Source organism: Pseudomonas sp. B392_1p (assembly GCF_052245235.1).
GTDB classification, from domain to species: Bacteria; Pseudomonadota; Gammaproteobacteria; order Pseudomonadales; family Pseudomonadaceae; genus Serpens; species Serpens gallinarum.
Genome location: NZ_JBQPXM010000002.1, coordinates 392752 through 446339, shown reverse-complemented (window position 1 = coordinate 446339; position 53588 = coordinate 392752). Strand labels below are relative to the sequence as shown.

At 61.6% G+C, this 53588-nt stretch carries 60 protein-coding genes and 3 tRNA genes (2 of these 63 only partly in view); 32 read left to right on the top strand and 31 right to left on the bottom strand.

From position 1 onward, the window contains the following. Both ACTV8E_RS04500 and ACTV8E_RS04495 read right to left on the bottom strand, forming a co-directional pair. Window positions 1-84: the 5' portion of an MgtC/SapB family protein gene (locus ACTV8E_RS04500; protein ID WP_251836802.1), read on the bottom strand. The gene continues 1170 nt to the left of window position 1, outside the view; only the first 84 of its 1254 coding nucleotides appear in the window; the start codon lies at window positions 82-84; its stop codon lies beyond the left edge, outside the window. Window positions 85-201: 117 nt separating this feature from the next. Then, entirely contained in the window at window positions 202-3678 is a 3477-nt protein-coding gene (locus ACTV8E_RS04495; protein ID WP_443198643.1) for a hybrid sensor histidine kinase/response regulator, read from the bottom strand. Between the two features lie 316 nt (window positions 3679-3994). Between ACTV8E_RS04495 and ACTV8E_RS04490 the strand changes: the two genes are divergently transcribed. The 3 genes from ACTV8E_RS04490 to ACTV8E_RS04480 all read left to right on the top strand — a co-directional run bounded on the left by ACTV8E_RS04490 (window position 3995) and on the right by ACTV8E_RS04480 (window position 5756). Next, window positions 3995-4624 (top strand): GNAT family N-acetyltransferase, encoded by a 630-nt coding sequence (locus tag ACTV8E_RS04490; protein WP_443198642.1) that lies wholly within the window; start codon window positions 3995-3997, stop codon window positions 4622-4624. A gap of 92 nt (window positions 4625-4716) precedes the next feature. Further along, entirely contained in the window at window positions 4717-5433 is a 717-nt protein-coding gene (locus ACTV8E_RS04485) for an AzlC family ABC transporter permease (protein ID WP_443198641.1), read from the top strand. Further along, window positions 5433-5756 carry an AzlD domain-containing protein gene (locus tag ACTV8E_RS04480; RefSeq protein ID WP_251836798.1) on the top strand — a complete coding sequence of 108 codons (324 nt, stop codon included), beginning with the start codon at window positions 5433-5435 and terminating at the stop codon, window positions 5754-5756. Before ACTV8E_RS04485 ends, ACTV8E_RS04480 begins: the two co-directional genes overlap by 1 nt. 43 nt (window positions 5757-5799) lie before the next feature. Here the strand turns inward: ACTV8E_RS04480 and sugE are convergent, their stop codons facing one another. The 3 genes from sugE to rdgC all read right to left on the bottom strand — a co-directional run bounded on the left by sugE (window position 5800) and on the right by rdgC (window position 8338). After that, the gene (sugE, locus tag ACTV8E_RS04475) at window positions 5800-6114 is read right to left on the bottom strand and encodes a quaternary ammonium compound efflux SMR transporter SugE (RefSeq protein ID WP_251836797.1); all 315 of its coding nucleotides are present in this window, start codon (window positions 6112-6114) and stop codon (window positions 5800-5802) included. A gap of 147 nt (window positions 6115-6261) precedes the next feature. Next, the gene (locus ACTV8E_RS04470; RefSeq protein ID WP_443198640.1) at window positions 6262-7230 is read right to left on the bottom strand and encodes a bile acid:sodium symporter family protein; all 969 of its coding nucleotides are present in this window, start codon (window positions 7228-7230) and stop codon (window positions 6262-6264) included. A gap of 187 nt (window positions 7231-7417) precedes the next feature. Beyond that, complete coding sequence (rdgC, locus tag ACTV8E_RS04465; protein WP_443198668.1) at window positions 7418-8338, bottom strand: recombination-associated protein RdgC; 921 nt, start codon at window positions 8336-8338, stop codon at window positions 7418-7420. Window positions 8339-8543: 205 nt separating this feature from the next. Here rdgC and ACTV8E_RS04460 point away from each other — a divergent pair. Then, a tRNA-Val gene (locus ACTV8E_RS04460) sits at window positions 8544-8619 on the top strand. Window positions 8620-8632: 13 nt separating this feature from the next. Then, window positions 8633-8709: transfer RNA gene (locus ACTV8E_RS04455), tRNA-Asp, on the top strand. Window positions 8710-8910: 201 nt separating this feature from the next. Here ACTV8E_RS04455 and ytfE read toward each other — a convergent pair. Beyond that, entirely contained in the window at window positions 8911-9576 is a 666-nt protein-coding gene (ytfE, locus tag ACTV8E_RS04450; RefSeq protein ID WP_443198639.1) for an iron-sulfur cluster repair protein YtfE, read from the bottom strand. Window positions 9577-9790: 214 nt separating this feature from the next. Here ytfE and moaB point away from each other — a divergent pair, with 214 nt between their 5' ends. Together moaB and ACTV8E_RS04440 are read left to right on the top strand one after the other, a co-directional pair. Continuing rightward, window positions 9791-10345: a molybdenum cofactor biosynthesis protein B gene (gene moaB / locus ACTV8E_RS04445; RefSeq protein WP_443198638.1), complete on the top strand. Its 555-nt coding sequence runs from the start codon at window positions 9791-9793 to the stop codon at window positions 10343-10345. Continuing rightward, a complete protein-coding gene (locus tag ACTV8E_RS04440) occupies window positions 10342-11574 on the top strand; it encodes a molybdopterin molybdotransferase MoeA (RefSeq protein ID WP_443198637.1) in 1233 nt (410 codons plus the stop codon). The genes moaB and ACTV8E_RS04440 overlap by 4 nt, the downstream gene beginning before the upstream one ends. Window positions 11575-11651: 77 nt before the next feature. Here ACTV8E_RS04440 and ACTV8E_RS04435 read toward each other — a convergent pair whose 3' ends face one another. The 3 genes from ACTV8E_RS04435 to ACTV8E_RS04425 all read right to left on the bottom strand — a co-directional run bounded on the left by ACTV8E_RS04435 (window position 11652) and on the right by ACTV8E_RS04425 (window position 13280). Next, window positions 11652-12059, bottom strand: coding sequence for a putative zinc-binding protein (locus ACTV8E_RS04435; RefSeq protein ID WP_251836792.1), 408 nt, complete (start codon window positions 12057-12059; stop codon window positions 11652-11654). A gap of 112 nt (window positions 12060-12171) precedes the next feature. After that, entirely contained in the window at window positions 12172-12582 is a 411-nt protein-coding gene (locus tag ACTV8E_RS04430; RefSeq protein WP_251836791.1) for a putative zinc-binding protein, read from the bottom strand. A 20-nt stretch (window positions 12583-12602) separates the two neighbouring features. Then, window positions 12603-13280, bottom strand: coding sequence for a Crp/Fnr family transcriptional regulator (locus ACTV8E_RS04425; protein ID WP_443198636.1), 678 nt, complete (start codon window positions 13278-13280; stop codon window positions 12603-12605). Between the two features lie 262 nt (window positions 13281-13542). Here ACTV8E_RS04425 and can point away from each other — a divergent pair, with 262 nt between their 5' ends. After that, entirely contained in the window at window positions 13543-14172 is a 630-nt protein-coding gene (gene can, locus ACTV8E_RS04420; RefSeq protein ID WP_273535801.1) for a carbonate dehydratase, read from the top strand. A 31-nt stretch (window positions 14173-14203) separates the two neighbouring features. Here the strand turns inward: can and narL are convergent, their stop codons facing one another. Both narL and ACTV8E_RS04410 read right to left on the bottom strand, forming a co-directional pair. Beyond that, window positions 14204-14836 carry a two-component system response regulator NarL gene (gene narL / locus ACTV8E_RS04415; protein WP_443198635.1) on the bottom strand — a complete coding sequence of 211 codons (633 nt, stop codon included), beginning with the start codon at window positions 14834-14836 and terminating at the stop codon, window positions 14204-14206. Continuing rightward, window positions 14833-16629: a histidine kinase gene (locus tag ACTV8E_RS04410; RefSeq protein WP_443198634.1), complete on the bottom strand. Its 1797-nt coding sequence runs from the start codon at window positions 16627-16629 to the stop codon at window positions 14833-14835. The genes narL and ACTV8E_RS04410 overlap by 4 nt, the downstream gene beginning before the upstream one ends. A 232-nt stretch (window positions 16630-16861) precedes the next feature. On the opposite strand from ACTV8E_RS04410, the gene ACTV8E_RS04405 reads away from it, so the two are divergent. The 8 genes from ACTV8E_RS04405 to moaA all read left to right on the top strand — a co-directional run bounded on the left by ACTV8E_RS04405 (window position 16862) and on the right by moaA (window position 28664). Continuing rightward, window positions 16862-18127, top strand: a complete 1266-nt coding sequence (locus ACTV8E_RS04405; protein ID WP_443198633.1) for an MFS transporter — start codon at window positions 16862-16864, stop codon at window positions 18125-18127. 2 nt (window positions 18128-18129) lie between these two features. Then, a complete protein-coding gene (locus tag ACTV8E_RS04400; protein WP_443198632.1) occupies window positions 18130-19542 on the top strand; it encodes a NarK family nitrate/nitrite MFS transporter in 1413 nt (470 codons plus the stop codon). A 70-nt stretch (window positions 19543-19612) separates the two neighbouring features. Beyond that, on the top strand, window positions 19613-23368 hold the full coding sequence (locus tag ACTV8E_RS04395; protein ID WP_443198631.1) for a nitrate reductase subunit alpha: 3756 nt from the start codon (window positions 19613-19615) through the stop codon (window positions 23366-23368). Window positions 23369-23472: 104 nt separating this feature from the next. Beyond that, window positions 23473-25011 carry a nitrate reductase subunit beta gene (gene narH, locus ACTV8E_RS04390; protein ID WP_443198630.1) on the top strand — a complete coding sequence of 513 codons (1539 nt, stop codon included), beginning with the start codon at window positions 23473-23475 and terminating at the stop codon, window positions 25009-25011. A gap of 2 nt (window positions 25012-25013) precedes the next feature. After that, window positions 25014-25757 carry a nitrate reductase molybdenum cofactor assembly chaperone gene (narJ, locus tag ACTV8E_RS04385; protein WP_443198629.1) on the top strand — a complete coding sequence of 248 codons (744 nt, stop codon included), beginning with the start codon at window positions 25014-25016 and terminating at the stop codon, window positions 25755-25757. Continuing rightward, the gene (gene narI, locus ACTV8E_RS04380; RefSeq protein WP_273535795.1) at window positions 25757-26542 is read left to right on the top strand and encodes a respiratory nitrate reductase subunit gamma; all 786 of its coding nucleotides are present in this window, start codon (window positions 25757-25759) and stop codon (window positions 26540-26542) included. Before narJ ends, narI begins: the two co-directional genes overlap by 1 nt. A 180-nt stretch (window positions 26543-26722) precedes the next feature. Further along, the gene (locus ACTV8E_RS04375; protein WP_443198628.1) at window positions 26723-27589 is read left to right on the top strand and encodes a peptidylprolyl isomerase; all 867 of its coding nucleotides are present in this window, start codon (window positions 26723-26725) and stop codon (window positions 27587-27589) included. 82 nt (window positions 27590-27671) lie between these two features. Continuing rightward, window positions 27672-28664 carry a GTP 3',8-cyclase MoaA gene (gene moaA, locus ACTV8E_RS04370; RefSeq protein ID WP_443198627.1) on the top strand — a complete coding sequence of 331 codons (993 nt, stop codon included), beginning with the start codon at window positions 27672-27674 and terminating at the stop codon, window positions 28662-28664. A 272-nt stretch (window positions 28665-28936) separates the two neighbouring features. Here the strand turns inward: moaA and ACTV8E_RS04365 are convergent, their stop codons facing one another. Further along, on the bottom strand, window positions 28937-30370 hold the full coding sequence (locus ACTV8E_RS04365; protein WP_251836779.1) for a M48 family metalloprotease: 1434 nt from the start codon (window positions 30368-30370) through the stop codon (window positions 28937-28939). A gap of 108 nt (window positions 30371-30478) precedes the next feature. On the opposite strand from ACTV8E_RS04365, the gene ACTV8E_RS04360 reads away from it, so the two are divergent. Then, entirely contained in the window at window positions 30479-30721 is a 243-nt protein-coding gene (locus ACTV8E_RS04360) for a sulfurtransferase TusA family protein (protein ID WP_251836778.1), read from the top strand. Window positions 30722-30891: 170 nt separating this feature from the next. Here the strand turns inward: ACTV8E_RS04360 and ACTV8E_RS04355 are convergent, their stop codons facing one another. Both ACTV8E_RS04355 and ACTV8E_RS04350 read right to left on the bottom strand, forming a co-directional pair. Next, window positions 30892-31365: a peroxiredoxin gene (locus ACTV8E_RS04355; protein ID WP_251836777.1), complete on the bottom strand. Its 474-nt coding sequence runs from the start codon at window positions 31363-31365 to the stop codon at window positions 30892-30894. A 13-nt stretch (window positions 31366-31378) separates the two neighbouring features. Further along, a complete protein-coding gene (locus ACTV8E_RS04350; protein ID WP_251836776.1) occupies window positions 31379-31936 on the bottom strand; it encodes a glycine cleavage system protein R in 558 nt (185 codons plus the stop codon). A 164-nt stretch (window positions 31937-32100) separates the two neighbouring features. On the opposite strand from ACTV8E_RS04350, the gene dapA reads away from it, so the two are divergent. The 4 genes from dapA (at window position 32101) to ACTV8E_RS04330 (ending at window position 35263) form a co-directional block, all read left to right on the top strand. Then, window positions 32101-32979 (top strand): 4-hydroxy-tetrahydrodipicolinate synthase, encoded by an 879-nt coding sequence (dapA, locus tag ACTV8E_RS04345; protein ID WP_251836775.1) that lies wholly within the window; start codon window positions 32101-32103, stop codon window positions 32977-32979. Between the two features lie 18 nt (window positions 32980-32997). Then, window positions 32998-34095 carry an outer membrane protein assembly factor BamC gene (bamC, locus tag ACTV8E_RS04340; protein ID WP_443198626.1) on the top strand — a complete coding sequence of 366 codons (1098 nt, stop codon included), beginning with the start codon at window positions 32998-33000 and terminating at the stop codon, window positions 34093-34095. A 103-nt stretch (window positions 34096-34198) separates the two neighbouring features. After that, window positions 34199-35068, top strand: coding sequence for a phosphoribosylaminoimidazolesuccinocarboxamide synthase (locus ACTV8E_RS04335; RefSeq protein WP_443198625.1), 870 nt, complete (start codon window positions 34199-34201; stop codon window positions 35066-35068). Window positions 35069-35173: 105 nt separating this feature from the next. Next, window positions 35174-35263: transfer RNA gene (locus tag ACTV8E_RS04330), tRNA-Ser, on the top strand. 121 nt (window positions 35264-35384) lie between these two features. Here the strand turns inward: ACTV8E_RS04330 and ACTV8E_RS04325 are convergent. The 5 genes from ACTV8E_RS04325 to ACTV8E_RS04305 form a co-directional block, all read right to left on the bottom strand. After that, entirely contained in the window at window positions 35385-36635 is a 1251-nt protein-coding gene (locus ACTV8E_RS04325) for an Arm DNA-binding domain-containing protein (RefSeq protein ID WP_443198624.1), read from the bottom strand. Beyond that, the gene (locus ACTV8E_RS04320; protein WP_443198623.1) at window positions 36614-36829 is read right to left on the bottom strand and encodes a DNA-binding protein; all 216 of its coding nucleotides are present in this window, start codon (window positions 36827-36829) and stop codon (window positions 36614-36616) included. The genes ACTV8E_RS04325 and ACTV8E_RS04320 overlap by 22 nt, the downstream gene beginning before the upstream one ends. Before the next feature lie 60 nt (window positions 36830-36889). Next, window positions 36890-37078, bottom strand: coding sequence for a hypothetical protein (locus ACTV8E_RS04315; RefSeq protein ID WP_443198622.1), 189 nt, complete (start codon window positions 37076-37078; stop codon window positions 36890-36892). Then, entirely contained in the window at window positions 37075-37686 is a 612-nt protein-coding gene (locus ACTV8E_RS04310) for a hypothetical protein (RefSeq protein ID WP_443198621.1), read from the bottom strand. The genes ACTV8E_RS04315 and ACTV8E_RS04310 overlap by 4 nt, the downstream gene beginning before the upstream one ends. A 366-nt stretch (window positions 37687-38052) precedes the next feature. Next, a complete protein-coding gene (locus tag ACTV8E_RS04305) occupies window positions 38053-39045 on the bottom strand; it encodes a hypothetical protein (protein ID WP_443198620.1) in 993 nt (330 codons plus the stop codon). Window positions 39046-39161: 116 nt separating this feature from the next. Here ACTV8E_RS04305 and ACTV8E_RS04300 point away from each other — a divergent pair, with 116 nt between their 5' ends. Beyond that, window positions 39162-39416 carry a hypothetical protein gene (locus ACTV8E_RS04300; RefSeq protein ID WP_443198619.1) on the top strand — a complete coding sequence of 85 codons (255 nt, stop codon included), beginning with the start codon at window positions 39162-39164 and terminating at the stop codon, window positions 39414-39416. Between the two features lie 4 nt (window positions 39417-39420). Here ACTV8E_RS04300 and ACTV8E_RS04295 read toward each other — a convergent pair whose 3' ends face one another. Next, on the bottom strand, window positions 39421-41076 hold the full coding sequence (locus ACTV8E_RS04295; RefSeq protein WP_443198618.1) for a DNA cytosine methyltransferase: 1656 nt from the start codon (window positions 41074-41076) through the stop codon (window positions 39421-39423). 87 nt (window positions 41077-41163) lie between these two features. Here ACTV8E_RS04295 and ACTV8E_RS04290 point away from each other — a divergent pair, with 87 nt between their 5' ends. Further along, window positions 41164-41910: a DUF4145 domain-containing protein gene (locus ACTV8E_RS04290; RefSeq protein ID WP_443198617.1), complete on the top strand. Its 747-nt coding sequence runs from the start codon at window positions 41164-41166 to the stop codon at window positions 41908-41910. A gap of 44 nt (window positions 41911-41954) precedes the next feature. Here the strand turns inward: ACTV8E_RS04290 and ACTV8E_RS04285 are convergent, their stop codons facing one another. From ACTV8E_RS04285 to ACTV8E_RS04260, 6 genes are all read right to left on the bottom strand, one after another. After that, complete coding sequence (locus tag ACTV8E_RS04285; RefSeq protein ID WP_443198616.1) at window positions 41955-42227, bottom strand: hypothetical protein; 273 nt, start codon at window positions 42225-42227, stop codon at window positions 41955-41957. Window positions 42228-42248: 21 nt separating this feature from the next. Further along, window positions 42249-42494 (bottom strand): hypothetical protein, encoded by a 246-nt coding sequence (locus tag ACTV8E_RS04280; RefSeq protein WP_443198615.1) that lies wholly within the window; start codon window positions 42492-42494, stop codon window positions 42249-42251. Window positions 42495-42505: 11 nt separating this feature from the next. Continuing rightward, on the bottom strand, window positions 42506-42916 hold the full coding sequence (locus tag ACTV8E_RS04275; protein WP_443198614.1) for a hypothetical protein: 411 nt from the start codon (window positions 42914-42916) through the stop codon (window positions 42506-42508). Then, a complete protein-coding gene (locus ACTV8E_RS04270) occupies window positions 42913-43086 on the bottom strand; it encodes a hypothetical protein (RefSeq protein WP_443198613.1) in 174 nt (57 codons plus the stop codon). The genes ACTV8E_RS04275 and ACTV8E_RS04270 overlap by 4 nt, the downstream gene beginning before the upstream one ends. Before the next feature lie 515 nt (window positions 43087-43601). Next, window positions 43602-43970, bottom strand: a complete 369-nt coding sequence (locus tag ACTV8E_RS04265) for a sigma factor-like helix-turn-helix DNA-binding protein (RefSeq protein WP_443198612.1) — start codon at window positions 43968-43970, stop codon at window positions 43602-43604. 14 nt (window positions 43971-43984) lie between these two features. Then, window positions 43985-44338, bottom strand: a complete 354-nt coding sequence (locus tag ACTV8E_RS04260; RefSeq protein ID WP_443198611.1) for a hypothetical protein — start codon at window positions 44336-44338, stop codon at window positions 43985-43987. A gap of 417 nt (window positions 44339-44755) precedes the next feature. Between ACTV8E_RS04260 and ACTV8E_RS04255 the strand changes: the two genes are divergently transcribed. Both ACTV8E_RS04255 and ACTV8E_RS04250 read left to right on the top strand, forming a co-directional pair. Further along, window positions 44756-44998 (top strand): hypothetical protein, encoded by a 243-nt coding sequence (locus tag ACTV8E_RS04255; protein WP_443198610.1) that lies wholly within the window; start codon window positions 44756-44758, stop codon window positions 44996-44998. A gap of 499 nt (window positions 44999-45497) precedes the next feature. Continuing rightward, on the top strand, window positions 45498-45809 hold the full coding sequence (locus tag ACTV8E_RS04250) for a DUF1654 domain-containing protein (RefSeq protein ID WP_443198609.1): 312 nt from the start codon (window positions 45498-45500) through the stop codon (window positions 45807-45809). Window positions 45810-45873: 64 nt separating this feature from the next. Here ACTV8E_RS04250 and ACTV8E_RS04245 read toward each other — a convergent pair whose 3' ends face one another. From ACTV8E_RS04245 to ACTV8E_RS04225, 5 genes are all read right to left on the bottom strand, one after another. Then, window positions 45874-46383: a thermonuclease family protein gene (locus ACTV8E_RS04245; RefSeq protein ID WP_443198608.1), complete on the bottom strand. Its 510-nt coding sequence runs from the start codon at window positions 46381-46383 to the stop codon at window positions 45874-45876. A gap of 23 nt (window positions 46384-46406) precedes the next feature. Then, the gene (locus ACTV8E_RS04240; protein WP_443198607.1) at window positions 46407-46802 is read right to left on the bottom strand and encodes a hypothetical protein; all 396 of its coding nucleotides are present in this window, start codon (window positions 46800-46802) and stop codon (window positions 46407-46409) included. Then, window positions 46747-47718 (bottom strand): hypothetical protein, encoded by a 972-nt coding sequence (locus tag ACTV8E_RS04235; protein WP_443198606.1) that lies wholly within the window; start codon window positions 47716-47718, stop codon window positions 46747-46749. Before ACTV8E_RS04235 ends, ACTV8E_RS04240 begins: the two co-directional genes overlap by 56 nt. Window positions 47719-47936: 218 nt before the next feature. Continuing rightward, on the bottom strand, window positions 47937-48188 hold the full coding sequence (locus ACTV8E_RS04230) for a hypothetical protein (protein WP_443198605.1): 252 nt from the start codon (window positions 48186-48188) through the stop codon (window positions 47937-47939). Window positions 48189-48259: 71 nt separating this feature from the next. Next, complete coding sequence (locus tag ACTV8E_RS04225) at window positions 48260-49111, bottom strand: S24 family peptidase (RefSeq protein ID WP_443198604.1); 852 nt, start codon at window positions 49109-49111, stop codon at window positions 48260-48262. A gap of 99 nt (window positions 49112-49210) precedes the next feature. Here ACTV8E_RS04225 and ACTV8E_RS04220 point away from each other — a divergent pair, with 99 nt between their 5' ends. From ACTV8E_RS04220 to ACTV8E_RS04190, 7 genes are all read left to right on the top strand, one after another. Next, window positions 49211-49597, top strand: a complete 387-nt coding sequence (locus tag ACTV8E_RS04220; RefSeq protein WP_443198603.1) for a transcriptional regulator — start codon at window positions 49211-49213, stop codon at window positions 49595-49597. Window positions 49598-49835: 238 nt separating this feature from the next. Then, window positions 49836-50492 (top strand): phage antirepressor KilAC domain-containing protein, encoded by a 657-nt coding sequence (locus tag ACTV8E_RS04215; protein WP_443198602.1) that lies wholly within the window; start codon window positions 49836-49838, stop codon window positions 50490-50492. Beyond that, window positions 50489-51301 carry a DnaT-like ssDNA-binding domain-containing protein gene (locus tag ACTV8E_RS04210; RefSeq protein ID WP_443198601.1) on the top strand — a complete coding sequence of 271 codons (813 nt, stop codon included), beginning with the start codon at window positions 50489-50491 and terminating at the stop codon, window positions 51299-51301. The genes ACTV8E_RS04215 and ACTV8E_RS04210 overlap by 4 nt, the downstream gene beginning before the upstream one ends. Next, entirely contained in the window at window positions 51298-51972 is a 675-nt protein-coding gene (locus tag ACTV8E_RS04205; RefSeq protein ID WP_443198600.1) for a replication protein P, read from the top strand. The genes ACTV8E_RS04210 and ACTV8E_RS04205 overlap by 4 nt, the downstream gene beginning before the upstream one ends. A gap of 98 nt (window positions 51973-52070) precedes the next feature. After that, a complete protein-coding gene (locus tag ACTV8E_RS04200; protein ID WP_443198599.1) occupies window positions 52071-52325 on the top strand; it encodes a hypothetical protein in 255 nt (84 codons plus the stop codon). Continuing rightward, the gene (locus ACTV8E_RS04195) at window positions 52325-53293 is read left to right on the top strand and encodes a tyrosine-type recombinase/integrase (protein ID WP_443198598.1); all 969 of its coding nucleotides are present in this window, start codon (window positions 52325-52327) and stop codon (window positions 53291-53293) included. The genes ACTV8E_RS04200 and ACTV8E_RS04195 overlap by 1 nt, the downstream gene beginning before the upstream one ends. A gap of 56 nt (window positions 53294-53349) precedes the next feature. Next, window positions 53350-53588: the 5' portion of a VRR-NUC domain-containing protein gene (locus ACTV8E_RS04190; RefSeq protein WP_443198597.1), read on the top strand. The gene runs 199 nt beyond the window's last position; only the first 239 of its 438 coding nucleotides appear in the window; the start codon lies at window positions 53350-53352; the stop codon falls past the right edge of the window.

Genomic DNA, 53588 nt, shown 5'->3' with positions numbered 1-53588 from the left:
CCCGCGCCAGCCGCGCTCGGCGCCGATCAGCAGGCCGATGGCCAAAGCGGTAGCAAGGCTGAGAAGTAAGTGGGGAGTATCCATGGAGGTTCCTGGCAAGCGGTGATTCCGGGCCGCATAGTACCGCTCAACACCCCGTGGTAAAGCCACTCAGGTCAATCATGGAAGGACTGGCCCGTGGCAACACGGGCCGTGTCAGCCTCAGCGCAGCTTTAGGTGGCGACTGATCAGCGCGCGCAGGGCGGCGGGTTTGACTGGCTTGCTCAGGTAATCGAGGCCGGCGGCATGCACCTCGCTGATCAGCTCCGCTCGGCTGTCGGCGCTGATCACCACGCCCGGAATCGGTTCGCCCAGGCGGGTGCGCAACCAGGCCATCAGCTCGGTACCGGTGTCGCCTTCATTAAGGTGATAGTCCACCAGGGCCAGTTGCGGCTGCACATCGTCATTAAGCAACTGTTCGCACTCTTCACGGCTGCGCGCCGTCCATACCTGGCAACCCCAGCGGCTCAACAGGCTGCGCATGCCGATCAGAATGCTGTCTTCGTTATCGATGCACAGCACCTGGGCACCGTTCAGGTTGCCGTTATGGATGGCGTTCTGGCGGCCGGTCACCGCACTGGGCGCCGCCGAGCGCGCCAGCGGCACGGTGACGCTGAATACGCTGCCCTTCCCCGGCCAGGAACGTACTTCGATGGGGTGCTTGAGCACCTTGCAAAATCCATCGGCAATCGCCAAGCCCAGGCCCAGGCCCTTTTCGGCGCGGGTCTGATGGTTATCCAGTCGCTTGAACTCCTCAAAGATCTCGCGGCGCTTGTTTTCCGGAATTCCGGGCCCTTGGTCCCACACCTCCAGGCGCAAATGGCTGCCGGTGCGGCGCACGCCCAGTAGCACACTGCCTTTGGCGTAGCGGAAGGCGTTGGTAAGGAAGTTCTGTAGCACACGGCGCAGCAGCTTTTGGTCGCTGTCAATGCGCAAGCGGCTGCCGCGCAGGCGGAAGTCGATGCCCTGTTCCTGGGCCAGCGCCTTGAATTCGACGCCCAGGGTGTCGAACAGGCTGCTCAGTGCAAAGGCATGGCGATCCGGGGCAATGCGGTCGTTCTCCAGGCGCGAGATATCCAGCAGGTCGGTGATCAGGTCTTCCACTGAGCGCAGCGAGCTGTCCAGGTGCTGGACCAGTTCGCGGGTTTCCGGTTGCAGACTTTGCTCGGCATGGGCCAGGGACGCGGAAAACAGCCGGGCGGCGTTCAGGGGTTGCATCAGGTCGTGGCTGACGGCGGCCAGGAAACGGGTTTTCGACTGGTTGGCGGCTTCGGCGATGCCTTTGGCGGCAATCAGCGCCACGTTGAGCTGGGACAGTTCCCGGGTGCGCTCGGCGACCCGCTGCTCCAAGCCTTCATTAGCGACCTTGAGCGCCGTCTCGGCTTCGCGGAATTCGGTGATGTCGGTGAAGCTCATGACAAAACCGCCACCGGGCATCGGGTTGCCAATCAGTTCGATGACCCGACCATTGGGGAACAGGCGCTCGGAGGTGTGCGCAGTGCCCTGGCGCATCCAGTACAGACGCTTGATCACATGGTGTTCCGCATCGCCCGGGCCGCACAGGCCGCGCTCGGCGTTGTAGCGGATCAGGTCGGCGATCGGCCGACCGACATAAATCAGCCCCTCGGGGTACCCGAACAGCTCCAGGTAACGGTGGTTCCAGGCGACCAGGCGCAGCGACTGGTCGACCACGCTGATGCCCTGAGTGATGTTCTCGATGGCGCCCTGCAGCAAGGCGCGGTTGAACTGCAGCACCTCTGAGGCTTCGTCGACGATGCGCACCACATCCTCGACCTGCATGTCGCGGCCTTCAATGGCGGCCTTGACCACCGCCCGGGTGGACGAGGCGCCCAGTACCCCGGCGAGCAGGCGTTCGGTGTGGGCGATCCAGTCGCCATCCGCGGCTTGGCTGAGGTTCAGGGCCTTGCCCTGGCGCATGGCGAAGCGTTCGAAGCTCTGCTCGGCGCGTTCATCGCCGACGAAACGTGCGGCCAGGGTGCGCAGGTCGTTGATTTGCACCGCCAGCAAAGGCCGGTTGCTTGGGCGATAGACTTCCTGGCCGATGAAACGGCTGGCCTGCCAGTACTCCGAAACCCGGGTGCGCGAGAAAATCGACACCAGGGCGAAGAGCAGGAAGTTACCGGCCAGCGACAGCACCACGCCGCGGGTCAGGGGATCCACTTCGATCCATAACGGGAAGTACAGTACGGTGCGCAGACCGGGGAAGGCATCCAGCGACCAGCCCAGGCCGCCTGCCACCAGCGGCAATACCAGGGTGTACAGCCAGATCAGCGAACCGGCGGCCAGGCCGGCGAACACACCGCGGCGGTTAGCCTGTTTCCACACCAGGGCGCCGAACATGGCGGGCGCCAACTGGCCGATGGCAGCAAACGACACCTGGCCAATGGTCGCCAGGCTGGCGTTGGCGCCCAGCAGGCGATAGCTGACGTAGGCAAGCAGCAAAATCACCACAATGCTCACTCGGCGTGCGGTGAGCATCCAGTGGCGGAACAGTTCGAAGGGCCGCTCCGATGTCTGCCGGCTGAGCAGCCAGGGCAGCAGCATGTCGTTGGAGATCATCGTTGACAGCGTCACGCTGGCGACGATGACCATGCCGGTGGCCGCCGAGGCGCCGCCGATGAATGCCAGCAGTGCCAGGGCCGGGTGGGATTCGGCAAGCGGCAGGCTGATCACGAAGGTGTCCGGCATCACGCCGGCAGGCAGCAACATCTGCCCGGCCAGGGCAATGGGCACCACGAACAGCGCGGCGAGAGCCAGGTACAGCGGGAACACCCAGCGCACTTGACGCAGGTCCTGCGGGGCGTTGTTTTCCACCACGGTGACGTGGAATTGTCGGGGCAGGCAGACGATGGCGATCATGGCCATTCCGGTCTGCACCAGCATGGCCGGCCAGTTCATCTGCTTCGCCCAAAATGCTTCCAGTTGCGGCGCCAGGTGGGCCTGGCTGAGCAGATGCTCGAAACCGTCGAACAGACCGTAGGTAACGAAAATCCCCACCGCGAGGAACGCCAGCAGCTTGACCAGCGACTCGAAGGCAATGGCCATGACCATGCCGCGGTGGTGTTCGGTGACGTCCAGCTTGCGGGTACCGAACAGGATGGAAAACAGCGCCAGCGCCCCCGACACCAGCAGTGCGGTGTCCGTGGCACTGCTGGTGGTGGAATCCGGGTTGGCGCCGATGAGCAAGTTGACGCCCAGCACGATGGCCTTCAGTTGCAACGCCAGGTAGGGCAGGATGCCGACCAGGCAGATCAAGGCCACCACCACCGCCAGGGGCCGTGACTTGCCATAGCGCGCAGCAATGAAGTCGGCAATCGAGGTAATGCTTTCCTGTTTGGAAATCATCACCATTTTCTGCAGCACCCAGGGTGCGAACAGCAGCAGCAGGACGGGCCCCAGGTAGATGGGCAGAAAGGCCCACAGCTGCTCGGTGACTTGTCCCACGGCGCCGAAGAAGGTCCAGCTGGTGCAATACACGGCCAGCGACAGGCTGTAGACCCAGGCGCGCAGGGCGGGCGACAGCGGAGTACGGCGACGGTCGCCATAAAAGGCGATGGCGAACAGAAGGGCCATGTAGGCGAAGGCGACCAGCGCGATCAGCCCGGGGGACAGCGACATGCGAACTCCAAACGTTTGAAAACAGCGTCGGCCGGAGGTGGCCGGACAGGGTGTGGCGACAGTGATCGATCCATGCTCGGTAACATCGGGGCAATGACCGAGTAGCGCAAGGTGATGCCACGTCCGTGCCTATAGTTTCGCAGTAAAGCGGTGCGGCGTCAGGCGTCTTGCTACCAATGTCGCAGATGCCCACCCCAGTTCGACCCTGACACAGCGCAGTGCTCGAAACGGCTTGTTTTATGCCAGGGCGGCACTTCTGGCGGGGCCGATGTTCATATGGGACCGAGGCCCGTCTGGAAAAAACAAGGAGAGTGCGATGTTCATGCCGCAACCTATTACTTTGCAGCGCGGGGCGCTGCGTCTGGAGCCTCTGCTCGAAAGCGACATTCCGGCCTTGGTCAGCCTGGCCGAAGCCAATCATGAGCGCCTGGTCTACATGCAGGGCCCTCTGCGTCCGGACTGGTATCGGCAGGCGCTGGTGGAGCAGCGTGAGGGCAGGGCTGTGGTCTTTACCGTGCGGTTGGATGAGGCGATAGTCGGCACCACACGGTTCGCCGATTTCCTGCCTGCTTTGCCGGCAGCCGAAATCGGCTGGACCTGGCTCGACCATCACCAGCACGGCACGGGACTGAACACTTCGATCAAGTTCCTTCTGCTGCGCCAGGCGTTCGAGCAGTGGCAATTGGTCCGCGTGCAACTGAAAACCGCCGCCAGCAACTTGCGTTCCCAGCGGGCGATTGAAAAGCTCGGCGCTCGGCGCGAGGGCCTGTTGCGCAACCATCGTCGCCTGGCGGACGGCCGTCTCGACGATACCGTGCTGTACAGCATCACCGACCTGGAATGGCCAGAGGTCAAGCGGCAACTCGAGGACAGTTTTGCCGGTGGGCGTGCCAGCGAGCATTCCCTGCAAAGCGGCCCGACGAAACAGCCCCTGGCGGTCAAGTGAAGGATTTGCGGGTCGTCGCGCTCTGAGGCCGCTGGCAGAGTGAGACGAACCACGCCGACTTGGTGTAGGTTTCTTCTCCCCAAGGAGAAACCATGTCCCGCTTACACGAATTCCTCAATGGCGCCCGCGATACCCTACCTCTGATTCTCGGCGCGATTCCCTTCGGCATCATCTTTGGCACCCTGGCCAGTGCCGCTGGCCTGTCCCTGTGGCAGGCATTGGGCATGTCTCTACTGGTCTTCGCCGGCTCCGCGCAATTCATTGCGGTCAGCTTGCTGGGGGGCGGCGCCGGCATGGTCGTACTGCTGCTCACCACCTTTGTGGTCAACCTGCGACATGCCCTCTACAGCGCCACCCTGCAACCGTTCGTGCGCCATCTGCCGGGCCGCTGGCGGGCGCCCCTGGCGTTCTGGCTGACCGATGAAACCTTCGCCGTGGTCCAGCACCGCTACGCGGCACGCGACGAGTCGGCGCACAAACACTGGTATTTTTGCGGTTCCTGCCTGGCCATGTACACCAACTGGCAGCTGTGCACGCTGATCGGCGTGGCCTTCGGCCAGGCGGTGCCAAACCTGGCGACCTGGGGATTGGATTTCGCGATGCTCGCCACCTTCATCGGCATCGTCGTGCCGATGCTGCGCAATGTGCCGCAGGTTGCCGCGGCGCTGGTGGCCAGTGCGGTGGCATTGGCCTTTCACGGCCTGCCGTATAAGCTCGGCCTGCTGGTTGCAGCACTCGCCGGGATCATCGTCGGTGTCTGGCTGGAGCAGCGTCGTGAAACCCGCCATACAGTCGGGGAGGATGCCTGATGGATATCTGGTTGCTGATATTGGGTATGGCAGTGATCACCTTCGTCATCCGTTACAGCTTGTTCGCCTGGCCGAACCTGCGTTTTCCACCGCTGGTGCGTCAGGGCCTGCGCTATGTGCCCATCGCTGTGCTATGCGCCATCGTCGCGCCGGGCATGTTCATGCCTGACGGACAAACGCTGCAGGTGCGCCTGGACAATGCCTATCTGCTGGGCGGGGTGGTGACCATTGCGATTGCCGCACTCAGCCGTAACCTGCTGGCCACCATCGCGGGCGGGTTGCTGGTGTTCTTCCTGTTGCGCTGGGCGCTGGGTCAGATCTGACTGTCAGTCGCAGGGCGGGAAATCCGCCCTGCGCTGAGACACGTCAATGACTGAGCTTGAGCCCGACCAGGCCGGTGACGATCAGCGCTACACTGGCCAGGCGCAGCGGCGCCATGGATTCACCGAACAGGATGATGCCGGCTATCACCGTGCCGACGGCGCCAATGCCGGTCCACACCGCATAGGCAGTGCCCAGGGGCAGCCCCTTCATGGCCAGGCCCAGCAGCCCCAGGCTGACCAACATGGCTGCGACCGTCAGGGCGGAGGGAATCAGGCGGGTAAAGCCGTCGGTGTATTTCAGGCCGATGGCCCAGGCAATTTCGAACAGACCGGCAAAGAACAGAATGAGCCAGGACATGGGGATACCTCCAAAAAGCTGGGGTCGTCCCCTGATGTGAAGCGCTCTAGCGGCCGCACAGGGCCAATAAAAAACGCCGGCGGGGTCGTCCCCGCCGGCGTTTCATTTTGCACAGCTGGGCGCCCCGGGCAAGGGGCCCCTAGCATTTTATTCGGCGGCGGCCTGCTTGGCCGGCGCCGTTTGCGGATCGTTCATGCGCCGGAACACGGTTGCCAGCATCGGGCCGGAGAGGTTGTGCCAGACGCTGAACAGCGCACTAGGCACTGCCGCCAGCGGCGAGAAGTGGGCGCTGGCCAGGGCGGCGCCAAGCCCGGAGTTCTGCATGCCGACTTCAATGGACAGGGTCTTGCGCTGCGCCAGCGGCAGGCCGAACAGCTTGCCGGCGGCATAGCCCAGGGCCAGGCCCAGACCGTTGTGCAGCACCACCACGGCCATGATCAGCAGGCCGGACTCGGCGATTTTTGCCTGGCTGGCCGCCACCACGGCGGCAACAATGGCGACGATGCTGATCACCGACACCAGTGGCAACACATCCACAGCCACCCGCACGCGGGCGCCCAGTAGACGCTGCGCGAGCAAGCCGAGCACGATGGGCAGAATTACCACCTGAACGATGGACCAGAACATGGCGCCGAAATCCACCGGCAGCCAGGCCGAGGCCAGCAGCCAGATCAACGCCGGGGTGACGATCGGGGCGAGGAGGGTGGACACCGAGGTGATGGCCACCGACAACGCCACGTCGCCGCGGGCGAACCAGGTCATCACGTTGGACGCAGTGCCGCCCGGGCAGCAGCCGACCAGGATCACGCCAACGGCGATTTCCGCGGGCAGATTCAGGACCTTGCACAGCAGCCAGGCCAGGCCCGGCATGATGATGAACTGGGCGAGTACGCCGATCAGCACACGCAACGGTTGGCGCGCCACTTCGCGGAAGTCTTCAGTCTTCAGGGTCAGGCCCATGCCGAACATGATCAGGCCCAGCAGCGGCACGATCCAGCCGCCCTCGGCGATAGGTAGAAACCAGGCGGGTTGATAGAAGGCCAGTACAGCGAACAGCAAAACCCAGAGGGCGAACGTGTTACCGACGAAGCGGCTTAAAGCGGCCAATGCACGCATGGAGCTTTCCTTGAAAGGCAGATTAATAAAGCCAGGGTTTGCACCGTGTCCGGTTGCGTTGCACCTTCCCGGCGTGACGGGAACGCATGGCAGGCCTGTCGACACAGGGGTGGTGCGCCGCCGCAGCCTGCCCATCAGGGCATGCTCCTGTGTATAGGGCTACTGCAACGGGCAGCGGAAGCAGGAATCAAATGGCCTGGGGAATCTCCTCACCGCCAAGGGCTTCGAACAGCTGCGGCAGGAACTCGACGAAGGTCAACATCATCAAGGTAAAGCTGGCGTCCAGCTGGCCGAGGGCGTCGTCGCCACCGTCCTGTTCAGCCTGATCCTGCAACAGGTCTTCAAAACGTAGACGTTTGATCGCCAGCTTGTCGTCCAGCACGAAGGACAGTTTGTCTTCCCAGGCCAGGCTCAGCTTGGTGACCAGCTTGCCGGCGGTGAGGTGGTGCTGGATCTCCTCGCTGGCCAAATCTTGGCGTTTGCAGCGAATGATGCCGCCATCTTCCTGAGTGTCGCGCAGTTCGCATTCATCCAGCACGTGCAGGCCATGGCTGGCTGCGTTGCTTTTCACCCATTCGGTGAACGTGGCGGTCGGCGCCAGCTTGACGTTCAGCGGCCGTACCGGCAGTGAACCGAGCACTTCGCGCAGGGTGGACAGCAGGTCTTCGGCGCGCTTGGGGCTGGAGGCATCGACGAGAATCAGGCCCTGCTCTGGCGCGATGGCGGCAAAGGTGGCGGATTTGCGGATGAAGGCGCGGGGCAAGAAGTCCAGGATGATTTCATCCTTGAGCTGGTCGCGTTCCTTCTTATAGACCTTGCGCATCTGCTCGGCTTCGATCTGGTCGACCTTCTCCTTGAGGGCGTCGCGCACCACGCTGCCGGGCAGGATGCGTTCTTCCTTACGCGCAGCCAGCAAGTGGAAATCCTGACTGGTGTGTATCAGCGGGGCGTCCGCACCTTTGCCGAACGGGGCGATGAAGCCGTAGGTGGACAGCTCCTGGCTGGCGCAGGAGCGGGCAGGTTTGCTGGCCAGTGCGGTTTCCAGGGCCTCGGCATCGAATCGGAAATCGGCATTGAGGCGGTAAACGAGCAGGTTGCGGAACCACATGGCGGGGTGAATCTCCTGAAAACGCAAAGCGGGCATTATTCCCGCCCGCCGCGCGCAGGCCAACCCTGGCGGGTATCAACGGTGGATGAATTGTCTAAAAAGCGGAAATTTCCTAAGTCATTGGAACATCTGCAAAATTTTTTTCATTTAGGGCTTGCCAAGGTCATTCGGGCTCTCTAGAATGCGCCCCACTTCGAGAGCAAACGGGTGATTAGCTCAGCTGGGAGAGCATCTGCCTTACAAGCAGAGGGTCGGCGGTTCGAACCCGTCATCACCCACCACTCGAGGTAATGCGCAGTGGTAGTTCAGTCGGTTAGAATACCGGCCTGTCACGCCGGGGGTCGCGGGTTCGAGTCCCGTCCACTGCGCCATATTCGATACGGGTCAGACTGAAGCCCGCATCAACGAGAAAGCGACCTTAGGGTCGCTTTTTTCGTTTCTGCCTTTCGCGCATACCGCGCTCATTCCTGCAACGCTAGATTGCCTGTTCGGATTCGAGCCGTGGCCCACTTGTTTCGAGCCACGTTGCCCGCATTAATTATCTGTCCTCGTCGCAGCCGTGCGTTGGGCAGTCACGAGCGCACAAACAAAACAGTGTTCTCCAGGTGGATGTGCTGTATCAGGTCATCGCGAAATTCCCGCAGGCCGCGATACAGCGCGCGCCAGGTGTTGCAGGCGCCGGGCGGCGGTTGGATATCGTGGGTCAGCTCGGCCAGTTGCGCCAACGCTTCGCCGTGCTGATCGTGTTCATGGCGCATCACTGCAATCGGCCCGCCCACCAGTACCGAGGCCGCCACGCCCTGGTTGAACATCGGGAACAGAATACGTTCCTCCTTGCACATATGGTGCTCCAGTTCGCCGTAAATCTCGTCCAGCAGCGCGGCCAGGCCGTGGGGGCAGTCGGGGTTGCGGGTGTGAACATGCTCCACGCGGTTGGCCAGACGAATAAGTTCCGGCAGCTGTTCACGGTGACGGGCGTGGTAGCGCTCCAGAATGTGCTCGATCAACTGCGGGGTAGGCGTCAGCTCCCAGTTGCTATTCGCGCCGGGCTGTTGCTGAAGGTGCAGCAGTTGTTCGGCCACCAGGGTTGCATCGATTCCGCGCTGTTCGCAGGCCTGCTGCAGGGACTGCGCGCCGCCGCAGCAGAAATCCAGCCGTTGCTCGCGCAGGATACGGGTTGCGCCGGGAATGCGTGTAGCCAGGCTGCCGAGTGTTTCGTTCAACAATGCAGTGCTCATAGGGCAGGCTCGTGTCGGATGAAGGGATCGATACTCTGCCGCCAGATAACCCGTGGCCCCTTGACGTTGATCAAGGGGTAAAAAATCGATTGGGCCTAGGCTGAGGCTCACATGTTCTCCCGGCCCCCGTTGCCGGTAGTACCTCCTTGGGGGGATGGGCTGCGCGTCGGTGGCGGTGCAGTCTGCATCGATATTTTCAACGGAGATTTCTTCCATGGCGCATTTATCCAACGCTGAATTCCTGCCTCTGCGCATCGCGGTGCTGACAGTCAGCGATACCCGCAGCCTGGACACCGATACCTCCGGGCAGGCTCTGATCGACGGGCTGTTGGCGGCCGGCCATGAACTGGCCGATCGGGCGCTGGTGAGCGACGACATCTGGCAGATCCGTGCGCGGCTGTGCAGCTGGATTGCCGATGGGCAGGTTCAGGTGGTGCTGATTACCGGCGGCACTGGTTTTACCGCGCGTGACAACACTCCGCAGGCGGTGACGCCGCTATTGGAAAAGACCGTGGACGGCTTTGGTGAGTTGTTCCGGCAGGTTTCCCTGGTTGATATCGGCACCTCCACCGTGCAGTCGCGGGCGCTGGCCGGGATGAGCAACGGTACCCTGGTGTGCTGCCTGCCGGGCTCACCCAATGCTTGCCGCACCGCCTGGCAGAAGATTCTTATCGAACAGCTCGACAGCCGTACCCGGCCATGCAATTTCGTGCCCCATCTCAAGCGCCCGGCGGATCAGGCGGCGACCTGCTGCGGGAGCCGCTCATGAGCGCCTGTGGCTGCGATACCCACGGGCTGCGCCCGGTGGATGAGGCGATAACGGCCTTGCTGGAGCGCGTGCCGGTAGCGCCGCAAGTAGAGTCGTTGCCCTTGGCGCAGGTTCTCGGTCGGGTGTTGGCCGAGGAGGTGCGTGCACCCTCCGATGTGCCGGCCTGGGACAACAGCGCCATGGACGGTTACGCCCTGCGTGCCGCCGATCTGCCGGCGCAGGGTGGCTGGCTGCCTTTGGCTGGGCGTATTGCGGCTGGCGACGCGGCCCTGGAGCCGTTGCCGGGCGGTCATCTGGTGCGGATTTTCACCGGGGCGCCACTGCCTCCGGGTGCCGACACTGTGGTGCCCCAGGAGGTGTGCAAGGTGGAGCCCGAGAGGGTTTGGGTACCGGCGCTGGACATCGGCGCCAATGTGCGTCGGCAAGGCGAGGAGTTGCTGGCCGGCACACCAGTGCTGGCGGCCGGCCAACGTTTGCGTCCGCAAGAATTGGGTCTGCTGGCCAGCCTGGGCTATGCCCGGGTGGCGGTGTACCAGTCACTGCGCGTCGGGCTGCTCAGCAGTGGCGACGAGCTGCGTGAGCCGGGCGAGGAGTTGGCCCCCGGCCAGCTGTACAACGCCAACCGCTACAGCCTGCTCGGTGTGTTGCAGAGCCTGGGCTTGCAGGTAACGGATTACGGAGTGATGGCCGACGATCTGGCCGTTACCCGTGACACGCTGGCCCGAGCTGCGGCTGAACAGGACGTCGTGATGACCTCCGGTGGCGTTTCCGTTGGTGAAGAAGACCATCTCAAGCAGGCGGTACGCGAACTGGGCGAACTGCACCTGTGGCGCCTGGCGATCCAGCCGGGCAAGCCGCTGGCGTTCGGTGAAATCCACGGCACGCCGTGGCTTGGTCTGCCGGGCAACCCGGCGGCGGCGCTGATTACCGCCCTGGTGGTGGCGCGGCCCTTCCTGCTGAGTGCGCAGGGCTGTCGGGAGGTGGTGCCGCAGCCGCTGCGTTTGCCCGCGGGTTTTGCCTGGCGCAAGCGCAATGTGCGCCGCCAATATTTGCGCGCGCGACTGGAAACAGTCGACGGCGAACTGCGTGTCTGCCTGCATCCACGTCAGGGCTCTGCGATGCTGACCTCGGCCTGCTGGGCCGATGGCCTGGCGCTGGTCGAATGCAATCACACCCTGGAAGAGGGCGAGTCGGTCGAATACCTTCCGTTCAGCGCGTTATTGAACTAGTAGAAGGAAAAGGGGAGCGGCTTGCTCCCCATCTGTTTTGGTCGCGGGTGATTTCATGTGCGCCATTTCTGCTCCCATTACTTGATGACGTGCAGCTTCGGTTGCTCGGGCGGCGCGGTCATGCGGTCACTGGCAATCAGCTGGCTCAGCTCGTCGTACAGCTGATCGGCTTGCGCACTGGAAAAATCTTCCCGGTAGCGCTTCTTCAAACCGTACTCACTGAGCACCACATGTACATTGGCGGTCACTCCATGCTGGGCCAGGCAGGCCTTGGCGCAGTGCAGGTGGCAGCCGTCGATGGCTAGAATCGGCCGGCCGGCGCTGGCTTTCTTGACCAGCGCGGGGACATTGCCACCCACCCCGGCAATGCAGGACATCTCCGCCAGCCCCGCGCGGTCCAGGCGCACCGCCAGCGTATTGGCCAACTGGGCCACGTTGGAGCAGCCGGAACAGGAATAGACCAGGGCAGGTGACGGCTTGGGCATCGTGGTATCTCCCGGAGGTGGCCTGCAAAGGGCCTCAGTATGGTGGGCGGGTCATGTCTTGACCTTGATCATGCTCAAGGACGGCAGAGCGGTCGGCGCTACCGCGCATGCGCTATCTGACAATCCTCAGTTGCGGTGTTACCTGGGGTGGTGCCCGGCCAGCCATGCGCGGGTCGTCCAGCAACGTTTGCATTTGTGCGTATACCCGTTCGGTTTCCTCGCGGGAGCAGTCTTCGCGGTAGCGCTTTTTCAGGCCGTACTGACTGAGCACCACATGGATATTGGCGGTAACGCCGTGCTGTTTCAGGCAGGCCCTGGCGCACTGCATGCGGCAGCCGTCGATGGCCAGGATCGGGCGCTGGGCATTGGCCTTGTCGACCAGTGAGGCGACCCGCCCGCCGATGCCGGCAATGCAGGACATTTCCGCCAACCCGGCGCGATCCAGGCGCACCGCAAGGGTATTGGCCAGTTGGGCCACATTGGAGCAGCCGGAGCAGGAATAAACGAGTGGGAGAGAGGACATGGGCGTTTCATCCTAACGGCTTATTCGCAGTATTGGGCCAGGCTGGGACTGTCGAGCACACGGATGGTGCGACGCTCCATGTCGATCAGCCCGGCATCCATCAGGCGGTGCAGGATGCGTGAGAAGGTTTCCGGCTGGATGCCCAGTTGCGAGGCGATCAGGCGTTTGGGCGCGCGCAGCTGGATTTGGCCGTTGCTGCCTTCCAGCTCCTGGCAGAGAAAGCGCACCACGCGCCGGCTGGCGTTGCCCACCGTCAGGGTATCGATCTCGTTGAGACGCTGATGCAGGCGAATGCTGAAACTGGCCAGCAGGTCGAGGCAGATCTTGGGTTGCTCTTCCAGTACGCGTCGGTAATGAGCGCCATCGATGCTCGCCAGGCTACTGGATTTGAGGGCACCGGCGGTCACCGGATAATGGCGAGTACCGTTGAACAGCAGGGCTTCGGCGAAGCTTTCCCCGGGCTGGATCACTTCCACCAGCTTTTCCTGGCCTTCGAGCAGGACCCGCGTCAATTTGATCTGACCCTGGATAAGCAAATAGAAACGGTCGGCGTTTTCACCCTGGTGAAACAGCGTTTCCCCATTGCCCAAGCGACGGAGGATGGCCAGGTCGCAGACATCCTGGAACACGTCAGCCGGCAGTTTCTGGAACAGGTGATGGCGGCGCAGGGCGCTAAGCGTGGCGGGGTCGGTCAGCATAAAGTCACCTCCGTGGACTGCATGGTAAAAGTCACGGGAGCGCGGGCAAATCCCTCCAAGGCGCTACCTCCAAAGAGGCAGGTGTGTAGGGCGGAGGTAGGTAAAACGCGCCAGCCCGCGATGTCTGGAGAGGAGGATTCCATCGCGGCTGACGCTGTGGCTAGAGTAGCGTTCGGTGTGCCGGGCACCCTTGACGATGGACAAGACGGGCGTCGCCGACGGGTGATATTTCTGCGCCCCACAGGTAGCTACAGGAAAGGACATGAACGTCAAGCAGTTGTTGATCAACAATCGAAGCTGGTCGGAGGCGTTGCGTGCGCAAGACCCGGAGTTTTTTGCGCGACTGGCCCGCCAGCAGCGTCCGGAGTTTCTGTGGATCGGCTGCTCGGACAGCCGCGTTCCGGCCAATGATGTGGTCGGGCTGATGCCGGGCGAGCTGTTCGTGCACCGCAATGTGGCCAATATGGTGGTGGCCACCGACATGAATATGCTTTCGGTGCTGCAGTATGCGGTGGATGTCCTGGAGATCCGCCAAGTGATCGTCTGCGGCCATTATGGCTGTGGCGGCGTGCGCGCGGCGCTCGGACATACCGAGATGGGGCTGATCATCGACAACTGGTTACGGGCTTTGAAAGCGCTTTATCATCAAAACCTGCCTCGGTTTGCGGGGTTGGACCAAGGCGCCAGGGTCGACCTGCTCTGTGAGTTGAATGTGCAGCGTCAGGTACGCAACGTGTGCCATACCACCATCGTGCAGAACGCCTGGCAGCGGGGCCAGCCATTGGCGGTGCACGGCTGGATCTACGGGCTGGACAACGGCCTGGTCAAGGACCTGATGGTTACCGTAAGCGGCCCGCAACAGCTGGATGCGACCTTCCGCTATGAACCCTGAAAGCGGCAAGCCGCAAGCTCTGAGCTTGCCGCTATCGCAGGTGCTCCAGGGCCCACACCGCCGCTTCCACCCGCGAGCGCAGGCCAAGCTTGTGCAGCAGGTTCTTCATATGCACCTTCACGGTGCCCTCGGTGATGCCCAGTTTGTTGCCGATCATCTTGTTGCTGTTGCCGAGGGCAACCATTTTCAGCACCTGTCGCTCGCGGTCGGTAAGGTCGGCCTGGGTCGCGCCTTGCGGGCTGCGCAGGGCTTGGGCCAATACCTTGGTCAGTGCCGGGCTGATGACCAGATTGCCGTGTAGAACCCGGCGCAACTGATCGATCAGTTGTTCGGGCTCCATGTCCTTGAGCAAATAGCCGTCGGCGCCGAAACGCATGGCGTCGCGCACGTCCTCTTCAGCGTCGGAGACGGTGAACAGCAGGACCTTGCCGGCATAGCCCTGCTCGCGAATCTTTTTCAGGGTTTCCACGCCATTCATCTGCGGCATGTTGTTGTCGAGCAGGATCAGGTCGGGGTGCAGGTCGGTCAGCAAGTCGAGTGCTTCGGCGCCATGGCCGGCCTCGCCGATGACGTCGAGGTCGTCTTCCAGTTCGAGCAGCTGGCGGATGCCGCGGCGCATCATCGGATGGTCATCGACCAAGAGCAGGGTGTGCGGAGTGGTCATGCAAGGGCCTCGTTGAAAGGATGGCCAAGAAACTCGGGGCGAAAGCGCAACTGCACGCGAGTGCCATGGGGGATTTTGTCTGTCACGCTCAGTTGCCCGGCCAGGCTGCGCGCGCGTTCCTGCATGATGGTCAGGCCATGATGCTGGCGTTTGTCGTGCTCATGGGACAGCCCGCAGCCGTCGTCTTCGATCAGCAGTTCGACAGCCTCGCCGGTTTGGTGCAAGGCAACCTGCACCTGGCTGGCACCGGAGTGGCGGGCGCAATTGGACAGCGCCTCGCGGGCGATCTGCAGCAGGTGGATCTGTTCGCTGGCCGACAGCGGCACGGCCAGCGGACTGACCTGCAGGTCCACCTCGAACGGGCTGCGCGTCGAGAACTCCAGGGCGGTATCGCGCAGGGCCTGGTCGAGCCCGCCTTCCTTGATGCTCAGGCGAAAGGTGGTCAGCAGCTCACGAAGCTGGCGGTAGGCGGTGTTCAGGCCGTCGCGGATTTCCTCGCTGACGGTTTCCACACTCGCCAGCGACTCGCCACGCCGGATCAGCGTTTGCAGGCGACTGACCTGCAACTTGATGAACGACAGCGCCTGGGCCAGCGAGTCGTGCAGCTCCCGAGCGATCACGGCGCGCTCCTCGAAAATCAGCAGGCGATGCTCCTGTTCACGCTGGCGCTCCAGTGATAGCGCGGTGCCGATCAGGTTGGCCAGCGCCTGGATCAGTTCCATTTCCCAGGCCTGGGCAGGGCGGCCGCCGGTAAACGCCGCGCGCAATTCGCCGAGCTCGCTGCCCAGGTTAACCACCGGGCAGGCGATCAGGTTATGGCGGTTGTGCAGCGTGCAATTGGCGCAATCCGCCGGTGAGCAGATCTCGCGCAGCTCTTGGCCATGCAGGGCGATCAGCTGGCCCACCGGTTGCTGGGGGTCGCCATGCAGGCACAGCGACAGGCGCAGGCCAGGCAAACGCTCCTGAAAGCTGTCCAGCAGATGACCGAGAGTGTCGGCATCGGCGGCCTGGCTGGCCAGGCTGCGGCTGCTGCGGTACAGCAGCTGCAAGGCGGCATTGGCCTGGGCCAGGTTGGCGGTTTCCTCGGCCACGCGACTTTCCAGCGTGCGGTGCGATTCCTCAATGGCTGCGGCCATGGCATTGAAGCTGTTGACCACCTGGCCCAACTCATCGGTTGCCTGGTAGTCGACCCGCGCGCTCAGATCGCCGGCGCGAAAACGCTCATTGGCCCGATTCAGCTCCTGCAAGGGCGCCAGGACGGTTCCCTGCAATTGATACATGCCGATCATCAGCACGATGGTGGTGACAAACAGCGCCAGGCCTTGAATGGTCTGCTGCCAGGCCTGTTTGCTTTCATTGTCCTGTTGCAAGACATAGACGAACTGGTCGAGTTGCTCGACGAAGCTGTCTGCATGGTCCAGGAACTGCCGGGTATCGCCGCCGAACAAGGCAGGCTTGAGTTCGTTCACCCAGCGCTGATGGAGTTGATCGTAGGCGTGGCGTAACGCATCGCTGTTCTGCAGCACGCTGGTCAGGTCGGAGCTTTCCAGGCGCTTTTCGAGGTTGCCGCCGTGCATCTGCAGCAGCTGGATGTCAGCTCCCGCCTCGATCTTCCAGCTCAGCCGGTAGGTGGCCATGCGCAGGGAGCCGGCGGTATTGATGGCAGCCGCATCGCCTTCGCTGAGGCGGGCGATCACGCCGGAGCTGAGCGCGCTGGCCAATGCAAAGATGGCAATCAAGGCCACCGCGAGGCCCGCTCGGGCCGGCAACGAGCCTTTCAACCATTGCAACATGGCAACTACCTCTAAAGAGTCCGGGGGATCGATCAAGCCGGTTTTCTCAGCAGGCTTGCTTGATTAACTTATTGAATTAAGAAGGGAATTTTAATTTTTACGGGTTTACCTCTTTGTGGGTAGGCGCGTGGATAGTAGGGGGTGAGGGGCTGTATTGCCCTTGATCTGCATCAAGGGTTTGCTCGGCTCCATCGCTAGGCTGCGGCCATAACAGCTACCCCTGGAGGTCGTTATGGCCGGTCACAAGATGCAGCAAGGCCTGATATTGGGCATGAGTACCCTGGCGTTCACGGTGTGCTTCATGGTGTGGATGATGTTCGCCGTGCTGGGTGTGCCGATCAAAGAGCTGTTGCAGCTCAACGAAACCCAGTTCGGCCTGCTGGCCGCCACCCCGGTGCTCACCGGTTCGCTGATCCGTCTGCCGCTGGGCATGCTCACCGACAGGTTCGGTGGACGCGTGGTGTTCTTCGTGCTGATGCTGGTCTGCGTGCTGCCGATCTACCTGATCGCCGAGGCCACCGCCTACTGGCACTTCCTGGTGCTCGGCCTGTTTGTCGGTCTGGCCGGCGGCTCGTTTTCGGTGGGCATCGCCTATGTCGCCAAGTGGTTCGACAAGGACAATCAGGGCTTCGCCATGGGCATTTTCGGCGCTGGCAACGCCGGGTCGGCGCTGACCAAGTTCCTCGCCCCGGCGCTGATTGCCGCCGGCAGTTGGCAGCTGGTGCCCAAGGTCTTCTCGGCGACGATGTTCATCACTGCGCTGCTGTTCTGGTTTTTCACCCGCGAGAACAAGGCGCACCGCGTCGCTGGCGGAGTGACCCTGCGCGAGCAGATGCAGGCGCTGAAAGACCCGGCGGTGTGGCGCTACTGCCAGTACTACTCGATCGTCTTTGGCGGCTATGTGGCCCTGGCGCTGTGGATGACCAAGTACTACGTCGAGGAATACGGCTTCAACCTGCAGACCGCTGCGCTGCTGGCTGCCTGCTTCTCGCTGCCCGGCGGTGTATTGCGCGCGGTGGGTGGCTGGATGTCGGATCGCTGGGGCGCGCAGAGCGTGACCTGGTGGGTGATGTGGGTGAGCTGGGTGTGCCTGTTCCTGCTGTCCTATCCGCAGACCGATTTCACCATCCAGACCGTCAACGGCCCGAAGACCTTCTCCCTGGGCCTCAATGCGTGGGTGTTCACCGCGCTGATGTTTATCGTCGGCATTGCCTGGGCGTTCGGCAAGGCCTCGGTGTTCAAGTACATCTCCGATGACTACCCGCACAACATGGGCGTGGTCTCCGGCATCGTCGGCCTGGCCGGCGGCATCGGCGGCTTCATCCTGCCGATCATGTTCGGCGCTCTGGTGGACCTCACCGGCGTACGCACCTCCGCTTTCATGCTGCTGTATGGCGTGGTCTGGATCTCCCTGATCTGGATTTACCGCAGCGAAATCCGTCAAACCCCGCTCATGGGCAATAGCGTGCCTGCGCGCGTCAGTGTCCAAGGAGAATAAGCATGTCCACCCTTGAAAGAACGGTCGCCGACTTCCAACCGCCCAAAGGCGCGGTGATCACCGACTGGCGCCCCGAAAACCCGCACTTCTGGAGCGACGTCGGACAGAGGATCGCCACCCGCAACCTGTGGATCTCGGTGCCCGCGCTGCTGTTGGCCTTCGCGGTGTGGATGGTGTGGAGTACCGTGACGGTGCGCCTGAACAGCATCGGTTTCAGTTTCAGCACCGAACAGCTGTTCATGCTCGCCGCGTTGCCCTCCTTGTCTGGTGCCACGCTGCGCATTTTCTACTCGTTCATGGTGCCGATCTTCGGCGGGCGGCGCTGGACGGCGCTGAGCACCGCCTCGCTGCTGATCCCCTGCATCTGGATGAGCATCGCGGTGCAAAACCCGGATACCCCCTACGGCGTGTTCGTGATCATCGCCCTGCTGTGCGGTTTTGGCGGCGGCAACTTCTCTTCGAGCATGTCCAACATCAGCTTCTTTTTCCCCAAGGCCCGACAGGGCACCGCGCTGGGGCTGAATGCGGGCCTGGGCAATCTGGGCGTGTCGGTCATGCAGTTCGCCGTGCCACTGGCGGTAGTGGGCGGGTTGTTCGGTAGCTTCGGCGGCGAGCCTCAGATGCTCAGCGATGGCACCCAGCTGTGGGTGCAAAACGCCGGTCTGATCTGGGTGCCGTTCATTGCCGTCTCCGCTCTGGCGGCCTGGTTTGGCATGCATGACATCGCTGATGCCAAGGCATCGGTCAAGGACCAGGCGGTGATCTTCCAACGCAAGCACAATTGGCTGATGTGCTGGCTGTACATCGGCACCTTCGGCAGTTTCATCGGCTTCTCCGCCGGCTTCGCGATGCTCAGCAAGACCCAGTTCCCGGACATCAACCCGCTGCAGTACGCCTTTCTCGGCCCGCTGGTGGGCGCGCTGAGCCGCACCCTGGGCGGCATGCTGGCGGACAAGTTCGGCGGCGCGCGCATCACCCTGTGGAACTACGCGCTGATGATCGCGTTCGTGTTTGCGGTGATCAGTTTCCTGCCCGGTGAGAACGGCGGCGGCAATTTCTGGGGCTTCCTGGGCTCCTTCATCCTGCTGTTTTTCTTTGCCGGCATCGGCAACGGCTCGACCTTTTGCATGATTCCGGTGATTTTCCGTGGCGAGTGGGCCAAGCGCCTGCAGCGCGGCGAGGTCAGTGAAGACGCCGCCAACAAGAACGCCAGCATCGAATCGGCCGCCGTCATCGGCTTTAGTGCCGCCCTCGGCGCCTACGGCGGCTTCTTCATTCCCAAGGCCTTCGGTACGTCGCTGGCCCTCACCGGCAACGCCGAAGCCGCCCTGTACCTGTTCATCGCCTACTACCTGAGCTGCATCGCCGTCACCTGGTGGTGGTATGCGCGGCGCGGCGCCTCGAATCCCTGCTAGCCACCGATCTGCCAAGCCATTACGACAGAGCGCGCCGGCAGTGGGCGCTCAGCCTGAAGAGGAAAACACCATGAGTCACCTACTCGACCAGCTGCGCTTCTTTAACCGCAAGCAAGGCGAGTTCGCCGAGGGTCACGGCGAAACGCGCCAAGAATCACGCGACTGGGAGAACGTCTACCGCTCGCGCTGGCAATACGACAAGATCGTGCGCTCCACCCACGGGGTGAACTGCACCGGTTCCTGTTCCTGGAAGATCTACGTGAAGAACGGTCTGATCACCTGGGAAACCCAGCAGACCGACTACCCGCGCACCCGCAACGACCTGCCCAACCACGAACCGCGTGGTTGCCCGCGTGGTGCGAGCTACAGCTGGTACATCTACAGCGCCAACCGCCTCAAATACCCCAAGGTGCGCAAGCCGCTGCTCAAACTGTGGCGTGAGGCGCGGGCCACCAAGAGCCCGGTCGAGGCCTGGGCGAGCATCGTCGAAGACAAGGCCAAGGCCGAGTCCTACAAGAGCAAGCGCGGCATGGGTGGCTTCGTGCGATCCAGCTGGAACGAAGTCAACGAGATCATCGCCGCCGCCAACGTCTACACCGTCAAGCAATACGGCCCGGACCGCGTGGTCGGCTTCTCGCCGATTCCGGCCATGTCCATGGTGTCCTACGCCGCCGGCTCGCGTTACCTGTCGCTGATCGGCGGCGTGTGCCTGAGCTTCTACGACTGGTACTGCGACCTGCCGCCGGCCTCGCCGCAGGTGTGGGGCGAGCAGACCGACGTGCCGGAATCGGCCGACTGGTACAACTCCAACTACATCATCGCCTGGGGCTCCAACGTCCCGCAGACACGTACCCCGGACGCCCATTTCTTCACCGAGGTGCGCTACAAGGGCACCAAGACCGTGGCCATCACCCCGGACTACGCCGAGGTGGCCAAGCTCACCGACCTGTGGCTGAACCCTAAGCAAGGCACCGACGCGGCCTTGGCGCAGGCGTTCTCCCATGTGATCTTCAAGGAATTTCACCTCGAGAAACCGAGCGCCTATTTCACCGACTACGCCAAGCGCTACACCGACATGCCGATCCTGGTGCTGCTCGACGAGAAGGACGGCTACTACCGCGCCGACCGCTTCCTGCGCGCCTCGGACCTGGCCGACAACCTGGGCCAGGAAAACAACCCCGAGTGGAAAACCATCGCCGTGGACGGCAGCACCGGTGAGCTGGTGTCGCCGCTGGGTTCGATCGGCTACCGCTGGGGCGAGAAGGGCAAGTGGAACATCGAAGCCCGCGAAGGCAAGGACGGCCGCGAGGTTGATCTGCAACTGAGCCAGATCGGCAGTGGCGAAAGCGTGGACGTCGGCTTCCCCTACTTCGGCGGCCAGCTGCATGAGCACTTCACCGCCGTCGAAGGCGAAGACGTTCAGGCCCGTCGCGTACCGGTGCGCTCGCTGACCCTGGCCGACGGCAAGGCCGTCAAGGTCGCCACGGTGTTCGACCTGATGGCCGCCAACCTTGCCATCGACCGCGGTCTGGGCGGTGCCAACGTGGCGTCCAGCTACGACGACGCCAGCGTACCCGGCACCCCGGCCTGGCAGGAGCAGATCACCGGTGTGGCCCGCGAGAAGGCCATCCAGATCGCCCGCGAGTTCGCCGACAACGCCGACAAGACCCACGGTCGTTCCATGATCATCGTCGGTGCGGCGATGAACCACTGGTACCACATGGACATGAACTACCGCGGGCTGATCAACATGCTCATGCTCTGCGGTTGCGTCGGCCAGACCGGCGGCGGCTGGGCCCACTACGTTGGCCAGGAAAAACTGCGTCCGCAGTGCGGCTGGCTGCCGCTGGCCTTCGGCCTCGACTGGAATCGTCCGTCGCGGCAGATGAACGGCACCAGCTTCTTCTACAACCACAGTTCGCAGTGGCGCCACGAGAAGATGAGCATGCATGAAGTGCTCTCGCCGCTGGCCGACAAGTCGCAGTTCCCCGAGCACGCGCTGGACTACAACATCCGCGCCGAACGCGCCGGCTGGCTGCCCAGCGCACCGCAACTCAACCGCAACCCGCTGCAGATTACCCGCGATGCCGCCGCCGCCGGCCTGTCGCCCAAGGACTATGCGGTCCAGGCCCTGCAGGACGGCAGCCTGCGCTTTGCCTGCGAACAGCCGGACAACCCCGATAACTTCCCGCGCAACATGTTCATCTGGCGCTCCAACCTGCTGGGCTCCTCCGGCAAGGGCCACGAGTACATGCTCAAGTACCTGCTGGGTACCAAAAACGGTGTGATGAACGAGGACACCGGCAAGTCCCAGGGCTTCAAGCCGGGCGAAGTGGACTGGCAGGAAGACGGCGCCATCGGCAAGCTCGACTTGGTCACCACCCTCGACTTCCGCATGTCCTCCACCTGCGTGTATTCCGACATCGTCCTGCCGACCGCGACCTGGTACGAGAAGGACGACATGAACACCTCGGACATGCACCCCTTCATCCACCCGCTGTCGGCGGCCATCGATCCGGCCTGGGAAGCTCGCTCCGACTGGGAAATCTACAAGGGCATCGCCAAGTCGTTCTCGGAAATGGCCGAAGGGCACCTGGGCGTCGAGCAGGACCTGGTCACCGTACCGCTGATGCATGACAGCCCCGGCGAACTGGCCCAGCCGTTCGGCGGCACCGACTGGAAAACCGCCGGCGAAGCGCTGCAGCCGGGCAAGAACGCGCCGAACATCACCGTGGTCGAGCGCGATTACCCAGCCACCTACAAGAAGTTCACCTCCCTCGGTCCGCTGCTCAATACCCTGGGCAATGGCGGCAAAGGAATCAACTGGAACACCGACGAAGAAGTGAAATTCCTCGGTGAGTTGAACTACACCGTGCGCGAAGAAGGCGTCAGCCAGGGTCGGCCGAAGATCGAAACCGCCATCGACGCGGCGGAAGTGATTCTGTCGCTGGCACCGGAAACCAACGGCCACGTGGCCGTGAAGGCCTGGGCCGCACTGTCGGAATTCACCGGCCGCGACCACAGCCACCTGGCACTGCCCAAGGCGCACGAGGCCATTCGCTTCCGCGATATTCAGGCCCAGCCACGCAAGATCATCTCCAGCCCCACCTGGTCGGGCCTGGAAGACGAACACGTCAGCTACAACGCAGGCTACACCAACGTTCACGAGTACATCCCGTGGCGCACCCTCACCGGCCGCCAGCAGTTCTACCAGGACCACCCGTGGATGCAGGCTTTCGGCGAGCAATTGATGAGCTACCGACCGCCGATCAATACCCGCACCGTCGAGTCGGTGAAGGGCAAGAAGAGCAACGGCAATCCCGAGATCGCGCTGAACTGGATCACGCCGCACCAGAAGTGGGGCATCCACTCCACCTACACCGACAACCTGATCATGCTCACCCTGAGCCGTGGCGGGCCGATCGTGTGGATGTCGGAAGTCGACGCCAAGAAGGTCGGCATCGAGGACAACGACTGGATCGAATGCTTCAACGCCAACGGTGCGCTGACCGCCCGTGCGGTGGTCAGCCAGCGGGTGATGGAAGGCATGGTGATGATGTACCACGCCCAGGAACGCATCGTGAACGTGCCCGGCTCCGAGACCACCAAGACTCGCGGCGGCCACCACAACTCGGTGACGCGCGTGGTGCTCAAACCCACCCACATGATCGGCGGCTATGCCCAGCAAGCCTACGGTTTCAACTACTACGGCACCGTGGGCTGCAACCGCGACGAGTTCGTCGTGGTGCGCAAAATGGCCAAGGTCGACTGGCTTGATGGCCCGTATGGCGACGACCTGCCGCAACCCCTGCCGCAAGACATCTGAGGATCTGCCATGAAAATCCGTTCACCAATGGCGATAGCGCATGGTGCCTACACCATGCCATTTCACGAGGTTCAGGCTGGGGTCCAGGTTGAGGAGTCGACACAATGAAAATCCGTTCACAAATTGGCATGGTGTTGAACCTGGACAAGTGCATCGGTTGCCACACCTGTTCGATCACCTGCAAAAACGTCTGGACCAGCCGTGAGGGCATGGAATACGCCTGGTTCAACAACGTCGAGAGCAAGCCCGGCATCGGTTACCCGAAGGAATGGGAAAACCAGGACAAGTGGAAGGGCGGCTGGGTCCGCAATGCCGACGGCTCGATCAACCCGCGCATCGGGGGCAAGTTCCGTGTGCTGGCGAATATCTTCGCCAACCCGGATCTGCCGAGCATCGACGACTACTACGAGCCGTTCGACTTCGACTACCAGCACCTGCACACCGCGCCGCTGGGCCAGCACCAGCCGGTGGCGCGACCGCGCTCGCTGATCTCCGGCCAGCGCATGGAGAAGATCGAGTGGGGGCCGAACTGGGAGGAAATCCTCGGTACCGAATTTGCCAAGCGTCGCAAGGATAAGAACTTCGACAAGATCCAGGCGGACATCTACGGCGAGTACGAAAATACCTTCATGATGTACCTGCCGCGTTTGTGTGAGCACTGCCTCAACCCGACGTGCGCGGCGTCTTGCCCGAGTGGCGCGATTTACAAGCGCGAAGAAGACGGCATCGTGCTGATCGACCAGGAAAAATGCCGCGGTTGGCGCATGTGCATCAGCGGCTGCCCGTACAAGAAGATCTATTACAACTGGAAGAGCGGCAAATCCGAGAAGTGCATCTTCTGCTTCCCGCGCATCGAAGCTGGCATGCCGACCGTATGCGCCGAGACCTGCGTGGGCCGTATCCGCTACCTCGGCGTGCTGCTGTATGACGCCGACCGTATCCACGAAGTGGCCAGCACGCCCAACGAACAGGACCTGTACGAAGAGCAGCTGGGCCTGTTCCTCGACCCGCATGATCCCAAGGTCATCGCCCAGGCCCTGAAAGACGGCGTGCCGCAGTCGGTGATCGACGCCGCGCAACAGTCCCCGGTCTACAAGATGGCTGTGGATTGGAAGCTGGCGCTGCCGCTGCACCCTGAATACCGCACCTTGCCGATGGTCTGGTACGTGCCGCCGCTGTCGCCGATCCAGAACGCCGCCCAGGCCGGTCACGTGAGCATGGACGGCGTGCTGCCGGACGTGGACAGCCTGCGTATTCCGCTGCGCTACCTGGCCAACCTGCTCACCGCCGGCGACGAGAAGCCGGTCAAGCTGGCTCTGAAGCGCCTGCTGGCCATGCGCGCCTACAAGCGCGCCGAGCAGGTGGACGGCGTACTTGATCTGGAGGTGCTGGAAAAGGTCGGCCTGAGCCGTCACCAGGCCGACGACATGTACCGCTACCTGGCGATTGCCAACTACGAAGACCGCTTCGTAATTCCCACGGCGCACCGTGAAGAAGCCATGAGCGATGCCTTCGCTGAGCGTTCCGGCTGCGGTTTCAGCTTCGGCAACGGCTGTGGCGGCAGCTCCGAAGTGAACATGTTTGGCGCCAAGAAGGCGAACAAGCGCGACATCATCCAGACCGTGCAGTTGTGGGAGGAATGAGCATGCAGATTCTCAAGGTGATTTCCCTGTTGCTCGACTACCCGACCGAGCAGTTACGTGAGGGCTATCTGGAGCTGGCGAAGGCCATCTCCACTGCTCGCGAGATCAGCCCTGAGCAGCGCGGCGAACTGCGCCTCTTGCTGGAGGAGCTGGTGGGCGGCGAGCTGATGGACGTGCAGGAAGCCTACAGCGAACTGTTCGACAAGGGCCGCTCGCTGTCGCTGTTGCTGTTCGAACATGTCCACGGCGAGTCGCGCGATCGCGGCCAGGCAATGGTCGACCTGATGGCCCAGTACGAGGCCGCCGGGTTCGCCATCGGCGTGCGCGAGCTGCCCGACTACATCCCGCTGTACTTGGAATACCTCTCCACCCGCGACGATCTGGAGGCCCGCGAGGGCCTGGCGGATGTGGCGCACCTGCTGGCGCTGCTGGCCGCGCGCCTGGAGGAGCGCCAGAGCCCGCACGCGGCATGTTTCGGCGCGCTGCTGCAGATCGCCGGACAACCGCTGACCGCGGTCGCCCAACTGCGCGAGCAGGTGGCGGCCGAGGAACGCGACGATTCGCTGGAGGCCCTCGACAAGATCTGGGAGGAAGAGCAGGTGAACTTCCTGCAGGCCGAACAGCAGGACCGTTGCCCGTCGCAGCCTTCCGGGCCGGGCAAGGCTCGTGAGGAAACGGCGGTACCGCTGCACTGGACTGATTTCAAGCATGACGGGCAAGCCGCGCTGGCCCAGGAGGTGCGTTAATGGCTAACTTCAATTTCCTGCTGTTTGGGGTTTATCCCTACATCGCCCTGGCGATCTGCCTGATCGGCAGCTGGGCGCGCTTCGACCTGGCCCAGTACACCTGGAAGACCGGTTCCAGCCAGATGCTCGCCCCCCAGGGCATGCGCCTGGCCAGCAACCTGTTCCATGTGGGCATCATCTTTGTGCTGTGCGGCCACTTCGTCGGTCTGCTGATGCCCGAAGCCCTGTACCACCACGTCATCAGCAGCGCCGACAAGCAACTGCTGGCCATGGTATCGGGCGGCTTCTTTGGTCTGCTGTGCCTGATCGGTCTGATCATGCTGATCCATCGTCGCTTCACCAATCCCCGCGTGCGCGCTTCGTCCAGCACCTCGGACCAGCTGGTGCTGATCGTACTGCTGGTGCAGCTGTTGCTGGGCTTGGGCACCATCGTCGCCTCCACCGGACACATGGACGGCTCGGTGATGATCATGCTGGGCAATTGGGCGCAGAGCATCGTCACCCTGCAACCGGTAGTGGCCGCCGAGGCCATCGCCCCGGTGTCGCTGATCTACAAGCTGCACGTGTTCCTCGGCGTGACCCTGTTCGTGCTGTTCCCCTTCACCCGCCTGGTGCACATTGTCAGCGCACCGGTGTGGTACCTGGGCCGGCGCTACCAGATCGTGCGCATGAAAAACACCGGTCGCAGCCTGCCGCCGGTGCAGGCACCGGCCGGCTACCGTGCGCCCGTCCAGGCGACGCCACACCGCGTGGCGCCCAAGAAAGTGAGCGAGCCGGTGGCTTGATTCCCTGAATCCGTGGGCGGGCTCAGCCCGCCACGTTGGCCCGGCGGGGTGTACCCGCCTACGGCCCAGGCAACACCCAGCGAGGAAATGATCATGGGATGCGGATGTGGTGGCGGTGGTAGTGGCGGCGGTTGCGGCGGTGGGCATCAACAGCCTGCGGCTCCCGCCTATGAGGCAGCGATGCTTCACGAACCGAAGGTCTTCGAGCCGGAGGAGTCTGAACAGGCGAAGGCCGCTCCGGCTGAGCTGATCGCGTCCAGCGAGCAGGAATGGCCGCGCATCAAGGTTAACGGCGTGGCGATTGCCGCCGAGGCGATCGCTCAGGAATTGCAATATCACCCGGCAGGCAGCCGGGAAGAGGCGGTGTTCCTGGCCAGCCAGGCCCTGGTGATCCGCGAGTTGCTCCAGCAACGTATCGCTGCCTTGGGACTCAAGGTGAGCCCGGCTGCCGGGGAAAGCGAGGAAGAGGCGTCCACGCGCGCCCTGGTCGAGCGCGAAGTTCCGATGCCCCGTGCTGACGAGCCGGCCTGCAGACAGTATTTCGACAGCAACCGTGCACGTTTCGCCAGCGCGCCCCTGCTGGCAGCGCGGCACATCCTGCTTGGCTGTCCGGCGGACGATGTGGAAGAACGCAGCCGCACGCTGGAACGCGGCGAGGCGCTGCTGGAGCAGCTCAAGGCCGACGGCTCGCGTTTTGCCGAGCTGGCCCTGGTCCATTCGGACTGCCCGTCGAAAGCGCAGGGCGGCGCCCTCGGACAGATCAGCAAGGGCCAGACGGTGCCGGAATTCGAGCGCCAGCTGTTTCGTCTGCCGCTCGGTCTGGCCGGCCGGCCCTTGGAAAGTCGCTACGGCTTCCACTTGGTATGGGTCGATCAACGTGTCGAGGGCGAACTGCTGCCCTATGAGGCGGTGGCCGGTTCCATTCGCGCTGAGCTGGATCAACGTGTCTGGCAGGTGGCTGTGGCACAGTACCTGAAGAACCTGGTGGGTGAAGCGGATATCCAGGGCATTCACCTGGAAGGCGCCGACTCACCCTTGGTGCAGTAACGGCCATGCAGGCTTCAGCGGGGGATCAGGCATTAACGGTCCGCCGCACGAAGCCGGAGCCCTTCAAAACGGGAAGTAGCCCATGAACACCCCTTTGCAGGACGGCTTCGGCCGCCGTATCGATTACCTGCGTCTGTCGGTGACCGACCGCTGCGATTTCCGCTGTGTGTACTGCATGGCCGAAAACATGACCTTTCTGCCGCGCCAGCAGGTGCTCAGCCTGGAAGAGCTGTATCGGGTCGCCGCGCTGTTCGTGGCCCGGGGCGTGAAGAAAATTCGCCTCACGGGCGGTGAGCCGCTGGTGCGGCCGGGCATCGTCGGACTGTGTGAGAAAATAGCCGCGCTGCCCGGCCTGCGTGAACTGGTAATGACCACCAACGGCTCGCAACTGACCAAGCTGGCCAAACCCCTGGCTGAGGCGGGGGTCAAGCGCCTGAATATCAGTCTGGACAGCCTGGATGCAGCGAAATTTCGCGCCATTACCCGCACCGGTTATTTGCATCAGGTGCTGGCTGGCATCGAGGCGGCCCGCGAGGTGGGTTTTGCGCGCATCAAGCTGAATGCGGTGGTGATGAAGGGGCGCAATGACGAGGAAGTACCGGCGCTGGTGAACTATGCGCTGTCTCGCGGTCTGGACATCAGTTTTATCGAGGAAATGCCGCTGGGCGACGTGGGTCGTTCGCGGGGCGAGAGTTTCTGCTCCAGCGATGAGGTGCGGGCGCTTATCGCCCAGCGCTATGAGCTGTTCGACAGTGCTGAGCACAGCGGTGGCCCGGCCCGTTACGTGCGAGCCAATGAGTTTCCCGACAGCCGCATCGGCTTCATCTCGCCCCATTCACACAACTTCTGCGCCACATGCAACCGCGTGCGCATGACGGTGGAAGGCCGCCTGCTGCTGTGCCTGGGCCACGAAAATTCCATCGATCTGCGCGCCTTGCTGCGTCGCCACCCCACCAGCGACCAGCCGATCCTCGCCGCCATCGACGCCGCCGTGCAGCGCAAACCGTTGCGCCACGAATTCTCCACGGGCGGCGAGGTGCAGGTGTTGCGCTTTATGAATGCCAGCGGGGGGTAGCGCTGGCTGCTTCCCGTGGCCCCAGCGGAAACCATGCCTGGCCCGGTGGGGCGCTCCCTCTCGGCGCGGCATGGTGCGATTTTGTAGGAGCCTGTGCCGAGCACGGTTTGTCGATGTGGGAGTCGTGACCTCGCGGCGAAGGCGATGGTATGACGCGGAGCATACGGCTTCGCTCGCTAAAGGCTTCGGCCCGAGGTCGGGCCTCCCACGGGTTGCGTGCCAGCCCGTAGAACGGGGGAAACCCGCCATATGGCCAGAGTGGCCAAGCGAACCTAGCGCAGCATTTCCTTGAGCAGCCGCTGTTCATTGCGCAGGTCGCTCTGCCGGGCATCGATGCGTGCGGTCAGGGGGAAGTTGTTGCTGACCCGGCGCTTGGCATAGTCCAGCTGTTCCAGGGCCTGGTCATAGTCGCCGACCAGGGCGAAAAACTCCGCGCGGGCCTGGTGCAGGCCCACGATATTGCCGGCCAGGCCGCGCACTTCGGATACCTGGTACCAGACGTCCGGGTCTTTATGCCGGGTTTTCAGCAACTGGTCCAGCACCGCTTCCGCCTGGCGCGGCTGACCTTGCTTGAGGAACAACTCGGATTGCTCCTGTAGCAGCGGATAATTGTTCGGGTACAGGGCAAGCAGACGCGTGAGGCGTTGTTGCGCAGCGTCCAGGCGGTTGGCGGTGGCGTCGATTTCGATCAGCGCCAGGTTGTAGGCGATGTCGTCGGGTGCTTTGTTCAGCAAGCTTTGCAGCGTCTGGCGCGCTTCCTCGAGCTGGCCGGTGCGGCTCAGGCTGAGGGCCAGGCCGTAGCGCGCCGCGTCCATCTGCGGATTTTCCTCGAGCTGGGCACGAAAGCGCTTGGTGGACAGCCCCGCAGTGGACTCGAATTGCAGCTGTGCGCGGGCGCGCATCAATTGATAGGCCAGGCTGTCCTGCTTGCCGCCATTGGCGGATTGTTCGGCGCGGTTGCGTGTGTCGGCGATACGCGATTCGGAAACCGGGTGAGTGAGCAGAAACTCCGGTGGCTTGGCGTCGTAGCGGTATTGACGCATCAGGCGCTCGAACATGTTGGGCATGCCGCGCGGGTCGTAGCCGGCGTTGCGCATGTTGACCAAGCCGATGCGGTCGGCTTCCTGCTCGTTCTGCCGAGAGAAGCTACGCTGGCTCTGGATCGCCGCCGCCTGGGTCGAGGCAATCGCGGCAATCCCTGCATCGCCGGCGCCGGCAGCGGCGGCAATCACCCCGGCGAGCAGCGCGGCCATCATCGGCAGCTGCATGCGCTGCTGAGCTTCCAGTCCGCGAGCGAAGTGGCGTTGTGACAGGTGAGCGAGTTCGTGGGCAAGCACCGAGGCGAATTCGGCTTCGGTCTGGGCGTGCAGGAACAGCCCGCCGTTGACGCCGATGATCCCGCCCGGCGCGGCGAAGGCGTTCAATTGAGAGCTGTTGAGCAGCACGAACTCCAGGCGCCGATCCTGCAGTTGGCTGGTTTCCGCCAGACGGTAGACGCTGGTTTCCAGGAAATCCTTGAGCAGCGGATCGGACAGTTGCGAGACCTGTCCGCGCAATACGCTCAGCCAGGCACGGCCGAGCTGGTGTTCCTGCTCCGGCGAGACAATGGCCGAGCTGGCATCGCCCAGAGCCGGCAAGTCACTGGCCGGCACGGCTTGGCTCAGGCACAGGGCGAGCGTCAGCAGGGTAGGGCGCAAAACATTCATGCAGGCGGCTCATGGCGGAAAGGGAATCTTACTTTAGCCGTGCCGGATGCTTGCTGGCCAGCGGCGCGGCGACTTGGGTATCCTTGCGCGCCTGATCGGAGATGAACCATGACTGATGTTGCCCCGGCCCATGATGCGCAGGTGGATGCCAGCGGCCTGAACTGCCCGCTGCCCTTGCTCAAGGCCAAGCTGGAACTCAATCGCCTGCCCAGCGGTGCGGTGCTCAAGGTGATTGCCACCGATGCCGGCTCGCAACGCGACTTTCGCGCCTTCGCCCGCTTGGCTGGGCATACGCTGCTGCGCGAGGAAGAAGAAGCGGGCGTGTTTCGCTATTGGTTGCAGAAGGCGTAAGGTGCTGCCGCGTTAGATGCGTAGGGTGGGCTGAGGCGCGAGCGAGGCGTTTCCAGTCTATTCGGAGGCATCACGCCAATACCCATCAGCGTCAAATCCAATGGGTATCGCTGCGCTCAACGCCATCCTGCGGATGCGCCGCCTAAGTCGTCTTTCTTTGGGAATTTAAATCAGCCCTGATGCAGTGCCTGCGCCGCCGCCAGCACGGCGTCCACATGGCCGGGCACTTTCACACCACGCCATTCCTGGCGCAGTACGCCCTCGGCATCGATCAGAAACGTGCTGCGCTCGATGCCCATATATTCCTTGCCGTAGAGCTTTTTCAGCTTGATCACGTCGAACTGCTGGCAGAGCTGTTCTTCCTTGTCGGAGATCAGCTCGAAGGGAAAGGCTTGCTTGGCCTTGAAGTTTTCGTGGGCTTTGAGGCCGTCTCGCGATATGCCGAACACGCGGGTATTGGCAGCCAGGAAGTCGTCGTGTCGATCACGAAAGCCCTGGCCCTGGGTGGTGCAGCCCGGCGTGCTGTCCTTGGGATAGAAGTACAACACCACCTGCTGACCCTTGAGCGCACTCAGGGAAATCTGCTGGCCGCTGGTGGCCGGCGCCAGGAAGTCGGCAACCGGTTGGTCGAGGCTGACAGTCATGACAACTCCTTACTTACGGGTTCTGCGGGCGCCAGGGTTCGATCAGCGCGTCCAGGTTCAGCGCATCGGCGAAGTCCAGGAACTGATCACGCAACCAACTGATTTGCGTGCCGGCCGGCAAGGTCACGGTGATGGTGGCGTTGAGCATGGTGCTGCCGGTCTGCGGTGCCTCGTAGGTTTCACAGGTGAGGTTTTCCAGCTCGACCTTGTGATCGAGGAAAAACTGGCACAGCTCGTTGAGGATGTCCGGCCGGTAGGCGGCGCTGACATAGGCGACGTAGGGCAGTGCCTGGGGGCGGTCCTCCAGCGGCACGCTGCGCACCACATTGGCGGTGAATGCGTGGCGCTTGGCCAGGATCGGCAAGCTGCCTTCCAGGCGCGCCAAGGCATCCCAGCTGCCAGCCACCTGCAAGGTCAATGCACTGCATTCACCGTGGCGGCTCAGGTGCGTCGAGGTAACCAGGCAGCGGTTCTCATGGCAGGCCCGGCACAGGACGTTGGTCAGTTCCATGGGATTGGGGCCGAGGGCACTGATGACCAAAAATTGTTCACGAACGGGCGGGGTGGACATGCAACCTTCCTAAAACGATGAAGTCGACACCAGGCGGCGTCAAACAGATGCCGAAGGGTAGCGAAAAGCAGCGCCAAGGGGAATGCTCGGGCTCCGAACTTCGCTTGTGCCTGACTAAAGCCGACAGTACCATTGCGGTCTCTTTTTCCGGCAGGAGCGGTTGCATGATTGCGGGCAGTATGGTGGCGCTGGTCACTCCCATGGATGCGCAGGGCGCTCTGGATTGGGACAGCCTGAGCAAGCTGGTGGACTTCCACCTGCAAGAAGGCACCGACGCCATCGTCGCGGTCGGGACCACGGGCGAGTCGGCGACCCTGACCGTTCCCGAGCACGTCGAAGTGATTCGTCGAGTGGTCGACCAAGTCAATGGCAAGATTCCGGTGATCGCCGGTACCGGGGCCAACTGCACCCGTGAAGCCATCGAGCTGACCACCAACGCCAAAAACGTTGGCGCCGATGCCTGCCTGCTGGTGACCCCCTACTACAACAAGCCGACCCAGGAAGGCCTGTACCTGCATTTTCGCGCCATCGCCGAAGCCGTGGCGATTCCGCAGATCCTTTACAACGTGCCGGGCCGTACCGTGTGCGACATGCTGCCCGAGACCGTCGAGCGCCTGTCCAAGGTGAGCAATATCATCGGCATCAAGGAAGCCACCGGCGACCTGCAGCGCGCCCAGGAGGTCCTGGATCGCGTGAGCAAAGACTTCCTGGTCTATTCCGGTGATGATCCCAGCGCCTTCGAGCTGATCCTGCTCGGCGGCAAAGGCAATATCTCGGTAACCGCCAACGTTGCGCCGCGCGCCATGAGCGACCTGTGTTCTGCAGCCATGCGTGGCGAAGCGGGTATCGCTCGCGCTATCAACGACCGCCTGATGCCACTGCACAAAGCCCTGTTCCTGGAAGCCAATCCGATTCCGGTGAAGTGGGCGCTGCATGAAATGGGCATGATGCCCGACGGCATTCGCCTGCCGCTGACCTGGCTCAGCGAGCGCTACCACGAGCCGCTGCGTCAGGCCATGCGCCAGACCGGTGTGCTGGCCTGACTTGAGGAACTACTGCGCATGAAGCGACTCGCCGGACTGTCTGTACTCGCCATGGTCATCACCAGTACCGGCGGTTGCGGCTGGCTCTGGGGCCAGGATGGCTATTTCCGTGACCGCGGCAGCGATTACCTGGAGGCGCGCCAGAGCGCCCCGATGCGTTTGCCCGAAGGCGTGCAGGCCAAGCCACTCGATCCGTTACTGCCGGTGCCCCGGCAGGTTGCCTCGTTGGAAACCCGTGGCACGTTCGAGGTGCCGCGTCCGCAGCCGTTGCAAGTCGACAGTGGCAGCGAGTTCAGCCTGCAGAAAAGTGGCGAGTCGCGCTGGGTTCTGGCCCAGCGTCCGCCTGCCGAAGTCTGGCCATTGGCCCGGCAGTTCTTTGAAAGCAATGGTTTCCGGATTGCCAGCGAGCAGGCTCGCACCGGCGAGTTCAGCACCGACTGGCAGCGTTATGACAATCTCCCAGCCTCGTTGGCCCGTCGCTTGAGTGGCCGCGTTGCAGTCTCAGCGCCCGATGCGCAAACCCGGGTTCGGGTGCGCATCGAGCCGGGCGTGCAGCGTAATACCAGTGAAGTCTTCGTGGTCAGCGCCGAGCGTCCAGCCGGTAGCACGGCAAACGTGGACTTCCCCAGCCGCTCCAGCAACACCAGCCTGGATGGTGCGCTGTTGGACGAGTTGCTGACCAGTCTGGAACGCAGCACGGTGCAAGGTGGTTCCGTGTCACTGGCCGCACGCGATTTCAACACCCCAAGCCGGGTCAGCCTGAGCGAAGACGGCAACGGTAACCCGCTGCTGAACCTGGGCACCGATTTTGACCGGGCCTGGGCGAACGTGGGGCGCGCTCTGGAAATGGCTGACCTGCGCATCGATGACCTCAACCGCAGCCTGGGCATCTACTACGTTGATCTGGCCAAGGGTGCGCAGAAGAACGATAAGCCGGGTTTCTTCTCCCGCCTGTTCGGCGGCAGCGATGAGACCAGCTCCGGTGATCGTTACCAGGTGCGCCTGACCCGTGTGGGCGACAGCGTGCAGGTTTCCCTGGAAAAGGATGCCGACACCCTGGCGCCTGCCGATGTCTCCCGTCGCGTGCTGCGCCAGTTGCAGGAAAATCTTGGCTGACAGGCGTGCCTGACGCGCCAGCCGCCGGGTACGCCCGGCGCTCTGAACATAGGCGAAACTTCGGTTTCGCCTGTTTCGTTTAATGAATGCGGATACCGCCGATATGACCACGCCTACCGCTCTGAGCCTGAAGAAACTCTATTCCGGCAAAGTACGCGACCTCTATGAAATCGATGACCAGCGCATGCTGATGGTCGCCAGCGACCGCCTCTCGGCCTTTGATGTGATCCTCGACGAGCCGATCCCGGAAAAGGGCAAGATCCTCACCGCGATTTCCAACTTCTGGTTCGACAAGCTCAAGGATCTGGTGCCCAACCACTTCACCGGCGACAAGGTAGAGGATGTGGTGCCTGCCGCCGAGCTGCCGCTGGTGGAAGGCCGCGCGGTGGTCGCCAAGCGCCTCAAGCCGGTGACCGTGGAGGCCATCGTGCGTGGCTATATCGTGGGTTCCGGCTGGAAGGAATACCAGCAGAGCGGTACCGTCTGTGGCATTCAGCTGCCCGCCGGGCTCAAGGAAGCCGCCAAGCTGCCCCAGCCGATCTTTACGCCTTCGACCAAGGCTGCCGTGGGCGACCATGACGAGAACATCTCCTTCGAACAGTGCGAAGCCATCATCGGCAAGGACCTGGCGGCCAAGGTGCGCGACACCTCCATTGCGCTGTACACCGCCGCCGTCGAATACGCTGCCACCCGCGGCATTATCATCGCCGACACCAAGTTCGAGTTCGGCCTGGACGAAAACGGCACCCTGACCTTGATGGACGAAGTGCTGACCCCGGATTCCAGCCGCTTCTGGCCGGCCGACAGATACGCCGAAGGCAAGAACCCGCCGAGCTTCGACAAGCAGTTCGTGCGCGACTGGCTGGAGTCCACCGGCTGGAACAAGGAGCCACCGGCCCCCGCCGTACCGGCCGATGTCGCCCAGAAAACCGCCGATAAATACCGCGAAGCGCTGACCCGCCTTACGGCTTGAGCTGACAACGGCGGCGCATCGCACGCAAGCATCTGATCCTGCGCGAAAATTCCCTGCAAAAGGGTTCGACAAATGGACATGAGCTGGTATGATGCGCGCCGACTTGGGAAGATGCCGGAGTGGCCGAACGGGACGGATTCGAAATCCGTTGAACCAGCAATGGTTCCTAGGGTTCAAATCCCTATCTTCCCGCCATATTGCAAAACGACGAAAGCCCCGCAGAATCTTGGTTCTAGCGGGGCTTTCGCGTTTCTGGCGTTCTGTTTAGGACAAATTTAGGACAAAAACAGGGTATTCCACGCCGCCGCAGGCCGCCCTAGTCCGTCCGAAAACCCATCATCTGCGAGACCATGCCGGCCATGCTCTTGGTGTCGGATGGGATCCACCGACCGTAGTGCTTGCGGACCATCGTCGTATCGGCGTGCCCAAGCTGTCGGGCTACCCACTCCACCGGGACGTAGCTGGACAGCGCCTGGCTGGCGAAGGTGTGCCGGCACTGGTTCGCCCCCCGATGGCGGACGCCGGCTTTCTTCAGGTGGCCGGTAAACCAGGTGCTGACTGTCTTCCCATTCCAGGGCAGGCCGCTCGTCGAGCTTCTGAATAGTAGGCGGATCGATTCCTTGCGGGTGGTCACGTTGTCGCGCTGGGTCACGGTGATCAGCATCGGGGCAGAATTCTTAGCCACCTCGATTGCCGCCCGCAGAGCTGCTATAGCCGGGTCGATCAGCTCAACGGTGCGCACCCGCGACCTCTCCTTAGGCACCTTGTACTCTCCGACCACCAGCGCACGGCGAACACGGACAATGCCTGCGTCAAGGTCAACATCCTCGACAGCCAGTGCGACGATCTCAGACAGGGACAGGCCGGCCCAGCAGTTGAACAGGATCATTCGCACGTCGGTTGCGCGATCAGGATCCGCCGCGGCGATCAGATCGATTTCCTCGCGCGTGAACGGGTCCGCGTGCTCTATGTCCGTGTCGGTGTCGATATTCGTTATTCTGTCCAGCGGGTTGGTCTTGATGATCCCGTCGCCGAACGCATCGGCCCAGACACCACGCACCACGGTAAAAATGTCGTTGACCGTCTTAGGGGCAAGGCCTCCTTTCAACAGGTGCGCCTGGAACAGCTCCAGATCGGATTTGCTCACGTCGACAATTCGTCGCGCACCGAACTTCGACTCGACACGCTTAGACTTGCTCTTGTAGTTGTCGAACGTGCTTTTCGCCTTCTTGGCCTGCATCACTTCCAGCCAGCGGTCGACGCCTTCCTTAACCGTGCGCCGCGTGCCCGGCCCGCCGGCGCCGGAGAAAGCTGCCGCGCGAGTCGACTCCGGGAAGTGAGCGGCATAGTCGAACCGCCCTTCCTTTATCTCGGCCAGGATCGTTCGCCGCTTGTTGTCGGCGTAGGCGACGCTGGCCTTGTTGATCTTGGCGATGCCAGGCAGTGGCTCGCGGCACCGCTGCCCATGGAGCATGAATGAGATCCGCAGCTGTTTGCCATTGATCTCAACGCCAGGGGGCAGCTTGGCCACTCCTGCCTGCAGGCTCACAGCTGGCCGCCCATCCATCCTTCAATCTCCCTGCGGCTGTAGACGATGCGGTTGGCTGGGTCCTTGCGCCAGTGCTTGCCTTCTAACCATTGGCCGCCGGAGCGGTATTTGCGAGCCGCCTCGGACGAGATTCCGAAGACAGGGAAGAGGAGTTCCTGACGGAACCAGGCGCCCGGCGTGATGTTGAAGTCAAGTTTCTCTGCTGCAGACATAGCAATTCCTCCCCGCCCAGTTGCCCAGGCAGGCTGTGATAGTGATTAAGGTCAGCGCCGTTAGCGGCTTGGCGCTTCCGGCTGTTCATCGGCTGGCTTGTTCCAGTTCTCCGCCAGTCCTGCCAGGGTGAAAGCCTCGACAGTGCGCTGGCATTCCGGGCAGGACAGCGAAAGGAAACCTTCTCTGTGCCGCACTCCTTCTAGCGCGCCGGAATAACCGCAGTGGCAAGGCTGGAGTACAGTGCTCATGCCTCATTTCCTTGGGCGTCGACCTTGCGGGTGGTGTAGGAAACCGAATACTCAGTCTCCACGGTGTACACCCCACCACACACATCGCATTCATGGTTGCAGTCGTTGCTGATGTCTTCATCCGGCTCGAACTTGCTGGCGCAGTAAGGACAAACAACTTCATCAGTAAGCTGGCAATCCCATTTGCTATGGCCGGATGTAGCGGCGGCAGCCAGGGCTTCGGCTTTGCGTTGCGCTTTCTGCTCCGTCACACAGGGTTGGCAGGCCCAGCCGCCGGTCACACCCCAGGGCGCCTCGGTGATCTGCTGGCGATGGATACCGCAATGTTCGCAGCGGTCATGCTCATGGCAGGTGATGTAGCTGTACTTTTCCCTATTGCCCAGGCACTTCTCACAGCCGCACACCCAGTACCAGGCGCCGTCGATACGCTCGGCGTACAGGCCACGGGTTGGCGGCTCAAGAATAACTTCGGGAAGACCGTTGCGGTGAGGCTGGCCTGGCGGCCACATACGGTTCCACTCGTTGGTGTGGCCGTTGCGGGTACGATCTGTCCAGTCGCCCGGAATTTCCGGGATCAGAATCTTGGTGTCTTTTAGGCTGGTGATCATGCTTCAACTCCTTTCGAAGGCAGCCGACATTTCAGGCAAGTGCATTTGTTCAAGGGGAGGCCGCTGGTTCGGCAGTAGACGGGTCGGGTCATGGATATATACCTATGCGATAGCCGGCCAAACCCCGCAGCTGGGTGGGTCTACCCTGAGGGGACATCCACGCGTGAGGTATCAGCCATGACTAAGAGTGGTGGTGGGGAAAGCGGACCGCAGGGCGGGTCTATAGAAAAAGCGCGTCCGATCTCGGATCAGCCCGAAGACGGCGGAAACTGGCCGACAAGAAAGCCAGGCGGTGGAAAGTCGGGCGGTAAAAGAGGTAAGGCTGTGCCTTCTGGCTAAGCCCGAGCCTGCCGTTCACGCCGAGGATTACGCGACGACGTAGCCGGCTTCGGTTTTTTGAATGGCGCCGCGCGTTACCGCTGCGCCGAATATTCGAGCGGCTCTAACGTTTCCGATCTTGGCTTCGCGGGCCCATTCCTTGATCGGAACTTTATCGCCGGGGCTGGCGCTGGCTGCTCGGTGTAGCAGGGCGTTTAGCAGTTCCGCATCGTCTCCCGGCAACTGATCACCAGCCGCCGTTTCCAGCATTTGAGCCGGGGTTTCTAGGGTTTCTGGGGTTTCCGGCACGGTTTCTGGTGTCCGTTGCTGTGGTTTCCCCTCAAGAAACGAATGGCGAGAATGACGCACAGCCGACAGGATCAACGCCGGGACGATCTCCAACGCCGCCGCGAATCCTAGGCACAGCAGGGCTGCCAACTGGCGTGGCAGGCTGGCTGCTTTCGCAGGCAGCGAGCGCAACTCGGTCAGTTCGCTGGAACTTGCATCGAGCCTCTCCCGAACTTGCCACCGCTGAGCGTCCAGGCGCCGCTGCGCTGTCGTCTCCAGCATGAGCGCCTTGGTCACCATCCCTCGCTCACGCATGACCGCGCCTTGATCCTGCGCCGACCGTGCCTCTTCTTCGATACGCTCCAGCCGTTCAAGATCCAACTTCCGAGCTGTTTCCAGGTCCGTGATCCGTTGTTTCTGAATCGCATCGTGTTGCGCATGGCTGGCAATGATGGACGACATTAGCCTGTCGTAGGTGGCCCATCCGGACACGCCGGCGAGGACCAGGGCACACGCGATCAGCAGCACAGCTAAGGCATGTCGCCCTACAGTCAACATGTACAGCGACACGGGCCATGCCGCGTACTTGAACAAGTCGAGCAGCACAGCGGCTCCAGCGAACAGCGTGGCCAGTAGACGGTCGTCAATCAGGGCATGGATGGCCAGAAATACGGATAGGGCAGTCACGCCGGAGAGCGAGAGAGCCAGTGCGGTTAGCGGCCATGCGTAGGGCACGGCCTGGTTATCAGACATAGGTCTGCCCTTGCATGTTGACGGGTTCCGGCAACGCACCTTGACCCCGCCGAAAACGGATTATCCTCGGTCACGACAGTCGTTGAGGTTGCAACGCTGATAACTGAGGTGGCGATATGGAAAATACGAATTGCTTTATCTGCGAAGCTGATGCCAGTCCTGTCCAGACAACAGAGGATTTCGAGCGACTGGCTTGCCCAGTCTGCGGCGAGTACGAAATAACCAAAGATGTCTTGAACCAGATGAAGCAGCACGGCGCCATATTCGGCGTGCCTGAGGCTCGCGAATGGCTTGGCAGTCATCTAGGGTCAGGGAAAATCCCCCGAATCACTTGGGCTGTGGCAGCACGATTGCTGCCCAGCAAAGAATGATCAGCTAGGCAGCGCGCTTCATCCGCTCCCGCCACGGATCATTCGCCCGAGCAATCGCAGCCATGGGCGGCGGGCTCACTGAGTTGCCGCACATGTGCACCTGCTCCGATTTGGTGAACCGCCGGCCATCATGCCCATGGGTGATGATGTAGTTCGGCGGGAAGCCTTGAGCCGCGTACAGCTCATGCGGCTGCAGCATGCGCAGACAGATATCGACGATCACGTACGGGTCGCCACCAATCCAGACGGTGACCAGGGCCAGGCGGTCCTTGGTTGTGATGGTTGGCAGCGGCGACCCCGGCGAGGACAAGTTGTCTGTGCCGTAGTAGCTCATCAAGAAAGCTGCACAGCGCAGCGCCCCTTGCTCGGCATCGGGCGTAAGCATCAGCTCCACTAAGGCAGACTTGCCGCCACCGCCCGCTGTGATGGTGGGTGCCGGCTCGTCCAGGCCCTGGCCAACGCTCGCCCCGAACTGACGGGACAGGAAGGCCGTTGCCAAGGCGTGATGCTGCCCGCCGGCACTGATCGTGTGCAGCGGATCATCCATCGCCCGGGCATCGCAGTTGCCACGCATGTGCACCAGGTTCGCCGTCACCAGTTGCTGCTGGCTGCCGGTGTTCGTGACCGTGGTCATCGGTGCGGTCATTGGTTTCGAGAAGACCGTGTTGAATCCGCCGTTCGCCTGATACATAAAGGCAGCCTCACCAGCGGGGCCCGGGATCATGAAGGGTCGGGCTTTCTCTATCACCTCGCGCTGGATGCCCTTGGCGATCCGCCGCATGGTGGCGGTCGCAAGCGGTTTCTTGCGACCGAAGATGCTCTTGCTGGGCACGCTCCAATCGATGCACTCAGCCGCGGTGCGGTAGAGCTTCTGACCCTTTGCCGGCTTTGCGGCATGAGTTGGATCCGGCCAGGTAATGGGCTGGCCATCGCGGCGGGCGACCAGAAACAGGCGTTCGCGGCTGGTCGGAGCGCCGTAGTCGCAGGCGCGCAAAACCCGATGCTCGACTACGTAGCCCAGCGATTCGAGCTGCTGCAAGAACCGGCGCCAGGTCGAGCCCTTGCGCTTCGGATCCGGCACCAGGAACTGTTCGTGGCGCGGCACACGTTCGCCCGGGGCGGCAATACGGTTGACCGTCTTCCCGGTGCGCAGGCATTTGATCAGGTCCAGAGTTATGACACGCCCGGTCTTCTTGCAGCGCTTGGCAATGAGTGGGCCCCAGGAGCGAATCTGCTTCACGTTCTCCAAGCTGATGATGCGCGGGCTGGCGATGCCGGCCCACTTGATAACCACCCACGACAGGTCACGGATTTCTTTCTTGCGGGGCTGCCCGCCGGCGGCCTGGCTGTGATGCGTGCAATCCGGGCTGGCGTGAAACCAACCGATGCGGCGGCCTGCCAGTGTTTGAACTGGATCCACTGCCCAGACGTCTGTCTGCAGGTGCAGCGCGCCCGGGTGATTGGCTTCGTGCATGCTGATCGCCGCAGTGTTGTGGTTAATGGCGATGTGCACCGGTCGGCCGAGGCCCATCTCCAGGCCAGTGCTGGCGCCGCCGCCACCGGCGAACAGGTCGACGTTGATTTCCTCGTCCTGCTCAGTGAGGGGCAGGCCGTACTGGGTGCGGAAATCCAAGGCATGGGGTTGCTGAATTACGGACATAGCAAATCCTTTCGCCTAGTGGCGCTTTGAAATGGGTTCGGGGTAATGTCGGGTCTGGCATGAAGCCGAAGCACCCGGGAGGTCAGCTTGGACGAGTCGTTATTCATCACTACTTATGCTGAAAATCAAATTCCAAGTTTGGAATGCCCCTGTTGTCGAAACGCGCCACTTTCGATTAATGAGCTAGTTGTTCAGGCAACAGCTGCAAGTGACATGGCGCGGAGCGAGGATTGGTGGGAGCTGGAATATGAGGAACTTGTTTTTCGTCTAACGCTTAAATGCCCTCATTGCCGAGAAACTGTATTCGCGCAAGGTGATGGGTATGTAGAAGAGGAGATTGAGGTAGATAATTACGGGGATTGGACTAGACATTGGGTGAAATACTTACGCCCTAAGTACTTCTTTCCATCCCTTAAGTTTGTTTCGTGCCCTGCAGCTACTCCTGAAGAGGTACAGAAGCATCTTGATGCAGCATCGGCATTGTATTTCTCGAATCCGGCAGCATGCTGCAACAGCTTGAGAATGGCAGCCGAGGAGATTCTGACATCTCTTGGGGTGCTAACCGGCCAGCCGGGAAATTTTATAAGTTTTGGAAATAGAATACATAAACTTCCTGAGAGCTCTAGCGAGTATAACTTGCTCGATGCTATTCGCTGGCTAGGAAATGCTGGCAGCCATTCTGGTTCTGCTATTACACATAAAGACGCTGAGAACGCATTTAATGTTATCGATCTATTAGTTGATGAGTGCTACAGCGACCGCAAGAAAAAAATCCATGAACTTGCCGCTGCTATAAGAGCGAGTAAAGGGCCTATAGCTCTTCGGATTTCGTGAAATCATCGCCGCATGGTGTACGGCGTCTATAGGATCTGCGAATCTCACGGCCACACCTCACGAAGCACCGCCTGCTGCTTGGCTTGGCGAGTGCCGCGCTTGGCCAAGGGCAGCGGCGGTTGCTTGCGCTGTGTTGCGGCGCCGCGCTTTCGCGCCTTGGCATCGCTGACTGCACGGCCGTTATAGCTGGCGCCCTCTGCGCGGGCCTGGATGGGCGTGGTGGTAACCGGGCCGTGCTGGCGCTCAAATGCAGCCATCTGTTCGGCCAGGCGGGCGCGCACAGGCTCCAGAAGCTGGATGCTGGTTTGGTTGTGCATGGGAATGTCCGGTGATGGGTGTCAGGAGGGGCGCACGTCGTGGAATACAGCGCGCTTGGCGGCTCGCTTTGTCGGTTCGTCGAGGCGGATCAGCTCAAGGTGCAGCCCGCGGCGAACGGCTATGTGTCTTTCGCCACGGGTCCATTCGTACTCAACGCCTTCAACGCACCAGCGTGCAAGGGAATGGCGCGAGCCGGCGACTTCGATCAGGTCACTGATCTTGAGAATGTCCGTAGCCGCCTGTGAGGCGATGATGGGTCGAGGCATGTTGCCCTCCGTTATGGGCGGCGACTGTTTATGTCGATGCGGTGTTCGTTAGCAATGTGCCGCAGCACGTCACGGGTGATGCCGAGCGCGGCGGCAATGTCTTCCTGGCGCATGCGTTTGGCCAGGCGGCGTACGTGCGGGGCAAGCCGGGCACGCTCTTGTTGCCGGGCCTGCCTGCTGGACTGCAGAGCAATGCCGTGGCGCTCAGCAATGCGGTAGAGGGTTGCGTAACCCTTTCGTAGCTCCCGCGCCGCCGCCACGATTCCGAGCGGCGCATGCTGGCGCAGGGCTTCAACCAAGGCGGGGTCGTCAGCCCGCGTGAGGCGCTCATGCGTCTTGCGGGCGTCGACATGCACAATCTGGATTGCTCCCCCAGCAGCCTTGAACTGCTCGACTGCGTGCTGCAGCTGCTCCGGGCTCATGCCCGAACCTCAGTACGGCGGTAACGGTGAATCCAAAGGCCACCCGGCTCGCGGCGTGTGCTCACAGGCCAGCTGGATAGCCCAATCTGTTCAGCGGCCAGGATGATCTGGGTGATGGTGCGCCCGGCCACCTCTGAGAACGGGCCTACGTTTCGTACTGCGATAGTCATGACTGCTCTCCTTGGCAAACCGCATTGGCCGGACGCCAGGCGCGTAGGTGACCAAGCCCAGCCGTGAAGCTGGCCTGGCGTCCGCCGATGCGGTTTTGATGGGCGTAAAAAACCCGGCCGGAGCCGGGGGAGGGGGGAACGACGCAGAACGCATCGGGAAATGGTCAAGTCAGCCTATGGGTCGGCCACTTCCCGATACACCCTGGCGGGTGATGGCGCCCGTGACGTGGGCGAGTCGGTCGGCTCGCAGCGCGGTATGTCTTACAAGGACTTCGCTGCACCGGCTGCCGGTGTTTTTTAGCTCGACGCACCGCCGGCGGACGTCGTCCGGTCTCCACTAGGGCCCCCCGGCGGGGTTCTTCTTCGAAGTGAATCTAGACCGGATATCCTGAGTGAGGCCGAGCGCCTGCCCGCTTTAAGACCTCTCTCACAATTTGCGCCGCTGCTGGCACCCGTGCGGCTTCGGGTTATCGCAGGCCCTTGCGGGTCTGTCCCTGGCCAGTTCAGGGTTTTGCTTAGGCGGCGAGATAGACGTCATCCACTCGCTGTGTGCGGGCCATCACCTGCACGCGAGGCGCTTCAGGCCGGCGTACAGGCTGCATCTGCTGCACGTTACCGGCGCCAACCAGCAGGGCAACCATCAGCGGGGCGATGATTCCGCGCTTGAATGCCTCAAGGCACAGGCCGCGCACCGTCTTCTGCATCCCCAGCTTGAAGCGCGCGTCGTCCAGGCGCTGGCGCGCGCTATCAGGAGCGATGCCCATCTGGCGGGCAATCTCTTTGTGGGTCATGTCGTTGGCGGCCAACAAAAGCGCTTCGAGCTGCCGGCGTGGCAGGCCTGCATCGAGGCGGCCCTGCCAGCTACCTGCGGTGATGGTTTCCATGGGATGAATTCCTTTTAATCTTTAGGCTCAAGCGCATACTTGATGACCAGGTTCTCTTCCGGCGTGTAGATCGGATTGCATGTACTGCAATGGCCGGCGACTGCGATCTCTACTCGAAGCTGCGCGGTGTCAGCGTCCCGCAAACAGCTCGGGCAGTGCTCGGGCAAATCGCCTGGCAAATCTCCGTGACCAACAATGCAGCTCTCAGCTTCGGCGCGAGTCTCGTGGTCCTGCTCGCAAACCGGGCAGATGTAGACGGTGTGAACGTCTGGCCGGCAGCAATCCTCAGCCTCGCTTTCGTGGTCGTGATGTTCGCCGCAGCGATCACATTCGTATTTGACGATGACGCCTTTATCAGAGGCTGCCATTTGGGTTCCCTCCAGTTGTTTTCCCGCTGCGCCCTCAAGGGAAGGCGCAGGAGTGAAAATTTAGCGATGCGTTGATACTCTTCGTCATGGTGATATCAGGAAGATGGCCATGGACCCAAAGAATCTTGCGGTACTTATGCAGCTGAAAAAGGCGATGGAAATAGCAAATCCACCCGCCATTCCCGCCCCATTCGAACCACTGCCGCCGAAGCCACCTAAGAGCGGATGGGTCGTTGCGAATTGCCGCTTTTGTAAAACCACTAAGTTCAGCTATCGAGCTGATTGGGTTAATCCTCCAGTCATGTGTGAAGGGTGTCGTAACGAGCGGAAGACACGCTACAAGCCAGGCCAGGGCGAGACCCTTTACTCTGAAACTAAAGTCTTTCACGGCGGCGGCCCTGGATCAGGGAGGCGCAAATGACCACCAAGAACAAGCCAAATGAAACGCACGCTGAGCGACTGACTCGGCTGAAGCGAGTCAGAGACATGCTCAAGGAGAAGCTTGAGGCCATGCCGGTAGGTCGTGGCTCTGGGCTGCCCTTGGAAATTTATGAATTAGAGCAGCGCATTAAAAGGGAGGAGGTTCATGCGCTGTCGGGTTACCGCACGCCAAGGCGTCCGGTTTCCGGTGGCGCTCCTGGATCTAACCGAAGGAAGTAACTGCTCTTCACGAAACCCTTATTAACCAAAGGCTTCCTGGAGAGCATCCGGCCCAGCTTCAGCGGGCCGGTATCTCTCATTTTCTTGCACAGGCCAACGGTCGCTTTCCCGTTAATGTCTTTCGGCGCGACAAGGGGTCGAGGCCCCATAAGCCATACGCGTACTCGCCACCACGCAACTTTCCCAGCTACGCCCTCCGAATGAGGTCTCCTGTGCCCAGCGCCGACGTTAGGTCGAATCGCTGCCTACCGGTGCGCGGTAGGTCCGCTGGCTATGCATCGGCCAGCTCGGCGTCCATCAAGTTGTTAAAGAGCTTCCGGCTTGGCCGAGGCATCTCTGCCTTGCCGCCCGAGGGACTCATACGGGGCGGCTTGGAAATCAAGATAAGCCAATGCCTAATAATTGTAAATAGCTAATGCCTAATTTGCGGCTTGTTTTTGCATTGCCTAATCGGCGCGCGCTGAATACTGTATGCACGTCCAGTAGTAGGGAGGTTCACATGGCGAAGCAGAGTGGAAAGCAGGAAGCAAGGAAGCCGGCCCCAATGGAGCGGCTAGGGTTGCGGGTATCATCAATGATCAACTCGCCAATGGCTCAGCTAGGGCGAAGGGTGACGATTCACCGCCTGGACGACGATCCAGACGAGGCTTGGGATTCGGTGATGGAATTGCTGGCCGAGACGGATGGGCTGCAGATGATCTTCAACGACGACGGCACCGTCACGCTGATGTGGGATAAGCCCTCGGACGAGGAAGCGTATGTGCGAGAGGGGGAGATGACTCCGGTTGATGCGGAGCCGGCACCATTCTGAGTCAGTATCTCAGCTGGCGAGAATGAAAAAGCCCGCTCAGTGGCGGGCTTGGTTGCTGTGTAGCTCAGCGCTTCTTACGTCTCCAGTCCCAGGGTGGCACGGGATCGGCATCGTGCCATAAGCCAACGGCGCGGGCCTGCGCCTCGGCTTCCTCGAACTCGTACTGATGCCGCTCCTGGTGGGGCTGTTCCTTTGCATAGGCCCGGTACCACCAGGCCATGCCGACGTAGAGCTGGGCGGCGCCGGTATCGAGCGTATGGCCGCAGCCTGGACAGTCAGCAGGCTCGACCCATACAGCACCAACGATGCGACCCCAGCGATCGCGCTTGGTCCAGTGAACTGTCACTGGTTTACCGAAGGCCAGGTCAGAAAGGTGCTGCCGGGAACGCTCGCCGAAGGGCTGCTTACGCTCAGGCGCGTCAATGCCGCGCAGGCGGATCTTTTCCTGGCGCTTATCGGCAGTCAGGCAGGTGAGGGTGTCGCCGTCGGCAATGCCGATCACGCGACACTCAAGCATGCCGGCGAGGGTAGGGGAGGAGAGCAGGAGGAGGGTAAGAGACAGGGCGTATCGCATGGCGCATCCTTGCTGGAGGTCAATCATCTCTGATGATCTATCGCTCTCTTGCAAATATTTGTGATCGCCAACCCAATGAATGCAATCTGAATAAGGCTGTTTGTTGCCAGGATAATGGCTGTACGCATGAAGATATCAGAGGCATTAGCTGACAGGCAAAGCAGTGATGCAACAAAGGTAAGTGCCAACGTAAGAATGCAATAAGCGTAAAGGAAAAAGAATGCGTTTAAGTAGTTTTTCTTTCTGTATCTATTGAATGCGGCAGACTGAGAGAAGCTGAGAAGTATAGCTACGACAGCAGCAAGAAAGCCGAGCATCGTGAATGCATAAGAGGCGAGTATGCTACTGAGAGCACTGCGACTTTCATACAGGCTGAGGGAAAATTCCGGGTGTGAGCCTATAATCGTCCTGTAAATCATGAATAAGATGGGACCAGGCGCTGACGTCAGAGCAAAGATTAAGATCTTTAGCTGTCGGTTTCTCGTACTGGTCATCATTTATGAATTCCTGCAGTCTTTCCTTGAGCTTAACATTTGCCCTTATCTTATCTTCGATTGCTAAGGGGATTTTTGACTCATCCATGACTCCGATCTCATCGGAGATTATACCACGGCCGACAATATATAAATCGAGCATGGCAGACATTGCATCGTTCTTGGCTTTCATAATTAGCTTCTCTACACCATCTTCGGATGCGGAGTTAACTAACTTGGTAGCAACCGATTTGATGCTATGTCCTTTCTTGGGCTTCAACGTGATCTCTAAGGCTTCGAGCTCATCGTCAGAATCTTCGGCGCCGAGAAATGCAAGAAAGTCTTTCTTTAGGGAATTTTGGCCCGAGACCTCAATAGTGGTCTTCCCTATATAGCTCATGTGCACCGCTTGCTGTTTCGTTGCTTGGTGAGCGAGCGGGTGCACGCAGAACTCCCAACTCCCATTGCCTGTGGCGTGAAGAATGGCGTTTACCAAATTACAGAAGGTGTCAAACTTTGGAGAGAAGGATGCCGATGCAAACCCAAAAAAAGACTTTCTAAAAGTCAAATAGGAGGCAAAGCCAATTTTCTCGTCGCTACCGAGGAGGTTTTGAATCTCGCCAATTGAGAGGTCTGAGGTGTTGATTCTTTTGAACTTCTCGCTATCGCGCGTCATTGCGAATATGAAAACGCTTCCGCTGAGCCTGTGAAGATACAAATGCTCAGAGTTATGCTTGAACCTTAACTTGAAATCGGGAGCATCAAGCTGCGCGAAAGAAGTCATGAAAGCGCTAAGGTCAACATTCAGTCGGCGATGTGTTGTGCGATTCTTTAGATAATAACCATAATAGCTTAGCTTCATGACATCCTTTCCTGGCTATACTTTGCTGCTTGCGAGTATCCGTAGCATTAAATTTGTAATTGCCGCAGCCATACCATCTCCATGAACCGCGGTGCCTTGAGGATGGCATCCGCAGCAGGAAGTTTTTTTAGCTTCAAACCCTGATCTTGCTCGGCGCCTCTGGGGCCGCAGCCTCGTAATCGAGACCTTGGGCGACGATGTTCGCGGCGCAGCTTCGCTTACTGCATAAGAATGAGATCGACGTTATCGGGCTTCAGCTTTAGCAGCAGGACGTCGTAATACCAGGCGAGCGCCCCCAAGCTCACGCTCAGAGCCAGAGCAAAGACGCTTTGGCCTGTGGTGAAGTGATCCCAAAAAAGCGAAAACACGAAACCCAGCAGGGACAGGCCGCCCAAAATTTTGCAGGCGAGACGGAACAACCCTCGGAACGTGTAAAGCAGATGGAAAAAAACCGTTTTCAGTGCGCGCATTGATGCCCCTCCCTGTGATCAAGAAACCGGCTGGAGCCGGGAAAGTACCGCTTATAATTTTTGTCTGCGCCTCACACCTTCCGCGCATTCCAGACCAGCAGGATGCGTGCCTGGATGTAGGTCTCGTCGATCCTGATCTCTCGGTCCTTGTGGTTCGGGTTGTCCGAGATCATGTCGAAGTGCTCGGCATCGATAACCTGCAAGCGCTTTACGTAGAAATGGCCTTGCCAACTGAAGGCATATATCCCATCGCCCTGGAACTCGCGAATGCTCGCGTCCGCGATCATCGGGTCCAAGTCCTGGATGGTGGGCGCCATTGATTGGCCCCAGCCGGTCAGCATCTTCAGGTGTGCGGCGTCTTTGTAGGAGACGCCCAGCTCTGCCAGGTGCTTTTGGCTAACCACGATGTCCTGCATGATCTCGGGATAGTCGGGAACCATCTGGCCATCACCCATCGCCGCCCGAACGTCGTAGTGCGCGATGCGGATCTCGTCGCCCACTGGGCCGGGGCGGGAGAAGTCGGCGGTGATTACGTTGCTGGCGCCGGGGCTCTGTGGCGATTCCTGCGCAGCGGATACGATCTGCTGCCGCGCCTCGCGAGAAAGACTCTTCCCATGCCTGGCCAGCATCTTGAGCACGGCGTCAGCTGCGGACTCAGCCTGAGACGTAGGGGCCTTAGGGGAGGGCGCAATATGCAAGAGAGCGGCATCATCAGGCGACAGACCCCAATGGTCGGGACCAACCACGTCCGAAAAGTAGCGGATAACCTCTATCAATTTCGATTTGTCGATGCGCCCGGTTGATACCCAACCGTTTACAGAGGGCGCAGAGATTCCGAACACCTTTGCAAGGGCATTCTTCGGAACGTTTTTTTTAATTCGTGCAGCCTCGATGGCGGCGCCGAGTTCTGAGCCGGTAAGCATTGCCTAATATGGCCTCATAAGCTGTAGATTAGGCAATGACTTGTATTGATATTAGCTAATGCCTTATTCTGTTCTTCGGTTTATCTGGAGAACACCTCAATGACCCCCACTGAAGCGATTAAGCGGGCCGCCAAGTTTGTCGGCGGAAAAGCCGCCCTGGCCGGGTCCCTCAAAGTTAGCCCCCCCACCGTGAGCCAATGGAGCTCGGGCTCCCGCCCTGTTCCTGCTGAGCGTGCCCTGCAAATTGAGGCGCTCACGGAGGGCAGGGTGCGGCGCGACCAGCTTTGCCCGACCTTCCCCTGGGATGTCGCTGCGTCCAGTAGAAGCCCTGCACCAGACCAAGACCTCGCCGTCGACCGCCGTACCGCTCATGACCTTGCTGAGCGTCGTGGCCGTCGCGAAACCGATCCCACCGGGGCTGATTTGAAAATCCTTCACGACTGCGCAGAGCAGGCCCTGGCCGTTGCTGACCGACTGGTGGGTTAGGTGATGAATCGTTGCGTTTTCCATGACTCGCACTTTACGGGCTGAGCCTTGGAAAATGCAGACAAGCGGCAGGGGTGGGGTTTTATCCAGTACCAAATCGCAGGCATAAAAAAGCCCGGGGGCAACCGGGCTTCTTCAACAACACATAACGGGGAGCATTATGGACGCCTATCCAACCCAGAGCAATCTGAACCGTACCGCGCCACATTTAGCATTATGCGAAAACGTGGCGCGCACGATGACCAGCGAACAACTGGCCGAGCTGCTCCATATCGAGCACAACGAGTTTCGCAAAAAGGCCAACGCCCTTGCCGCAAAAGGGCTCTTGGGGTTTCGGGAAGAATCGTCCCATAACCCCCTCGGTGGCCGTCCTCGCCTGGTGATGCACTTTGACAAGCGCAACAGTCTGGTGATTGCAGCGAAGTTAAATGACCGCCTGCTGGCGGCGGTGGTGGATCGCTGGATCGAGCTGGAACAGCAGGCCGCCACGCCCGCATTACCCCAGAACCTGCCCGAGGCCCTGCGCCTGGCGGCTGACCTCGCCGAACAAAACACCCGCCTGCAGTTGGTGGTCAGCGAACAGGCACCCAAGGTTGAGGCGCTTCAGCGTATCGCCGATGCCCGTGGCGCGATGTGCCTGACCGACGCGGCGAAGCACCTGGGCGTGCAGCGCAAGCTGCTGCTGGAGTGGATGCAGGCCAATCGCTGGATCTATCGCCGCTCGGGCTCGATGCACTGGCTGGGCTTTGAGCCGCGCCTACAAGCTGGCCTGCTCGAACATAAGGTGACGGTGATCGGCATCGATGACGACAGCCAACAGCGTTTGGCCTCCCAGGTGCGCGTGACCCCGAAGGGTCTGGCTGTGCTGGCGCAGAAGATGGGGGATGGCAAGTGAGGCGTCCTTCCTTCCAGTTTTACCCGGCCGACTGGCGCAATAACGCCAAGCTTCGCCGTTGCAGCTGGGCTGCGCGTGGCGTGTGGATCGAGCTGATGGGGCTTCTGCACGACAGTGACGAATACGGCATGTTGCGCTGGCCGCTGAAGCAGCTGGCCCAGGCCTTGGGCTGCCCGCTGAAGCTGCTCAACGAGCTGGTGGAATGCGGTGTGTTGTACGGCACAGAGAAAGGTGTTTGCGAGGCAATGATCTTCACCCCGCGCAGCGGTCGCCGTGAGGGCGCGCCCGTTGAACTGGTAGCCGCACAGGCTGGCCCGATCTGGTTCAGCCCGCGCATGGTTCGTGATGAATATGTGCGCACCGTGCGGGGTGAATCGACCCGCTTTGGTGAGGGCGGCAAACCTCCCGCGAAGCCTAAAAAGGCATCACCTAAGCCCCCCATTGGTGAAGGCTTCGATGACGCATCAATCCAGCGGCAAGGTGACGGCTCTACATCTTCATCTTCTTCTTCAGTACCTAACGGTACTACTGCGGATGCGCGGCAACGGTTTGAAATGCACGAAGCGTGGCAGCCGGACGAGGTGTCCCTGAAAACCCAACTGCGCATGCAGGCCGTGCCGGTGACGGCGATCACCACCGAACTGGTGCTGGAGTTCGTGGCGTTCTGGCTGACTCGCAGCATGGCGGACACTCAGGGCGGCTGGTGCCACCGGCTGGTCAAGCATGCCAAGGGCCAGGCTGCCCGTGCTGCTGGCGCCCCGACTGCTGGCGAGCCTGATGACTGGGCTGCCGAGGGGGTGATGCTGTGAACACTCCCAAACTCGCCTCCAGCGTGGTCGCCGCGCTACGTCCGCAGTCCGCTCCGTTGGCGCCGAGCGTGGCCGTGGCCATCGACCCCTCCACCCGAGCAGTGATCGAAGACCTGTTCGACCGCCTGAAGGGAATTTACCCGGCGTGGAAGCAAGCCTGGCCAACCGAGCGCGAGCTGAACGCAGCGAAGCGCGAGTGGCTGGCGGAGTTCATGCGGGCCGGTATTCGCAGCCTTGAGCAGATCCAGCACGGCCTGCGCCTGGCAGCGCAAAACCGTGAGGCCTTTGTGCCGGCGGTGGGGGTTTTTATCGGCTGGTGTTTCGCGCCGGAAGCGTTCGGGCTGCCGTCGCTGGAGCGAGCGTATGCCGAGGCGATGCGCAAGACCCACACCTCGACGGTTGAGCGCTGCGCCTGGAGCCATCCAGCGGTGTATCACGCGGCGGTGGCGGTCGGTTTTTTCCACCTGCAGCGCCTGGAGCGCAAGCACGGGCTGCAGCAGTTCGAACGCAAGTACCTGGATCAATGCCGAGCCATTGGCCGCGGCGAAACGCTGGCACCTGCGCCGGTCGCCGCTTTGCCGGAGCAGGCTGGGCCACGCACGCCGGAGGTGGGCAACGAAGCTCTGGCGGCGTTGCGGTCCCGAGTGCGGGGAGGGGTTGTCCATGGCTGAGTTCATGTTTCAGGGGCTGATCTGCCTGGCAGGCCTCGGCGGCATTGCCTACCTACATTTTGCGATTCGTGTGTGGGAACAGGACGAGGAATTTCGACGTGACTGATGCCGTTAAGGCCATTGGCTGGGCGCCCAAGCTCAACCGTGACGGGCAGGCGACGCCGCGCTGCTGGATCACCGATACCGGCTACACGGTGGCCGAGCTGAACGTGGCCGAGCAGGTGACGTTTTCGATCACGCCGCCGCATTGGTCTGCCCCGATGGCCTACAGGACGAAACGCAGCGGCGTGTTGGCAGTTATCCAAGCGCACATGGCAGGCGAGCCGGTGAGCAAGTTTGAAGGCAGGCAGTAATGGCGGACATGCGCACAGTGGGGCAGGTGGTGACCTGGTGGGTTGAGCGGCTGGAGACGAACCGCTCGGTTTCGGACAGCTACCGGCGGACGATGGCCAGCCTGATGCGTCGGCATGTGCTGCCGGCGCTGGGCAAGGTGACGCTCAAAAAGCTGAACCGCTCCGAGGTGGATGACCGCCTGGTGTGGCCGATGCAGCAGACGCATTCACCGCACACCGTGCACAAGGCGTTGCAGGGCTTGCAACAGGCGCTAGCGCTGGCGGCCCGGCAGAACCGCATTGAGCGCGACCCATTGGCTGGGGTGGGTTTCCGTGACTTCTGGTCGGGCAAGTTGCCGCCGCGCCCTGCAGGCCTGTTGCCGGTGGATGCCCCGGCGCTGGTGCCGACGCTGTGCGCGGCATTCGAGCGCAATCCGCTGGCCGGCCTGCTGGCCTTGATGATGCTGGCGCACGGAACACGGATCGGCGAGACCACTCAGGCGAAGTGGCAGCACATCAGCATGATCGATCGCGTCTGGATCATTCCCTCGCAGAACACGAAGACGAAGCAAGAGCTAGTAGTGCCGCTGACGCAGCAGGTCTGCGCGCTGCTGACCCGCTACCGCGAGTTGCAGCATGAGGCCCGGCATAACAGCCAGTGGGTGTTCGCCATGCAGGGCGGCAAGCCGCTGAGCGCTACCCAGGCGAGCAAGGTGTTTGCCGAGTTGAGCGGCGGGGCGTGGACAAGCCATGACCTGCGCAAGCTGGCGCGCACGATGTGGGCTGAAATCGGGGTGGATTACCTGGTGGGCGAGATGCTGCTGAATCACTCGATGGGCAAGCTGGCGGGCACGTACATCAAGACCACCGTGAACCAGATGCGGCGCGAGGCGTTGGAGAGCTGGCACGCATGGCTGGACGAGCGTGGTTTTGCCGAGGCACACGGACTGAAAAACAACGAAACGGGCTTTTCCACAAAAGCCGCTTAGGCAGAGCGGGCGGGGCTTTGCGGCGAATCTGGAATTTCCATTAGGGGAAGATGCAAATGGATAAAACGGCGGTGAAGAAGTGGGCTGCACCGAAGCGGCGGATGCCAGCGGTGGACTACGAAGGGCGGGAGCAGGTGGCGTTGGTGCGCTGGATTCAGATTCGTCATCAGGCCGCGTTTGCAGTGACCTGGCACACCCCGAACGGCGGTCGTCGGGACAAGGTGACTGCGGCGAAGTTGAAGGCGCAAGGCGTGAAGGCGGGGATACCCGACTTGCAGTTGGCCATGGCCCGGGG

Excerpts from the sequence above, each read along its gene's own strand:
- ACTV8E_RS04495 (WP_443198643.1), bottom strand. The coding sequence starts at position 3,678 with ATGTCGCTGTCCCCCGGGCTGATCGCGCTGGTCGCCTTCGCCTACATG.
- ACTV8E_RS04490 (WP_443198642.1), top strand. The coding sequence starts at position 3,995 with ATGTTCATGCCGCAACCTATTACTTTGCAGCGCGGGGCGCTGCGTCTG.
- ACTV8E_RS04485 (WP_443198641.1), top strand. The coding sequence starts at position 4,717 with ATGTCCCGCTTACACGAATTCCTCAATGGCGCCCGCGATACCCTACCT.
- ACTV8E_RS04480 (WP_251836798.1), top strand. The coding sequence starts at position 5,433 with ATGGATATCTGGTTGCTGATATTGGGTATGGCAGTGATCACCTTCGTC.
- sugE (WP_251836797.1), bottom strand. The coding sequence starts at position 6,114 with ATGTCCTGGCTCATTCTGTTCTTTGCCGGTCTGTTCGAAATTGCCTGG.
- ACTV8E_RS04470 (WP_443198640.1), bottom strand. The coding sequence starts at position 7,230 with ATGCGTGCATTGGCCGCTTTAAGCCGCTTCGTCGGTAACACGTTCGCC.
- rdgC (WP_443198668.1), bottom strand. The coding sequence starts at position 8,338 with ATGTGGTTCCGCAACCTGCTCGTTTACCGCCTCAATGCCGATTTCCGA.
- ytfE (WP_443198639.1), bottom strand. The coding sequence starts at position 9,576 with ATGAGCACTGCATTGTTGAACGAAACACTCGGCAGCCTGGCTACACGC.
- moaB (WP_443198638.1), top strand. The coding sequence starts at position 9,791 with ATGGCGCATTTATCCAACGCTGAATTCCTGCCTCTGCGCATCGCGGTG.
- ACTV8E_RS04440 (WP_443198637.1), top strand. The coding sequence starts at position 10,342 with ATGAGCGCCTGTGGCTGCGATACCCACGGGCTGCGCCCGGTGGATGAG.
- ACTV8E_RS04435 (WP_251836792.1), bottom strand. The coding sequence starts at position 12,059 with ATGCCCAAGCCGTCACCTGCCCTGGTCTATTCCTGTTCCGGCTGCTCC.
- ACTV8E_RS04430 (WP_251836791.1), bottom strand. The coding sequence starts at position 12,582 with ATGTCCTCTCTCCCACTCGTTTATTCCTGCTCCGGCTGCTCCAATGTG.
- ACTV8E_RS04425 (WP_443198636.1), bottom strand. The coding sequence starts at position 13,280 with ATGCTGACCGACCCCGCCACGCTTAGCGCCCTGCGCCGCCATCACCTG.
- can (WP_273535801.1), top strand. The coding sequence starts at position 13,543 with ATGAACGTCAAGCAGTTGTTGATCAACAATCGAAGCTGGTCGGAGGCG.
- narL (WP_443198635.1), bottom strand. The coding sequence starts at position 14,836 with ATGACCACTCCGCACACCCTGCTCTTGGTCGATGACCATCCGATGATG.
- ACTV8E_RS04410 (WP_443198634.1), bottom strand. The coding sequence starts at position 16,629 with ATGTTGCAATGGTTGAAAGGCTCGTTGCCGGCCCGAGCGGGCCTCGCG.
- ACTV8E_RS04405 (WP_443198633.1), top strand. The coding sequence starts at position 16,862 with ATGGCCGGTCACAAGATGCAGCAAGGCCTGATATTGGGCATGAGTACC.
- ACTV8E_RS04400 (WP_443198632.1), top strand. The coding sequence starts at position 18,130 with ATGTCCACCCTTGAAAGAACGGTCGCCGACTTCCAACCGCCCAAAGGC.
- ACTV8E_RS04395 (WP_443198631.1), top strand. The coding sequence starts at position 19,613 with ATGAGTCACCTACTCGACCAGCTGCGCTTCTTTAACCGCAAGCAAGGC.
- narH (WP_443198630.1), top strand. The coding sequence starts at position 23,473 with ATGAAAATCCGTTCACAAATTGGCATGGTGTTGAACCTGGACAAGTGC.
- narJ (WP_443198629.1), top strand. The coding sequence starts at position 25,014 with ATGCAGATTCTCAAGGTGATTTCCCTGTTGCTCGACTACCCGACCGAG.
- narI (WP_273535795.1), top strand. The coding sequence starts at position 25,757 with ATGGCTAACTTCAATTTCCTGCTGTTTGGGGTTTATCCCTACATCGCC.
- ACTV8E_RS04375 (WP_443198628.1), top strand. The coding sequence starts at position 26,723 with ATGCTTCACGAACCGAAGGTCTTCGAGCCGGAGGAGTCTGAACAGGCG.
- moaA (WP_443198627.1), top strand. The coding sequence starts at position 27,672 with ATGAACACCCCTTTGCAGGACGGCTTCGGCCGCCGTATCGATTACCTG.
- ACTV8E_RS04365 (WP_251836779.1), bottom strand. The coding sequence starts at position 30,370 with ATGAATGTTTTGCGCCCTACCCTGCTGACGCTCGCCCTGTGCCTGAGC.
- ACTV8E_RS04360 (WP_251836778.1), top strand. The coding sequence starts at position 30,479 with ATGACTGATGTTGCCCCGGCCCATGATGCGCAGGTGGATGCCAGCGGC.
- ACTV8E_RS04355 (WP_251836777.1), bottom strand. The coding sequence starts at position 31,365 with ATGACTGTCAGCCTCGACCAACCGGTTGCCGACTTCCTGGCGCCGGCC.
- ACTV8E_RS04350 (WP_251836776.1), bottom strand. The coding sequence starts at position 31,936 with ATGTCCACCCCGCCCGTTCGTGAACAATTTTTGGTCATCAGTGCCCTC.
- dapA (WP_251836775.1), top strand. The coding sequence starts at position 32,101 with ATGATTGCGGGCAGTATGGTGGCGCTGGTCACTCCCATGGATGCGCAG.
- bamC (WP_443198626.1), top strand. The coding sequence starts at position 32,998 with ATGAAGCGACTCGCCGGACTGTCTGTACTCGCCATGGTCATCACCAGT.
- ACTV8E_RS04335 (WP_443198625.1), top strand. The coding sequence starts at position 34,199 with ATGACCACGCCTACCGCTCTGAGCCTGAAGAAACTCTATTCCGGCAAA.
- ACTV8E_RS04325 (WP_443198624.1), bottom strand. The coding sequence starts at position 36,635 with ATGGATGGGCGGCCAGCTGTGAGCCTGCAGGCAGGAGTGGCCAAGCTG.
- ACTV8E_RS04320 (WP_443198623.1), bottom strand. The coding sequence starts at position 36,829 with ATGTCTGCAGCAGAGAAACTTGACTTCAACATCACGCCGGGCGCCTGG.
- ACTV8E_RS04315 (WP_443198622.1), bottom strand. The coding sequence starts at position 37,078 with ATGAGCACTGTACTCCAGCCTTGCCACTGCGGTTATTCCGGCGCGCTA.
- ACTV8E_RS04310 (WP_443198621.1), bottom strand. The coding sequence starts at position 37,686 with ATGATCACCAGCCTAAAAGACACCAAGATTCTGATCCCGGAAATTCCG.
- ACTV8E_RS04305 (WP_443198620.1), bottom strand. The coding sequence starts at position 39,045 with ATGTCTGATAACCAGGCCGTGCCCTACGCATGGCCGCTAACCGCACTG.
- ACTV8E_RS04300 (WP_443198619.1), top strand. The coding sequence starts at position 39,162 with ATGGAAAATACGAATTGCTTTATCTGCGAAGCTGATGCCAGTCCTGTC.
- ACTV8E_RS04295 (WP_443198618.1), bottom strand. The coding sequence starts at position 41,076 with ATGTCCGTAATTCAGCAACCCCATGCCTTGGATTTCCGCACCCAGTAC.
- ACTV8E_RS04285 (WP_443198616.1), bottom strand. The coding sequence starts at position 42,227 with ATGCACAACCAAACCAGCATCCAGCTTCTGGAGCCTGTGCGCGCCCGC.
- ACTV8E_RS04280 (WP_443198615.1), bottom strand. The coding sequence starts at position 42,494 with ATGCCTCGACCCATCATCGCCTCACAGGCGGCTACGGACATTCTCAAG.
- ACTV8E_RS04275 (WP_443198614.1), bottom strand. The coding sequence starts at position 42,916 with ATGAGCCCGGAGCAGCTGCAGCACGCAGTCGAGCAGTTCAAGGCTGCT.
- ACTV8E_RS04270 (WP_443198613.1), bottom strand. The coding sequence starts at position 43,086 with ATGACTATCGCAGTACGAAACGTAGGCCCGTTCTCAGAGGTGGCCGGG.
- ACTV8E_RS04265 (WP_443198612.1), bottom strand. The coding sequence starts at position 43,970 with ATGGAAACCATCACCGCAGGTAGCTGGCAGGGCCGCCTCGATGCAGGC.
- ACTV8E_RS04260 (WP_443198611.1), bottom strand. The coding sequence starts at position 44,338 with ATGGCAGCCTCTGATAAAGGCGTCATCGTCAAATACGAATGTGATCGC.
- ACTV8E_RS04255 (WP_443198610.1), top strand. The coding sequence starts at position 44,756 with ATGACCACCAAGAACAAGCCAAATGAAACGCACGCTGAGCGACTGACT.
- ACTV8E_RS04250 (WP_443198609.1), top strand. The coding sequence starts at position 45,498 with ATGGCGAAGCAGAGTGGAAAGCAGGAAGCAAGGAAGCCGGCCCCAATG.
- ACTV8E_RS04245 (WP_443198608.1), bottom strand. The coding sequence starts at position 46,383 with ATGCGATACGCCCTGTCTCTTACCCTCCTCCTGCTCTCCTCCCCTACC.
- ACTV8E_RS04240 (WP_443198607.1), bottom strand. The coding sequence starts at position 46,802 with ATGATTTACAGGACGATTATAGGCTCACACCCGGAATTTTCCCTCAGC.
- ACTV8E_RS04235 (WP_443198606.1), bottom strand. The coding sequence starts at position 47,718 with ATGAAGCTAAGCTATTATGGTTATTATCTAAAGAATCGCACAACACAT.
- ACTV8E_RS04230 (WP_443198605.1), bottom strand. The coding sequence starts at position 48,188 with ATGCGCGCACTGAAAACGGTTTTTTTCCATCTGCTTTACACGTTCCGA.
- ACTV8E_RS04225 (WP_443198604.1), bottom strand. The coding sequence starts at position 49,111 with ATGCTTACCGGCTCAGAACTCGGCGCCGCCATCGAGGCTGCACGAATT.
- ACTV8E_RS04220 (WP_443198603.1), top strand. The coding sequence starts at position 49,211 with ATGACCCCCACTGAAGCGATTAAGCGGGCCGCCAAGTTTGTCGGCGGA.
- ACTV8E_RS04215 (WP_443198602.1), top strand. The coding sequence starts at position 49,836 with ATGACCAGCGAACAACTGGCCGAGCTGCTCCATATCGAGCACAACGAG.
- ACTV8E_RS04195 (WP_443198598.1), top strand. The coding sequence starts at position 52,325 with ATGGCGGACATGCGCACAGTGGGGCAGGTGGTGACCTGGTGGGTTGAG.